The following is a 54205-nucleotide window of genomic DNA, read 5'->3' on the forward strand; positions in this document are numbered from 1 at the left end:
AATCGCTGGCGGCGCCAGCGGCTCGGTGCCGATCTGCGCGACGAAGTAACGCCCAAGAACATCCTGATGATCGGCCCCACCGGTTGCGGCAAGACCGAGATCAGCCGCCGCCTGGCGAAGCTCGCCGATGCGCCCTTCGTGAAGGTCGAGGCGACCAAGTTCACCGAAGTCGGCTATGTCGGCCGCGACGTCGAACAGATTGCGCGCGACCTGGTCGAGGAAGCCGTCCGGCTGGAAAAGGAACGTCGCCGCGCCGCCGTGAAGGACAAGGCCGAGGAAGCGGCAATGGCGCGGTTGCTCGACGCGCTGACCGGCAAGGGCGCGTCCGAAGCGACTCGCGAAGCCTTCCGCCAGCGCTTCGCTGACGGTCATCTCGACAAGACCGAGATCGAAATCGAGATCGAACAGGCGCCGCAGATGCCGTTCGATCTGCCCGGCGGTGCGCAGATGGGCATGATCAATCTGGGCGACATGATGGGCAAGGCGTTCGGCCAGCCGCCGCTCAAGCGCCGCAAGCTGAGCGTTCCCGCCGCCTGGGAAAAGCTGATCGAGGAGGAAGCCGACAAACGCCTCGACCAGGACGAGGTTTCGCGCACCGCGCTTGCCGATGCCGAAGCGAACGGCATCGTCTTCCTCGACGAGATCGACAAGATCGCGGTCAGCGATGTCCGCGGCGGATCGGTCAGTCGCGAAGGCGTTCAGCGCGACCTGCTGCCGCTGATCGAAGGGACCACGGTTGCGACCAAATACGGCCCGATGAAGACCGACCATATCCTGTTCATCGCCTCGGGCGCATTCCACGTAGCGAAGCCGAGCGATCTGCTGCCTGAACTGCAAGGCCGCCTGCCGATCCGCGTCGAACTCAAGGCGCTGACCGAGGCCGATTTCGTCGCCATCCTTTCCGACACCAAGGCATCGCTGACGACCCAGTACAAAGCGCTGCTCGGCACCGAAGGGGTGACGGTGGAGATGACCGACGACGGCATCCGCGCGGTCGCGAAGATTGCCGCCGAAGTGAATGCCGAGATCGAGAATATCGGTGCGCGGCGGTTGCAGACAGTGATGGAAAAGCTGTTCGAAAGCCTGAGCTTCGATGCCGAAGACCGGCGCGGCGATGCGGTAGTGGTCGATGCCGCCTATGTCGAGCGCGAGCTGGCGAGCATCGCGCGCAACACCGATCTAAGCCGGTTCGTGCTCTAGGGCTTCGGCGCGGGCTTGACCTTGTCGTACGGCGTGAAACGGCCGAGAATGCAATAGGGCGAGGGAATGCCCGAATTGCGGTTGATCACCTGAAACCGGTCATAGCGGCAAATCTGGTCGCCAAAGGTTTCGATCACGACAATGTCGTTGTCGCGCAGCGTCGGACAATGGTCGGTCAGCTCGTTGCGCCAGATCCGCGCGCCGGACTGGTGATAGAGGATGTTGCGGTTGTCGATGATTTCGGGTCCGCCGACCTGGCTGCGGCTGATGCAGTTGGCAGGCTTGCCGGGCACGCGCCCTTCGAGCGCCTTGGCGAGATCGGGCGACAGTGGCGCGCTGTCCTGCGCCAGCGCCGTCGCGCCGCACGCGAGCGCAGCACCCGCCAGCGCCATCCGCCAGCGCACGGTCACTGGTTCTTCCGATAGGGAATGAAGTCGCCGAACGAGCAGCTGCCGGTCGGGTTGCGGCTGATCGCGTCGAAGGTGCTGGCGATCTGGCCCCGGCACAGCCGGCTCTGGTTGGTCCGGGTGAGCAGGACATCGCCGCGCTCAACCCCCGAACAGCCGGTGGTGTCGTTGCGATAGATCACCCGGCCGCCGTTCGAATAGAGCAGCGTGTCACCGACACCCGTCGTCCTGTACTGGCCGCTCTGCTGCGGCAGGCACGTCACCGGTTCGCCCGGCGTATAGCCCTGCAGCAGGCGCGCAAGCTTGGTTTGATCGGCGGCCTTCTGGTCGGCGACAGCCGATTGTTGCCGCGGGGTTTCGGCACAACTCACGACGAGCAGCAGCGGGATCAGCATGAGAGGACGCATCATAAACTCCTGACGCCAGCAGCCCCCTGACACCGCAGCATAACGCAATCAGCCGCGAAATTCATCCTTTCCTTGCCGCAGCCGCGCAAATTCATCGACATCGCGTGCGCGCAGGAACGGATTGGTCGCGCGCTCGGCGCCGATCGTGGTCGGGACGGTCGCCTCACCGGCGGCACGAGCGGCCCGGACATCGGCCATACGCGCGACCAGAGCGGCATTGTCGGCATCGACGCTGAGCGCAAAGCGGCCATTCGATTCGGTATATTCATGCGCGCAATAGATTACCGTCGCATCGGGCAGCGCAGCGTAACGCTGCATGTTCGCAAACATCTGCGCCGCCGTCCCTTCGAACAGCCGGCCGCAGCCCATTGCGAAGATCGTGTCGCCGACGAAGATCGCCGCGTCATCGGCGAAGTGATAGCTGATGTGCCCGGCGGTATGGGCGGGGGTTTCCATCACGACGGCCTGGTGCGCGCCGAGGGTGATGATATCGCCCTCGCTGACCAACTGGTCGGCGGTCGGGATGCGTGCGGCTTCGGCAGCGGGCGCAATCACCTCGACCCCGTGCGCGGCCTTCAGCGCGGCATTGCCGCCGGTGTGGTCGGGGTGCCAGTGGGTGTTCCAGATGCCGCTCAGCCGCCACCCGCGTGCGGCAAGAACCGCCTCGACCGGCTCAGCTTCGGCCGGGTCGACAACGATCGTGTCGCCCGATGCATCGTCATGGACCAGCCAGATGTAGTTGTCGCTGAGCGCGGGAATGCGAAGGATTTCCAGTGCCATTACCAGTGCCCCGTGTTCGGCATCGAAGCCCAAGGCTCCTGCGGCGGCAGATGGCCGTCCTGCAGCAGCTCGATCGAAATATTGTCGGGTGTGCGCACGAACGCCATATGGCCGTCGCGCGGCGGGCGATTGATCGTGACGCCGGCATCCATCAGCCGCTGGCACGTCTCATAGATGTTATCGACGCGGTAGGCGAGGTGGCCGAAATTGCGGCCTTCGCCATAGACTTCGGCCTCGCCGTCGACGGGCGGCCAATTATAGGTCAGCTCGACCTGCGCCTGTTCATCACCCGGCGCGGCGAGAAAAATCAGCGTGAAGCGGCCCTGCTCGCTGTCGAACCGGCGCTGTTCCTTCAGGCCCAGCAGTCCGAAGAATTTGACCGTCGCATCGGGGTCGCTGACCCGAATCATCGTGTGCAGATATTTCATGCGCGCGCCTCCACCAAGGTTGCGGGCGAGATAGGATGCAGCGACGCCCGGCGCCAGTCGCTATTGCTTGGGCGCATCCTCGAATTGCTTCATTGCTGCGCGCGCCTGCGCGGCGGCCTCGCTGTCGGGCGCCAGCCGGATCGCCTCGCTCCAGCCGCCACGCGCGCCGTCGGCGTCGCCGCTGGCGGCCGCGATATTGCCGATTTCGAGCATTACCGAGGCATCGTCGCGCGCAAGATCATAGGCGCGGGCGATGTCGGCGCGCGCACGCGGCAAGTCGCGGGTCCGCCGCGCCAGCGTCGCCGACGCCAGCCACACCAGCGGATCGGCTGCCGCCAGTTGCTGCGCGCGGTCGAGATCGGCCCGCGCCCCCTCCAGATCGCCGAGCAGTACCAGCGCCCGCGCCCGGTCGAAGCTTGCCTCACCGCGTTGCAGGCCGGTCAGCGTCGGTGTCGCGAGCGCCGCGTCGAGCGCGCTGCGCGCCTGCGCCGGATCGCCCTGCGCCAGCCGTGCATTGCCCGACTGCGCCCAATAATGCGCTGCGCGCGAATCATGTGCGACTTCGGCATCGCGCGCGGCGCCGGCAAATTCGTCTGCCGCCGCCTGCCAGCGGCGCTGGTTGGCAAAGGCGATGCCGAGGCACTGGCGCGCGAAATAGCCGCCACCCGCAATGCGCCACTGCGTCGCGTCGGCTTCACCGGCCTGCGGGTCCGACGTTGCCAGATCGACGCAGCGGTCATAGCGCGCCTCTGTCGTCTTCGCCGTGGCCTGCGCGTCGGGCCGCGACGGTGCCGGTGGGCCAACAGGCTGTGCCTGCGCAATCAGCAGCGCGAACAGGACAGTCATGGGGCAAGCTCCTCGATCGTGCGCAGAATCAGCGCAATGTCGCGGTCGCGCGACAGCCGGTGGTCGCCATCCTTGACCAGAATCGTCTGCACATCCGCTGAACGCAGCAACTCGGCCAGTCGCACGCTGCGCAGATACGGCACATCGGGGTCGAGCATGCCGTGGATCAGCCGCACCGGCACGTCGATCGCGATCGTCCCCGCCATCACCCGGTGCTCTTCGCCCGACGCCCAGAATGCGCGCGAATAGACGGTCGGCGCCGGGCCATAAGCATTGGGCCGCTCCAGCCGCCCTTCCGACAGGATCGTCATCTTCTCGTCGGTGGTGAACCCCCAGTCGGTGAAGTCGGGCGCGGCGGCAATGCCGACCAGCGCCGCCACCCGTGCGGGCCGGGCAAGCGCCGCCAGCAGCATCAGCCAGCCGCCCATCGACGATCCCACCAGCACCACCGGCCCCGCGACCATGTCGATCATCGCCAGCACATCGTCGCGCCAGTTGACGAAACGCTGATCCTCGAACGCGCCTTCGCTGGCGCCGCAGCCGCTGTAATCGAAGCGCAGGCACGCCCGCCCGCGGGCCCGCGCCCAGTCTTCGATCGCGATTGCCTTGGCGCCCGTCATGTCGCTGGCATAGCCGGGCAGGAAAATCACCGTCGGCCACAGCCCGGGGCTGTGGTGATAGGCAAGGGCCGGGCGGGGCAGATCGCTCATGCCCCGCTCTTTAGGCCTGCGCCTCCGTCGATAGAAGCGCCGTCCTCAGTGTCCGCCGAGGAAATCGCGCAGCGCGTCGGCAAAAGCCTTCGGCTGGTCGAGCATGATGAAATGCCAGCTGTCGGCAACCGGCACCAGCTTGGCCGGCGATCCGGCATAGCCGCCTTCCCAGATCGTCTTTGCCTGCGGTCCGGCGCCGGTCGCATAGAGCACGGTGAAGGGCTTGGCCGTGATCTTGGCAAGTTCGGGGCGCAAATCGGTGGTCATCACTTCATACAGTGCCTGTCCGGTTGCGGCGGGCGCGGCCTTGGCGCCCCAGTTCGCAACCTTGATCCGCCCCTCGGGCGTGATCGACCAGATGCCGCCGGGATCGCTGGTGACGGGCGCGGTCGGCTGTGGCGTCGCGATCGTCTGGGCGCGCGCCTGTTCGGCGAAGGGCCGCGCGCGCTCGACCGTCATGCCGGGGTCGAACAACCGGCTGAAGAACGGGAGTGAATCGATCACCATCACGCTGCCGGTCGCGGCCGGATAGCGCGCGCCCATCATCATCGCGAGCAGCCCGCCCATCGAATGGCCAATGATCGCAGGCTTCTCGATCTTGTGCTTGGCGATGTAGCCGGCGAGGTCGGCGGCGATCCCGTCGAGCATTCCCGGCTTGCCATTGTCACCCACCGCGTCACCGCCAAAGCCGTTGACCTGCACCAGATAGACGCGGTGCGTCTTGGCGAGTTCGGGCGCGACGCCGTCCCAGACGCCACGCGGGCTGGCGAGGCCGGGGATCAGGATCACTGCCGGGCCGCTGGTGCCAAGCGTCGTCACCGAAATATGCGCCAGCCGCTCCTCGGCGGGTGCGGCCTGACAGGGCGCGGCGGTCGGCTGGAGCAGGGCGATCGGCGCCAGCACGGCAACGGCTAAGCGCAAGACGAAGTGGTGCATGTCAGAACTCCTTGGAAGGGCTGATGAAAATCTCTTCGATTGTCAGCTCGAACAGTTCGGCGATGCGAAAGGCGAGCGGGAGCGAGGGGTCGTAGCGGCCGGTCTCGATCGCATTGACGCTCTGGCGCGACACCTCGAGCCGGTCGGCAAGGTCGCCCTGGCTCCAGCCGCGCGCCGCCCGCAGCGAGCGCAAATGGTTCTTCACGCCGCGTCCCGCTGGCCAGCGTCGCGCTCGACGATCAGGTTGACGAGGCTGCCGACACCCAGCCCGCCGAACCAGATCACCGGAATGTAGAAGGTCGGCAGATGCACGGCATCGGCATAGATTTCGAGGAAGCCCCAGATGCTGGCGATCGACAGCGTGAAGGCGGTGGCGACCAGCGCCTTGCGCACTTCGAGCACGCGGACATATTCGTCGCGCAACTCAACGATGTAGCGCGCGATCAACCAGAACACGCCGATGATCGGCAGCGCGGGCAACATTGCCAGCAGCCACAGCAGCGGCCCCTGCGCCTCAAGCGCCCAGATCGCATAGGGCGCGGCAAACACCAGCACGGCATAACCCAGCATCATCGGCACAAAGCGCCGCAAATAGGCCCGCGCGGCGGCGTTGCGATGACCCGGTGACATGCAAAGACTCCCTTCGACTCGTGTGAAGGAAGCTTTACAGTAAAGGAACCTTGTCAGTCAAGCGAGCTGGACATTATATACTTGACAAAGCAGCGGTGACACGCCCATAAGAGGGCATGACGAACCTTACCGCTCCCCGCTTCATCGACGCCGACGCAGCCCGCGAACATCTTGAAGGGCTGCACTGGCCAAATGGTCCCGTTTGCCCGCATTGCGGCTCAGCCAAAGCCAAGCGCTTGCCCGATCAGCGCGGACGCCCGTCGAAGGCGCATCCCGAAGGTGCGGTGCGCAAGGGCCTGGTCCAGTGCAATGATTGCCGTCAGCAGTTCACCGTTACGGTCGGCACGGTGTTTGCCGATAGCAAGGTGCCGCTGAACAAGTGGCTGCTGGCGACGCATCTTATCGTGTCGAGCAAGAAAGGCATTTCAGCGCACCAGCTCCACCGCATGCTCGGCGTCACTTACAAGACGGCGTGGTTCATGGCGCATCGCATCCGCGAAGCTATGATCCCCGACGACACAACGCCGATGGGCGGCGGTGGCGGCATGGTCGAAGCCGACGAGACTTTCATCGGTCGCGTCCCCGGCAACAGCCGCATGGCAATTCACAACATGAACAAGGTTGTGTCGCTGGTTGATCGCACGACGGGCCGCGCTACCTCGATCGTGTTCACTGGCAGCTTTTCGCATCGCACGATTGGCCCGATCCTAGACCAGCACATGGCCCGCGATGCCAAGCTGATGACCGACGAAGCGCACCACTATAAGACGGTCGGGCCGCGCTATGCCGCGCACTACACCGTAAACCATGCGCGCGGTGAGTATGTCCGCAAAGGTGATGCCTCAATCCATACCAACACGATTGAAGGCTTCTTTGGCATCTTCAAGCGCGGCATGCGCGGCGTGTATCAGCACTGCGGGTCGCAGCACTTGCAGCGCTACCTTCGCGAGTTCGACTTCCGCTACACGCACCGTTCGGGCTTGGGCGTGAACGATGACCAGCGCCGTGATCTGGCGCTGCTGGGCATTGCAGGCAAGCGTCTCACCTATCGGCGGACTGCTGGCGTCGCAGCCTAAGCACCCCGCGTTGGGCAGGAAACGCAAGTTCAAGGGCGGGGCTTATGGCACTCGCTGGACCAAGAAACCCTAGCGCGCCTCTTTGCCGTGCGCGCTGATTGGCCTTCCCCGCCGCCGACGTTCGCTTGACTCTTGCGGCGGGACGTGCGGCTTTGGCGGTGTGCTCAGCATCTTGCGGAGCACGTCGTCTTCAGTTGTCTGGATATCATTCATCATGAACCCCGAGGCTGTAAAGCAAGCAAAGGCAAGCCTAAAAAGATGTGCCGATGCATGTCAAAAGCTAAATCAGGCAACCACCTTTGAGGAGACAGAGGCGGCTTGGACCGATTTTTTGGTATGGTCAGCGCGAATTTACAATAAACTAGGCAAAGGATCGAGAGGCAACAACGCAAGCGAAAATTGGTACGGATTGATAAAAAAAGAACGTAAGGATGATCCAGTTTTAAGATATATTCACCATGCTAGAAATACTGATGAGCATGGGATTGAAAGAATACTATCGAATGATGAATTACGAGAAGTATACATTTACAGAGAAAATGGCGAAATTATTCAGGAATTTTCTACGATTGGCGGCGCAAAAATTGACGATTTGAAAATGATAATTGACGGAGTTCCTGTGCCCGTCCCACTTGAACGTGTCGAGAAAGTTGCAAAGCTAGTTACTGTGACTGATGACGTTTTCGGTGACAGTTTTGACCCCCCGCACGAGCATTTCGGTAGGACAATTTTTCCCGAGCCCAAATATGTCGCATTGGCAGCGCTAGATTATATGAAATACATGGTAATATCCGCTGATTATCTATCTAATCCATAATTTCGAACAACATCGCTGTGTAAACCTTGCGGACCAGTTCATCGAGTGGCTCACCAAGCATATGCTCTCGCGCTTCCAGAACGCCAGCTCGCACCATCGCATCTGTAATTTCTAGCACCGGCCTGTCACGCAGGACGCTGGTATCAGTTTCAGGTCGCTTTGTCATGTATATAATGTCCAGCGAGCTTTCCACCCGCTTATTCAGATGATGTATTCCACCGTCTTCATCTGCGTGGTCGCCGCCCGCTTCGCTGCACGCTTGGCGACGAGTTTCGCGTGCAGCCCCTCGATCGTCCGGCTGCCCGTGGTCTGGAAAGCGAACGGCAGGAAGCCGTGGATGACGGCGCCGATCCCGCCCGCAATCATCGCGAGGCCAAAGCTGGTCGCGACGCCGAAATGCTCGGTGAAGCTCTCGCCGACCGAGGCGGGGTGATCGAGGAACAGGCGGCGGATCATGGCGGCTCTCGTGGTTAGGGGGTGGGGGCAATCTTATCAGACGCGGCGCGCGCGGCCAGCCCCGCGACCATCTCCACGGCGAGCAGGCTGAGCGTGTCGTCGCGCGCGCCCATCACGAGGATGCGGTCGCCGGGGCGGGCGGCGGCGACAAGCGCGGCTGCCGCGTCGGCGCGGTCAGCGATGTGGCGGGCAGGGCTGCCGCGCGCCGCCAGGTCGGCGACGATGTCGGCGCTCGTCACTTCGCGCGCAACGGTCCCGCCCTGATAGACCGGATCGGGGAGCACCAGAAGATCGCCGTCGCGCAGCCGCTTGGCGAGGCTGTCGACCAGCGCCGCCCGCATCACCTTGAGCGGGCCATAGCCGTGCGGCTGGAACAGGATCAGCAACCGCCCGGGAAAGGCATGGAGCGTGTCGAGCGTCGCGGCGATCTTGTCGGGGTTGTGGCCGAAATCGTCGATCACGGCGACGCCGCCTGCCTCGCCGACCAGATCGAAGCGGCGCTTGAGGCCCTTAAACCCGGCGATCGCCTCGACCGCATCGGCGAGCGGCACACTGGCTGCCCGCACCGCGCCGATGGCGGCGAGCGCATTGGCGACATTGTGCCGCCCGGGCACTGGCAGCGTGACGCGGACGGGGGCGGCGCCGCGTTCGCTGAGCTCGAAGCTGACCGAGAAAGGCGCTTCGACGATGTTGCTCGCGCGGAAGTCGGCGGGCGCCTCGATCGCCACGGTCAGGCGACGCTCGACCGGGACGACATCGGCCAGCGCGGCGGCCTCGGCATCGGCGACATTGATCACTGCCGTCTGCGCACGGCCGACGAAATCGCCGAACAGCAGCCGCAATTCCTCGAGCGATTTATGGTCGAGGGTGACATTGTTGAGCACCGCGATCGTCGGGCGATAGAGCGCGATCGACCCGTCGCTTTCGTCGACTTCGCTGACGAACAGCTCGCCTTCGCCGACCAGCGCGCTCGCGAACGGTGCTTCGGGGCGGGCGAAGTTCTTCATCACCGCGCCGTTCATCACGGTCGGTTCGCGGTCGAGGCTGTGGAGGATCCAGCCGATCATGCCGGTGACGGTCGATTTGCCGCTGGTGCCGGCCACTCCGATCGAAACCGCGGCGCGATTGAACAGGTCGCTCAGCAACTCGGCGCGGCTCAGCCGTTTTGCGCCGACGCGCTCGGCGGCGACCATGTCGGGCACCGTCGGCTCGATCGCGGCGGACGCGACCACGATCTGCTCGGGCGAAGTGATGCCGCTGCCATCCTGCGGGTGGAGCGCGATGCCCAGCGCTTCGAGCGCGGCGAATTTCGCGGGCACGCGGCCCTGGTCAAGGCTGCGGTCCGATCCCGCCACCTGCGCGCCTTGTCCGGCGAGGATCATCGCCAGCGGCATCATGCCCGATCCGCCGATGCCGACGAAGAAGTAGGATTTGCTCGCACCCATCTTCCGGCGCTATCGCGATAATCGACAACAGGAGCAAGTATGCGGATTGGGATCGTTGCGCCGGCACGACCGATCGACCAGGACATCGCCGCGCGCGTGGCGGCGGTCGCGGCGACCTATCCCGGCGTCGAGCTGGTCGTGTCGCCGCAATGCTTCCTGAGCGAAGGCCATTTTGCCGGCCCCGATTTCGCCCGCGCCGAGGCATTTGTCGCGATGGCCAATGATCCGTCGATCGACGCCATCTGGTGCGCGCGCGGCGGCTATGGGTCGAACCGCATCCTGCATCTGATCCGCGACCGGCTGGGGCCGGCGGCGGCGCACAAGACCTATCTCGGCTATTCGGACATCGGCTTCCTGCTCGGCGCCCTCTACGCACGGCGGCTGGGGCGGCAGGCGCATGCGCCGATGCCCGGCGACATCACGCGCGACGGCGGCGAGGCGGCGGTGCGGCGCGTGCTCGGCTGGCTGACGGGCGATCGCAGCGGGGTGGAGCCGGGGCTCGGCGCGCGGCCGGCAGTGGCGTTCAACCTGTCGATCGTCTCGGCGCTGGTCGGCACGCCGTGGCTGCCCGATCTCGCCGATCACGTCCTCTTGATCGAGGATGTGTCCGAACCGCTCTACCGCGTCGACCGGATGCTGTTCCAGCTTGCCCATGCGACGCAGCTGAAGGGGCTGGCCGGGGTCCGGCTCGGGCGCGTGAGCGACATCCAGCCCAACGATCCGCCCTGGGGCGAAAGCCTGTCGGTGATGCTGCCGCGCTGGTGCGCCGAACTCGGCGTGCCCTATCTGGGCGAAGCCGACATCGGCCATGACACGGCCAACAAGATCGTGCCGTTCGGCCTCGGCTGAACCGCGCGTCGCCCGCGTGCCCGAAAAATGGTGCTGCCGGTGAGGATTGAACTCACGACCTCAGCCTTACCAAGGATGCGCTCTACCACTGAGCTACGGCAGCATTTTTCGCCGCCTGTCGGGCGGGAGCGCGCCTATGGGCAGAGCGACGCGATCTTGTCAAGGCATTGCCCGGCGGCGTAGGCACCCGCGATGGCCGACACGCAATCCAAAGCCGCGCAGGAACGGGCCGACCGGCTGGCCGCGGCGCTGCGCGATAATCTGCGCAAGCGCAAGGCCCGTGCCCGCGGCACAACGCCCGAGCGCGATACCGACGCCGCGCCCGACAACGCTTAACCGCCCATCACAAAGGCATTGAGCTTGTTGCCGTCGGGATCGCGGAAATAGCCGGCGTAAAAGCCGCTGTCGCCGCGCGGGCCAACCGGCCCTTCGCAGGTGCCGCCATGGGCCAGCGCGATCGCATAGAGCCGGTCGACCTGCGCGCGGTCTTTCGCTTCGAGCGCGACCATCACGCCATTGCCGACGGTCGCCGGATTGCCGTCGAACGGCTTGGTCAGGCCAATGCCGGGCGCGCCGCCCGGGGCACCCCAGGCAATGAAATTGTCGAATTCCATCATCCGCCCGACGCCGAGTTCGGCGGCCAGCGCGTCATAGAAAGCAGCACCCCGTGCCAGATCATTGGTGCCAAGCGTGACATAGCCGATCATTGCATCTCTCCCCGAATCGATGCGGAACATATATAGAACATATGGACGCTAGTCAATCGGTCAGCGCGGCCGGTGCTGCGTCCCCAAGCCTGCCGTGATGAACAGCACAGTCGCCTCGCCTGCGACATCCGCCGTGTGCCAGACGCCGGGTGGGTTGATGCAATAGTCCCCCGGCGTCAGCGTAATCGTGGCAAGGCTGCCGTCGGGCAATTCTTGGTGCAGCGTGATCGTGCCGCCGGTGCACACCACGACTTCGTCGCCCACCGGATGCATTTCCCACGACTCCCAGCTTTGGTCGAAGCGGTAGAACGACACCAGCCGCCCCTCGGCGCCATCAGCGGCAACGCGCGCGCCATAATCGGCATACCAGTCCATGCCGGTGAAGTCTGGCTGGACCTCGGCCTTGGCACCAAGGCCGAGGTGGATCGGCGTCGTGAACAACGATGGCATGGCGTGTCTCCTCAGCTCAGATCGGCGCGCATTTTCCTTCGAGCCACGCCAGCTCATCACCCGCCATCTGCGGGCCAAGCACGGCCAGTACCTTAGCGTGATAGGCATTGAGCCAGTCGCGCTCGGCGGCGGTGAGCAGCGCCGGGTCGATCAGGCCGCGCTCGATCGGACAAAAGGTCAGCGTATCAAACCCCAGCATCGTGCCGCCTTCGCACACGCGCTCTTCGACCAAGATCAGATTCTCGATGCGGATGCCGTACTCACCCGCCTTGTAATAGCCGGGCTCGTTCGAAATGATCATGCCGGGCCGAAGCGGCTCGGACGGCCCGCCGCCCGGATAATTGGGCGTGGCGATCCGCTGCGGGCCTTCGTGCACTGCCAGATAGGCACCGACGCCGTGACCGGTGCCATGTGCGTAATCGAGCCCGACTTCCCAGAGCGGGCGCCGGGCGAACGCGTCGAGCTGCCCGCCATTGGTCCCCGCCGGGAATACGGCGGTCGCCAGCGCGATATGCCCCTTCAGCACGCGGGTGAAGCGGTCGCGCATTTCGGGCGTGGGGTCGCCGATCGGCAGGACGCGCGTCACATCGGTGGTGCCGTCGGCATATTGCCCGCCCGAATCGACCAGATAGAGTTGGCCGAGTTCGAGCCGCGCATTGGATTCTTCATCCACGCGGTAATGCGGGCTCGCGCCATGCGCGCCGGTCGCCGAGATGGTATCAAAGCTGGTGTCGAGCAGCACGCCGGTCTCCTCGCGGAAGGCTTGCAGTTTCGCCACGCAATCGAGCTCGGTCAGCCCGCCCTTGGGCGCCTCCGCCTCGACCCATCGCAGGAAGCGGGCAAGCGCGGCGCCGTCGCGTACCGAAGCGGCGCGGTGGCCGGCGATCTCGACCGGGTTCTTGCAGGCTTTTGCAAGCACGACCGGGTCGCGCACCGACAACACCGATGCGCCGCCGCGTTCGAGCGCGTCGAAGATCGCTGCCACCGCGCGTTCGGGGTCGGCGGCGATCCGCTTGCCCGCAAAGCCGCCGAGCGCTCCGGCAAAAGCGGCACGATCATGCAGCCGGATGGCGTTGCCGAGATGGCGGCGAACCTCGTCGGTCAGCTTGTCGGGCGCAACGAAGAGATCGGCAGAGCCGTCGGCCCCGACAATCGCATAGGCAAGCGCAACCGGCGTGTGCGCAACATCGCGCCCGCGGATGTTGAGCAGCCACGCAATCGAATCGAGCGCGGTCAGCACCACCGCATCGGCCTTGCGTTCGGCCAGCCAAGCGCCGACCTGCGCGCGCTTCTCGGCCGATGTCTGCCCCGCCAGCGCATCGTCCTGCACCGACAAGGTCGCGGGCGACGGGGCGGGCCGGTCGGGCCAAACTGCGTCGACCGGGTTGGTATCGACCGCTACCAGCGTCGCGCCGCGTTCGGCGAGCGCCGCGCGCGCTTCGTTCACCCAGCTGCGCGTGTGCAGCCACGGGTCATAGCCGATCCGCCCGCCCTGCGGTGCGTTGGCCCCCAGCCACGCCGACACGCTGGTCGCCGGCACGCCAACGAACTGCCAGTCATCCGCCGACACCTGCTGGCGGACCTGAAGCGTGTAGCGCCCGTCGGTAAAGATCGCAGCCTCGGCAGGCAGCACCACCGCAGTGCCTGCCGATCCCTGAAAGCCCGTCAACCACGCCAGCCGCTGCGCATAGTCGCCGACATATTCGCTCATATGCTCATCGGTCAGCGGCACGACGAAACCGTCGAGCGCGGTGGCGGCAAGCTGATCGCGCAGCGCGGCAAGGCGGGCGTGATGTGTCGACAAGGGGCATACTCCATCAAGGCAAAGGCCGATGCACCGACTTAAGCCGACCATTCTCGCTGCGCAAATCGAGCAAAGCCGGGCAGGGGCGGCAAATTATGGCACCGCGCACCAACCTCGAAACATTCGGCCCGAAAGCTCGCGAATTTGTCAGCACGACCGATCTGGAAACCGGACCTTAACCCTGTTGGGCTAGTCCATTCGTATGATGAAGCAGCAATGCCATGTCTGTTCGCGCGATATCAGCAAGCCCTCCCTGGTGCGCTGCCAGGCGACGGCTTGCCCGATCAACAAGGCCAAGCCGCCGGCGTCGCGCCAGACGCTGATGGGCATCTTCGGCCTTGGTCTCGGCATCGTCGGCGCAATTGCCGCAGTATCGTGGCTGTTCAATGCGCCGTCGAGCGGCCAATCAACAGTGGCGTCGAATTTCAGCCGCGGCAACGTCAACAATTGGCTCGATGGGCTGTGGCGGCCGAGCACACCTGATTTCACGCCGGTTGCCCAACAGGTGAGCGGGTCGGACTGGGGCGCCGCGACCCGGGTCGAAACTTTTTCGTGCGAGGGTCGGCTGTCGGCGGCACGGTCGGTGATCTGCACCAACTGGGATCTGGCGACGGTCGATTACAATCTCGCACTGGTCTATCGTCATGCGCTGGGCAGCGCACCCAATCCGGCTGCCTTGCGGGCCGAGCAGGAACGCTGGCTGGCGCGGCTGGACGCGCTCGATGCGACGCCCGAGACAGTGATGGAACATTACCGCGCGCGGCTCGATGCGCTTCAGGCCGCTGACCCCAAGCTCGCATCGCAATAATCGCCCGCTTGAGTTGCCGGGCATAGTTCTGGCAAGGACCGGTCGCGCCCTTTTTGTTGCGGCGCGGCAGGGGGCGTCGGTTGCCGAATCAGAAAACCCAGATCGTGGTGGTGGGCGGCGGCGCGGGCGGGCTTGAACTCGTGCGCCGGCTCGGCAGCCGTTATGGCCGCAAGCGCCACGACATCATCCTCATCGACCGCAACCTGACGCACATCTGGAAGCCGCTGCTGCACGAAGTCGCGGCGGGATCGCTCGACGCCAATCTCGACGAAGTCGGTTACGGCGGCCACGCGGTGCGCTGGGGGTACCGGTTCTTCAACGGCAGCATCGAAAGCATCGATCGCGCCGCGCGGACGATCACCACCGCGCCGATGATCGACGATAATGGCGCGGAAATCATCGGTCGCCACACCATCCGTTACGATTATCTGGTGCTCGCGATCGGCGGGATTTCCAACGATTTCGGCGTGCCCGGCGTGCGCGAGCATGCGATGTTTCTGGAGGACCGCCCGCAGGCCGATCGCTTCCGCCAGAAACTGCTCAACGCCTGCCTGCGCACCAACCACGCGCACCAGACCGGCAATCCCGACGCCCGCGTGCGGGTGAGCATCGTCGGCGGGGGCGCGACCGGCGTCGAACTGGCGGCCGAGCTTTACAATGCCGCCAAGGCGCTGCGCCACTACGGCCTCGAAGTGTTCGACGAGACCAAGCTCGAAGTCTCGTTGCTCGAAGCCGGGCCGCGCATCCTGCCCGCGCTCGACGAGCCGCTGGCCGAGACCGCCAAGCGCGAGCTCGAAAATCTCGGCGTGCGCGTGCTCGACAAGACTCAGGTCACGCGCGTCGGCCCCGGCGAAGTCCATACCGGCGACGGCCAGGTCATCGCCGCCGACCTGATCGTCTGGGCAGCGGGGGTGAAGGGCGCCGAGGAGCTCAAGACGATGAGCGACCTCGAGCTCAATCGCGGCAACCAGATCGTCGTCCGCCCGACGCTGCAATCGGTGACCGACGACCGCATCTACGCTCTCGGTGACTGCGCCTCATGCCTGCTGCCGGGCCGCGACCGGCCGATCCCGCCGCGCGCGCAATCGGCGCACCAGATGGCGAGCTTGGTGTTTGCGAACCTTGTCCGCGCGCAGGCCGGGCAGCCGCTCAAGGATTTCGTCTATCAGGATCACGGCTCGCTGGTGTCGCTCAGCCGCTTCTCGACGGTCGGCAGCCTGATGGGCAATCTGGTCGGCGGGCGGATGTTCGTCGAAGGATGGATCGCGCGGATGGTCTATATGTCGCTCTACCGCATGCACCTGATCGCGATCCACGGCTGGTGGCGCGGGACGGCGCTGATCGTGATCGGGCATGTGAACCAGATCGTTCGGCCGAAGCTGAAATTGCACTAGGTTCTGAACTCATAAAACTGGACGACGACGTCCTCCTGGTTGCGGTCGTTCAATCGACCGATATATTGCAGGGATGGGCGAACTTTACATTGCGGAGATACCATTCGAAGGTGGCGGCATTCGCTACCGCTATGCTCGCAAGATGTCGTCGGATGGTTCGCGCTGGATACGCGAAGGACTATTTCAGGCATACCATCCTGATGGGACGCTCGCCTCAGAAGGGACCTATGTAGAAGGCCTCGAAGACGGTGCGTGGCGTGATTTTCATGAGAACGGACAACTTGCCGCTGAAGGTTTTTATAGTCGTGGCACGGAGGTTGGGCTTTGGCGGTTCTGGAAGCCTGACGGGACTCCCGATACCGAGCGATAGCGGCCCGTCGGCTTCTGATCCAATCGGTGCCGTTCTCTTAATGAGTCTCTCGCCCATTTTCAGCCGACGCCACATGCCCTCGTCATCGCAAGCGCGGCGGGCAGAACGTGGGAGCCCAGTCGAGTTCGTCGCGAAGGGTTCGATTTCCCGCTCCACCGCGTTAAGACGCGGTGATGACCAACACCCCTCCCATTGCTCCCCGCCGCCCGCACTCGTTCACCGCTCACGGCCAGACGATCGAGGATCCCTATGCCTGGCTGAAAGACCCCGGCTACCCTGAAGTCACCGACAAGGATGTGCTCGGCTATCTCGAAGCCGAAAATGCCTATTTCGAAGGGATGATGGCGCCGCTCAAGCCGCTCACCGACCGGCTCTATGAAGAGATGAAGGCGCGGATCAAGGAAGATGATGCTTCCGTCCCGCAGAAGGACGGCGACTGGCTCTACTGGACCGCGTTCGAGACCGGCGGGCAATATCGCAAATGGTGGCGCAAGCCCGTCGCGGGCGGCGAGGATCAGCTCATCCTCGACGAACCGGCGCTCGCCGAGGGCAAGGAATATTTCCGCCTCGGCGCGCTCTCGGTCAGCAACAAGGGCAATTTGCTCGCCTATGCGATCGATGACAATGGCTCGGAGCGCTTCACAGTGCGGGTGAAGGACCTGACCACCGGCGAGCACCTCCCCGACGTTATTCCCGGCATGCTCTCCGAAATCGTCTGGGTCGCCGACGACAGCGGCTTTCTCTATGGCCTGGCGAACGAGCAGTGGCGCACCGACAATGCGCGGTTCCACCGGCTCGGCACCGATCCCGAGCGCGATATCGAACTGTTCAAGGAAGCCGACGAAGGCTTTCGCGTCGGTGTGTCGGAAACCAGCGACCGCCAGTGGATCGTGATCGCCACCGGCGATCATGTGACGAGCGAAGTCTATCTGCTCCCCGCCAGCAATCCGCTCGCGCCGCTGAAGCTGGTGAGCGCACGCGTGCCGGGCCGCGAATATGATGTCGATGCCGGCGAAGGCACCCTCTTCATCCACACCAACGACACGCACCCGAATTTCCGGCTCTGCACCGCGAGCATCGACGTCCCCGACGTGTGGGAAGAACGGATCGCCGCCTCGCCGCATTTCTACATGACCGGGGTCAGCTGCTTCAAAGACTTTCTGATCGTCGACGGGCGCGAGGACGGGCTCGATCAGATCGAAATTCACAGCTACGACCCCGGCATCGCCCCGCAACGCATCGTGTTTCCGGAGGCGAGCTATGACGCGGGCCTCGGCGACAATCCCGAATATGACATGCGCGTGCTGCGGCTCGGTTATGAATCGATGGTCACGCCGGGCACCGTCTATGACTATGACGTCGCGACCGGCAGCATGACCGTGCTCAAGGTGCAGGAAATCCCGAGCGGCTATGACGCCGCCAAATACGCAACCGAGCGGCTCAAGATCACCGCGCGCGATGGCACGCAAGTGCCGGTGTCGATCGTGTACCCGAAGGATTTTCCCAAGGACGGCAGCCGCCCGCTGTTCCTCTATGCCTATGGCGCATACGGCTATGCGATCCCGCCGGGCTTTTCGACCGGGCGGCTTTCGCTGCTCGACCGCGGTTTCGCCTATGCGATCGCGCATATCCGCGGCGGCGACGATCTCGGCCAGCAATGGTATCTCGACGGCAAGCTCGAGAAGCGCACCAACACCTTCAACGATTTCGTCGATGTCGCCAAGGCGCTGGTGGCGCAGGGCTGGACCAGCCCCGGCAGGATCGCGATTGCGGGCCGCTCGGCCGGCGGCGAGCTGATGGGCGCGGTCGTCAATTCCGACCCCGAACTCTGGGGCGCGGTGATCGCCGATGTGCCATTCGTCGACGTGCTCAACACGATGATGGATGCCGAGCTGCCGCTGACGCCGGGCGAATGGCCCGAATGGGGCAATCCGATCGAGGACGCGAAGGCCTTCGAGCTGATCCGCAGCTACAGCCCTTACGATAACGTCACCGCCCAGCCCTATCCGCCGATGTTCATTTCGGGCGGCCTCAACGATCCGCGCGTGACCTATTGGGAGCCCGCCAAATGGGCGGCCAAGCTCCGCGCCACCAAGACCGACGACAATGTGTTGCTGCTGAAAACCAACATGGGCGCGGGCCACGGCGGCAAGTCGGGCCGCTTCGAAAGCCTGCGCGAAGCAGCCGAAGAGCATGCCTTCGTGCTGTGGCAATTGGGTGTGGAGGGATAGGCTTGACCCGCTTCTCCCGCCAGATCACCGCGAGCGAGGCCGACATCGATGAACTCGGCCATGTCAACAACGCCGTCTGGGTCCGCTGGATTCAGGACATCGCCGTCGCGCATTGGGAAGCGGTCGCGCCGCCCGAGCATATCGCCGCGCACGTCTGGGTCGTGACCCGGCACGAAATCGACTATCGCGGCAATGTCCGCGCCGGCGAGACAGTGACGGGCGAGACCTGGGTCCCGAGCCCGCCCAAGGGCGCGCGGTTTGACCGGCATGTGCGCTTCATCGGCGACGACGGCAAAGTGAAGGTCGAGGCAATCACCACCTGGGCGTTGCTCGACCGCGCGAGCGGGCGGCTGCTCCGCGTGACGCCCGAAATCGCGGCGCCGTTTCTCAGCTGATCGTCGGCTGGCCCGGCCATTTGCGATCGAGCCAGCGCCCCAGATTGACGAAGCTCGTGATCAGCACCGGGACGAGGATGATCGACAGCACGACCTTGGTCAGCATCTGCCCGCCCATCAGCGCCAGGATCGGCCGGTCGCCGTAAAAGGCGATGGTGATGAACAGCACCGTGTCGACGATCTGCGAAATGATGCTCGCGATCATGCCGCGCAGCCACAAGGTCCGCGACGCGCCGGTGCCGCGCTTCAGCCGATCGAACACCAGCACGTTGAGCGTTTGCGACGTGCCATAGGAAATGAACCCGGCGATCATCAGCCGCGCGCTGGTGCCCACCACAATCGGGAAAGCATCGACGGCGGGGGGGTACATGCCCGGATCATTGGGGAGCGCGATCACCAGCTGAATCAGCGCGGCAGCAATCAGCAAAGGGATGAACCCCAGCCGGACGAGCAAGGTCGCGGTCGCCTGCCCATGCAGCTCGGCAATCGCGCTCGACATCACCACCAGCAGCAGAAAGGCGAAAACGCCCGCTTCAACGGCGAGCGGCCCGAGCGCGACCTGCTTCACCCCCAGCACGCCCGCAAGGCAAACCATGCCGCCGTAAAAGATCGAATAAACGAAGAGCGAGCGCGGAAACGCGGCGGGGGGCTGGTCCATAGCCGTTGCTAGCGCGAATTTGCGCGGTGGCAAATGCTCTAGCCGATCGCCCGCGCGCGTGTATGCTGCTGCGCAACAGGGGACCGACTACCATATGAACCGTTTCGCGATCGGCATTGCCGGGATCATCGTCATTCTCGGGCTTGCCGTCCTCTTGTCGAGCAATCGCCGCGCGATCCGGCTGCGGGTCGTCGGCGCCGCCTTCGCGCTGCAAGCGGCGGTGGCGGTGCTGGTACTCTACGTCCCCGCCGGGCGCGCCGCGATCCAGGGGCTCGCGATGGGCGTGTCGGCGTTGCTTGGCTATGCGGGCGAAGGGACCAAGCTCATCTTCGGCGACATGGCAAATAATGGTCTTTGCCAATTACAAACGGTAAACGTTGCAACGGAACCGTTGCAAAAGCTCCCAAAGTTTCCATTGGATGTTAGTGCCGTTCACTGTGCCGGAACGTCGTTTGCGATTTCGGCGCTGCCGGTGATCATCTTTTTCGCCAGTCTGGTGTCGGTGCTCTATTACATCGGCTTGATGCAGCTGATCATCCGCTACATCGGCGGCGCGATCGAAAAGATTGTCGGCGTGTCGAAGGTCGAGGCACTGTGCGCCGCCGCCAATATCTTCGTGGGGCAGAGCGAGGCGCCGCTCGTGATCCGGCCCTATCTGAAAGACCTTGCTCCCTCGCAAATGTTTGCGGTGATGACGGTTGGCATGGCGGGCGTCGCGGGGACGATCCTCGCCGCCTATGCTGCGTTGCTGGGGCCGACCGCGCTCCCCTATCTGCTCGCTGCCTCGTTCATGTCGGCGCCGGGCGGACTTTTGATGGCCAAGATCGTGATGCCCGACGATCCCGCGCTGGTCGCCGTCATCAACGACGGTGAGCCGATCCGCGCGGTCGATCCCGATCCCGAGGAGGAACGCCCGGCCAATATCATCATGGCCGCCGCGATGGGCGCGCAGACCGGCGTGCGGATCGCGGTCGCGGTCGCGGCGATGGTGCTGGCGTTCGTGGCGCTGGTCGCGCTGGCCAATGGCATCCTTGGCAGTATCGGTGCGGCGCTCGGCTATCCGGGCTTAAGCTTTCAGTCGATCCTCGGCACGCTGCTGGCGCCGATGATGTTCCTGCTCAACATTCCTGCGAACGAGACCGCGGCAGCGGGCGGCCTGCTCGGCACCAAGGTGGTGCTCAACGAATTCGTCGCTTTCATCGATCTGGGACAGCTCAAGAACCTGACGCCGCGTACCACCGCGATCGTCACTTTCGCGCTTTGCGGCTTTGCCAATTTCAGCTCGATTGCGATTCAGATGGCGTCGGCGGGCAGCCTTGCCCCCAACCAGCGCCCGACGATCGCGCGGCTCGGCATTCGCGCGCTGATCGCGGGTAGCCTTGCGAACCTGATGTCGGCCGCACTCGCCGGGCTGCTCATCCAATAGGGGATTGTCGATGTCCGATCACCCGCATGACCCCGACCGCCCGCTCGCCACGCGCCACGGCCCCGAACATGCGCTCGAGCGGCTGATCTTCTTTTCCGACGCCGTCTTTGCGATCGCGATCACGCTGCTGGTCATCGAAATTCATGTGCCCGAACTGCCGCATGGCGCGAGCGATGTTGCGTTCATCAACGCGCTGCTGGAGCTGATTCCCAATTTCATCGGTTTCATCATCAGCTTCTTCGTGATCGGCGCTTTCTGGGGCGGTCACCACCGCGCCTTCGGTTGTGCGGCGCATTGGCACGACCGGCTGATGGCGCCCAACATCCAGATGCTGCTGGCGATTGCGGCGATGCCATTCTTCACCGCGTTCATGAGCGAATATAGCAACCAGCGCGTGCCCGTGGTCGCCTATTGCCTGTGGCTGCTGGTCACCGCGCTGCTCAACGTCCGCCTGCAACGCGCCGCGACCAGCGCACCGGTAGTCGATGAGACCGTCTCGGCAGAGACGATCGCGCGGATCAGGCTGCGCGGCTGGGCGACGGTCGGCGGTGCGGCAACGGCCGTCATCGTGGCTGCGGTCGCGCCAATCCCGGCACTCGCGCAAGTGACGCTCATGTCGATCCCGCTTTGGCGCTTGGCGCTGATGCGCTGGGCCTTGAAGAGGACGACAGGTTAACGCAAGTCCGCCAGCGCGGCGACCGCGATCTCGTCATCCTCGGCCGATGTCGCGCCCGACACGCCGATCGCGCCGATGATCTTGCCGCCGACGATGATCGGCCGCCCGCCTGCAATCGGCAGCGCGCCCGGCAGCGCCAGCGTCGTCACGCGCCCGTCGAGAACGGCCTTCGCCATATTGGCCGTCGGCGTGCGGAAGCGCGCGGCGCTCTCCGCCTTCGCCTCGGCCACCTCGATCGAGCCATATTGCGTGTCGTCCATCCGACCGAAAGCGACCAGGCTGGCGTTGGGTTCGACCACCGCGATCGCGAGGCGGAAGCCGCGTGCCCGGCCCGCCGCAATCGCGCGATCGACGAGCTTCTGCGCCTCGGCGAGGCTGATCGGCGTTCCATAAGGCGGCGCCGGCGCGGGGGCGGGCGCAGGAGCCGGTGGGGGCGTCTGCTGGGCCGCGAGAGGTGCCGCGACCAGCGCCAGCACCAGCACCAGCGATAAGGTGATGCGCATCCTGTATCTCCTCAGCGCGTCGGCACCGGCTCGGCGCCTGAATAATCATAGAAGCCGCGCTTGACCTTGCGACCGTACCAGCCGGCTTCGACATATTTGACGAGCAGCGGGGCGGGGCGGAATTTCGGGTCGCCGGTGCCTTCGAACAGCACCCGCGTGATCTCGAGGCAAGTGTCGAGCCCGATGAAATCGGCAAGCGTCAGCGGCCCCATCGGGTGATTGAGCCCGAGCATGCAGGCGGTGTCGATGTCGCGCATCGTCGCCACGCCTTCGCCGAGCGCGAAACAGGCTTCGTTGATCATCGGCATCAGCACGCGGTTGACGATGAAGCCGGGCGCGTCATTGGCGTGGACGATCTTCTTGCCGAGCGACTGGCCGAACGTCTCGACCGCGGCCACGGTCGCGTCGCTGGTCGCGAGGCCGCGGATCAACTCGATCAGCCCCATGACGGGCACGGGGTTGAAGAAATGCACACCCATGAACCGCGCCGGATCGGGCGCGGCCTGCGCCAGCCGGGTGATCGGGATCGACGAGGTGTTGGATGCGAGGATCGCCTCAGGCCCCAGCACCTTGCCGACATTGCCGAAGATCGCGCGCTTGATTTCCTCGCGCTCGGTCGCGGCTTCGATGACGAGACCGCAGTCGCCCATCGCCTCGACGCTCGCGACCGGTTCGATCAGCGCCAGCGCCGCGTCGCGGGCCTCGGCCGTGATCTTCTCCTTGGAGACCAGCCGGTCGAGTCCCTTGGCGATGCCTGCCTTGCCGCCCTCGGCGCGCGCGAGATCGACGTCGGACAGCAGCACTTTGTACCCCGCTTGTGCCGAAACCTGCGCAATCCCCGCGCCCATTTGCCCTGCGCCAATAACGCCGACCGTGTTCATGCTTGCCTCCGCACTGGAATGTGGCAGCTTCCTACCCGGTCGCACGGCACAGGGCTAGGAGTCTGGGCAATGCTGATTCTGACGGCAATGATGTTGATGACGGCGCAAGCCGCGACGGCTGCACCCAAGCCCGGCGCGATCAAGAGCTTCGGGGCTTGGGCGGTCGCGTGCGACAATGTCCATCGCTGCGAGATGACCTCGCTCTGGCCCGAAGACAGCCAGCCCGAGGAAGGGTCGCCCTATGCTACATTGTCGGTATCGGTCGTGCGCGAGGCGGGGCCGACGGGCGGCTGGACAGTCGAAATCGAGCTGCCGCCCAAAAGCGGGAACGGTCTGCTGCGCGTGACAACCGAACAGGGGCTCGACGTTCGCGGGGTGGTGCGCGACGACCTGCTGCGCTTCACCGGTGCCGATGCGGCCAAGATCGTCGCCGGCATGGCATCGGGCACCGACCTGCGTGTCGGCGACGCAAGGTCAGTGCTCGGCATGGTGTCGCTGAAGGGATCATCGGCCTCGCTTCGCTACATCGACGCCGATCAGGGGCGCGCGGGAACGATAACGGCCGCAGTCGCGAAGGGCGCCAAGCCCGCGACGACCGTGCCCGCACCACCGCCGCTGCCGCAAATTGCTTTTGTGCGCCCCAGCGGCGTCGCGGCGCCGTTTCCGGCGGCGCTGCGCAAGGCACTCGACAAGGCCAGCGAGTGTGGCAGCGTGTATGAAGGCGGCGAGGGCGACTTGCCGAAGGCCGACGTCCATCCGCTTGGCGGCGGCAAAACGCTGGTGCTGCTGCCTTGCGGCAGCGGCGCGTATAATTTCTCGAGCCGCCCCTATATTCTCGCCAGCGGTGCCAAGCCGGTGGTCGCTGCCTTCGACAGTCCGCCGGGCATGGCGCCGGAAGGTCCGCCCGACCTCGTCAACGCAGGCTTCGATGCCAAGACCGGGCGGTTGGATAGTTTCGCCAAAGGCCGCGGGATCGGCGATTGCGGCTCATCCGAAAGCTATGTCTGGGACGGCGCAATGTTCCGGTTGGTCGAACAGCGGGTAATGTCCGAATGCCGCGGATCGGTGAACTGGCTGGCCGTCTGGCGCGCGACGGCGGTCGCCAAATAGGATCAGGGCGCGGTCCGGGGCGGCTGGGCTTCGGCCAAGATAACGGCAAAATCTTCAGCCGGGTCGGTCCATTCCGCAATCGGCGTCCAGCCGCCGGCGCGCAACAGGATGCGCGCGTCGCGCGGGCCGTATTTGTGGCTGTTTTCGGTGTGGATCGTCTCGCCCGCCGCCATCTCGAACGCGCGCCCCTCGATCGAGAAGTTCACGTCGCGGGTCGCCTCCAGATGCATTTCGATCCGCGCGCGCATGTCGTTCCATAGCGCGCGGTGGCGGAAAGCAGCCACCGGGATCGTCCCGCCCAGCTCGCGATTGATCCGTTCGAGCAGATTGAGGTTGAACTTGGCCGTCACCCCCTGCGCGTCGTCATAGGCGGGCACCAGCGTCTCGACCGGCTTGATGCGGTCCATCCCGATCAGCAGCATCGCGCCGGTGCCGAGCCACATGCGCATCGCGCGGAGCAGATCGACCGACGACGCCGGGATCATGTTGCCGATCGTCGAGCCGGGAAAGAAACCGAGCTTGGGCAGGTTGGCCACCGCGTCGGGCAGCGCGATCGGGTGCATGAAATCGGCTTCGAGTGGCAACACCGGCAGGCCGGGAAAGGCCGCGGCCAGCTGCGCCGACGAATGACGCAGGAAGTCCCCCGAAATATCGATCGGCACATAAGCGGCAGGTGTAATCGCGCGCAGCAGCAGCGGCGTCTTGGCCGATGATCCCGATCCGAATTCGACGACCGCACGGCCTGTGCCGACGGCATCGGCGATTGCCGCCCCTGCGCTTCCCAATATGCCGGCTTCGGTGCGGGTCGGGTAATATTCGGGCAGGTCGGTGATCGCCTCGAACAATTCGGAGCCGCGCCGGTCATAGAACCAGCGCGCGGGAATCGCGCGCGGGCGCGAGGCGAACCCGGCAAGCACATCGGCGCGGAAGGCCGGATCGGCCAGCGTTGCTTCGCCATCCCCGATTTCGGGCTTGAGCATGTTACAGGTCCTTGGCGAGCCGCACGCCGGTGAACTGCCAGCGCTGATGGGGATAGAAGAAATTGCGATAGGAGGCGCGGACATGGCCGCGCGGGGTGGCGCAGGAACCACCGCGCAACACGAACTGACCGCTCATAAACTTGCCATTATATTCGCCGACCGCCCCTTCGACCGCGCGAAACCCCGGATAGGGGCGGAAGGCGCTGCCGGTCCATTCCCAGACATCGCCGAACCAGCCGCCCCCGGCGGTCGCGGGGCGCGGCTCGACCGGTCCTGCCGCATCGAGCTGATTGCCGCTTTCGCATTCTTGCGCTGTTGCGGCGGCTTCCCATTCAAATTCGGTCGGCAGCCGCGCGCCTGCCCAGCTCGCATAGGCATCGGCTTCGTAAAAGCTGATGTGGGTAACGGGTGCGGCGGGGTCGATCGCGCGCCGCCCGTCGAGCCCGAAGCGTGTCCAGCCGCCGTCGCGCTGCTCCCAATAGAGCGGCGCTGTAATGCCCTGCGCCTTCACCCACGCCCAGCCGTCCGACAGCCACAGCCGCGCGTCGCGATAGCCGCCGTCGGCGATGAACGCGGCCCATTCGCCATTGGTGATCGTGCGGTCGGCAATCGCATGCGGACTGAGCAGGGTTGCGTGACGCGGTCCTTCGGCGTCGAACGCAAAGCCGGTGCCGTCATGGCCCACGTCCACAACGCCGCCCGAATGCGCGATCCAGCCGATCGGCCCCGGCATTTCGACCGGCACCTTGGCAGGCGCCGGCCAGATCGCCGGTTCGATCGGATTCTGCGCAAACAGGTGGAGGATATCGGTGATCAGCAGCTCTTGATGCTGCTCCTCATGATGGCAGCCAAGCTCGACCAGCGCCTGCGCCATATCGGGCAGCCGCGGCAGGGCATCGGCCATCGCTGTCGTCACCGCGCGGCGATAATCGAGGATTTCGCTCAGGCTCGGTCGCGTTACCATGCCGCGGCGCGGGCGCGCGTGGCGCTGTCCTTCGGCTTCGTAATAACTGTTGAACAGGAAAGGGAAGCGATCGTCGAACAGCCGGTAACCCGGCACATGGTCGCGCAAGACAAAGGTTTCGAAGAACCATGTGGTGTGCGCCAGATGCCATTTGGCGGGCGAGGCATCTTCCATCGACTGCACCGTCGCATCGGCGTCCGAAAGCGGCGCGACCAGCGCCTCGGTCAGCGCCCTGACCTTGGCAAGGCGGTGGGCAAGCGCATTGCTGTCCATTTTGAGCGCAGGCGTGGCGGGCATCGTCGTTCCATCCGTGCGGGGCAGCCGATCAAGCCGCCGACGTTACATCAAAGCTGCGCCCAATGCGGCTCGCGCCTCAGCGCGACGCGCCGGGCACCCACAGAACATCGCCACCTGCCTTTTGGTTCACATGGCGGGCTGCGACGAACAGATAATCCGACAGGCGATTTAGATAGGCAAGCGCGCAAGGGTTGATCGCGACATCGTGCATCGCGGTCACGGTCGCGCGTTCGGCCCGGCGCACGATCGCGCGCGCAAGGTGCAGCGCGGCCGCGCCCGGTGTCCCGCCCGGCAGGATGAAGCTGGTGAGCGGCGGCATCGCGTCGTTCATCGCGTCGATCTCGGCTTCGATCCGGGCGACCTGCGCGGGCACGATGCGCAGCACCATCTCCGACGGCGCAAAATCCTCGCCCGGTGTCGCCAGATCGGCGCCAAGATCGAACAGGTCGTTCTGGATGCGCGTCAGATCGGCGGCGAGCGGATCATTGCCCAGCGCGACAATCGCAACGCCGATCGCCGAATTGGCCTCGTCGACTTCACCGATGGCGGTCAGGCGCGGCGAATTCTTGCCAATCCGCGATCCATCGACAAGGCCGGTCATGCCCTCGTCGCCGGTGCGCGTATAAATGCGGTTGAGCTTGACCACCGGGTCAGCCGCCGATCAGCCGGTGCGACCGGTCGCCAGCAGGATCACGACAACGACCAGGATCGCCAGCGCTTGAAAAAAGATGCGCGCCTGCATCATCCGGTTCGATTTCATCCCCGAGACGCTCGGTCCCGTGCCCTTCAGATCGGCTTCGGTCGCCATCAGAAAGGTGATGATGCCGCGCACCAGCGCGACGAGCGTCGCGATCATCGCGGCAATGAGCAGGATCCAGAGGAATACGGTCATGTCAGCCTATCTACGCGTTGCCGCAGCCGATGCCAATGGTGGGCCGAAGGCCATACCGGTGCGCAATCGTGCCGCCAGCGTGCGGCCATCCTCCCCCGCCAGTCGTCGCGCCGCCAGCGTGGGCGCGCCATCGCGCTTGGCAAGCCGCTTGCCGTCGGCATCGGTCAGCAGCGCGTGGTGGCGATAGACGGGCGTCGGCAAGCCGAGCAGGGCCTGCAATAATCGGTGGACATGGGTCGCCGCGAACAGGTCGGCGCCCCTGATCACATGGCTGACGCCTTGCGCAGCATCGTCGACGGTCACGGCGAGGTGATAGCTCGCCGGGGCATCCTTGCGCGCGAGCACGACATCACCAGCGCTGGCCGGATCAGCCGTGACGGTCCCGGCAATTTCATCGACCCAGTCGATCGATCCCGCGCGCGCGATTGCGGCCGCCATATCGATCCGCCACGCATGTGGCTCGTGCATGCGCTCGGCGCGCGTCGCAGCGTCGAGCCGACGGCAGGTGCCGGGGTAGAGCAGCCCGTCGGTCCCGTGCGGCGCGCTCAGGCTGGCAGCGACTTCGCGCGCAATGTCGGCGCGGGTGCAGAAACAGGGATAGAGCAGGCCGATCTCGTGCAGCCGGTCGAGCGCTGTGCGAAAATGTTCCAGCCGTGCCGACTGAAAACTGAGGTCGTCCCATTCGAGCCCCAGCCAGGCGAGATCGGCGAGGATCCCCGCAACATGCTCGGGCCGGCTGCGGCCGCCGTCGATATCCTCGATCCGCAGCAGGAAACGGCCACCGGCGTCGCGCGCGCGGTCGTGCGCCATGATCGCCGACCAGGCATGGCCGATGTGCAGGGCACCGGTCGGGCTGGGGGCAAAACGCGTGATCATCGCCGGTTAGTCGCACGTCCGATTCGACTTGTCGCGCAGCAAGCTGGCCATTGACCACGAGTCGCGCGATCTGTCATCATGCCGTCATCCTAGTCGGCGAAAGGCGACTGCGAGAAGTGTGGGAGGGAAAATGTATCATCCCGATCTGATCCGGCATCCGGACATGGTCCGCCATCCCGATGGGTGTCCCGCGCTCGTCCTGAACGCCGATTATACCCCGCTCAGCTATTATCCGTTGAGCGTCTGGCCGTGGCAGACGGCCGTGAAGGCCGTGTTCCTCGACCGGGTCGATATCGTCGCCTATTACGAGCGCGAGGTGCGAAGTCCCAGCGCGAGGCTGAAGCTCCCTTCGGTCATCGCGCTCAAGCAATTCGTCAAGCCTTCGCAATTCCCCGCCTTCACCCGCTTCAATCTCTTCCTTCGCGACCGTTTCGAGTGCCAATATTGCGGCTCCGGACGCGACCTCACCTTCGATCACGTCGTCCCCCGCGCCCAGAAGGGCCGCACGACCTGGGAAAATGTCGTCACTGCCTGCGCGCCGTGCAACCTGAAAAAGGGCGGGCGTACGCCCAAGCAGGCGAGCATGCCGCTCCACATCCAGCCGATCCGCCCGACCAGCTGGCAACTGCAGGAACACGGCCGCCGCTTCCCGCCGAATTACCTGCACGAAACCTGGCGCGACTGGCTCTACTGGGACGTCGAGCTGGAAGCGTAGTGCCTGTCTCGGCGTGTTTACTCGTGAGCTAGCGGCGCTATAGACTGTGTACTAGTCCGAACGAGTGGCGAACGGGGAAGCCAATCATGCCCAAGTGGACCGATCAGTTCGTCCCGAAGTTGACCGATCAGGCGCGTAAAGCGATCATAGTGATATCGATATTTTGCGTCGCCTGTGTTGTCGCCCTTGTCATTTGGACATTCTATGTCGCCGCCAGTGGGCCGATCGTCGGCGAGCGTTACCCGGGGAAGCTGTTACTAACGCTTGTCGGAGGGTCGCAAGATATTTTTGGCCGCTCGCTTGCCGGATTGCTCCTCATTGTAAGCTACGGCGCAACATTTGTTGCCGGGTCGAAGCTGAAGGACTCACTTTACTACCTCATCGTCGGGTTGAGCATTGCGGGTGTGGTGTGCCTGATTGCACTAATGATCGTTATGAATGACACCGACAACCTCGCCCATGTCGCGCGTGCCAGCGAGACGTTCAAAGATGTCCCCGAGTACCGGTCGGCGCAAAACGTGTTTCTTGGCGCCTTGATGATATGGTTGCTTGGGACCCTGTCCACGCAGCTCGGGATCGAGGGCGCAGCAAAGCAAAAGGGGCCGCCATCATGAACCCAATTTGGTCGACTGTCATTGTTGCCCCACTCGCCGCCTTCGGCTTCAGCGGGATCGCTGTGGCGCAGACAGAAATTCCGGTCGAAGTCCATTTCGAAGGTAACGCCATCACCCGCGTTGTGATCGACGAAGGGGGGCGACCGACCACGCTGCCGCCGCCTGATGCCACTCGCGTATATCGCGGATCGGTCGGAGTCCTCGCACCAAGGCAAGTGGAAAAGAAAATCAAAGTCATCGTGTTTTACGGGAACGTCGGCATCCCGCTGGTTCTTAACTTGACGCCCGGGCGCCCAAAGCTTGTGGTGAACATAGTCAATTTCACCCCGCCTCCGTCATGCTTTGACCGCTTCTTGCGAAGCGCCGACCAGACCACCGACAACGAATTCGACGCGATGCGACGCATGTTGACGGTTGCCTATGCAATGCGAATGGACGGCAGCAACTGCAAAGCGGTTGGCTATGAGCGCCGTGCGGCCCTTATCCGTCATAAGCGCAATGAGAATCTCGCAACGACCAGCAATGGTCGCTACGCGCTCAATCAGGAGTGGAAGGAAGAGCTCGCTTCGCTGCCAAGGGACGCATTTTCAACGCCGCCTACGGTGCTTGCGGAACGCTCCCAGGCTGAAGCGGACAACGCTTTGTTCGCCTATATCTACAACACTGATATCAAGAAGGCGGCGACTCCAGCGGAATCGCTAGAAGTTGCCCGTAATCTAAAGGCATTACGCGATTCAAACCCTTCAGTGGCTGCGGCGCTGGCGACCGCACCTCTGGACGCGGATATTGCCTATTATGAGCGCAGGGCCAACGCCGCTCCAAAATAGGCGTGGAGCGGCTTGACCCTGACCGTACCGCAGCGCAGCATTGGCGCCATGGCCGAGCTCCCCGCGATCACCAACAATCCCGACATTCGCTTTCTCGGCAAGCTGCTCGGGGATGTGATCCGTGCCTATGGCGGTGATGCGTTGTTCGATCGGATCGAAGCGATCCGCTCGGCCTCGGTCGAGCGGCATCGGGGGATTGGCAGTGCCGCTGCCACGGACATGGCGCTCGACCGGCTCAGCCTGGACGAAACGCTCGATTTCACGCGCGGCTTCATGCTGTTCTCTATGCTCGCCAATCTCGCGGAAGATCGGCAGGGAGTCGCGCGTGAGGCCGGGGCCGATCTGGAAGCCGCAGTCGCGCGGCTGAGTAGCGCGGGTATCGACCATTCGGCGATCGACGCGTTGCTCGAAAATGCCCTGATCGCGCCGGTGTTGACCGCGCATCCGACCGAGGTCCGGCGCAAGTCGATGATCGACCACAAGAACCGCATCGCCGAGCTGATGAAGCTGCGCGATGCCGGACTGCCGACGACTCCCGACGGTGACAATGTCGAACAGGCGATCGCGCGCCAGATCGCGCTCCTGTGGCAAACGCGCGTGCTGCGACGCGAGCGGCTGTATGTGACTGACGAAGTCGAAACCGCGCTCAGCTATCTTCGCGACATTTTCCTGCCGACCTTGCCCGCTCTCTATCAGCGCTGGGACCGCGCGCTCGGTCGGCGCGTGCCGAGCTTCCTGCGGCCCGGCAGCTGGATCGGCGGCGACCGCGACGGGAACCCCTTTGTGGTCGCGGACAGCCTGCGCACCGCGCTCGCGCGGGCGTGCGAGACCGTGCTCGACCATTATCTGGACGCCGTCCACACGCTCGGCGCCGAGCTGTCGATCTCGACCGCGCATGCCGATGTGTCTGCCGAGGTGCAGGCGCTCGCCGATGCGAGCGGTGACCTTGCCGAGGCGCGCGCCGACGAACCCTATCGCCGGGCGCTGTCGGGCATTTATGCGCGGCTGGCAGCGACGCATCTCGTGCTGACCGGCAAGCCGGCGGCGCGTCCGTCGGCGCTGGCCGGCGCAGCTTATCCGACTTGCGATGCGTTTCGCGGCGATCTGATCGCGATTGCCCACGGCCTTGCTGCCGAACGTGGTGGCGCGCTGGCGTCCGCCGGGGCGCTCGGGCGGCTGATCCGCGCGGTCGAGACTTTCGGCTTTCATCTCGCGACGCTCGACATGCGTCAGAACAGCGCCGTGCATGAGCGGGTCGTTGCCGATCTGTTGAGGGGGGCAGGGGTCGAGGCCGATTATGCCGCGCTCGACGAAGGCGCCCGCATCGCCCTGCTGCGCCGCGAGCTCGCCAGCCCGCGCCCGCTGGTCAGCCGCTTCGCGGTCTATGCCGACGAGACGCGCAGCGAACTGGCGATTCTGGGCGCAGCGGCCGAGGCGCACACGCGTTACGGCGCGGCCTGCATCCGCAATTATGTCGTGTCGATGGCGCAGTCGGTTTCCGACCTGCTGGAAGTCCATCTGCTGCTGAAGGAAGTCGGACTCTATACGCCGGGTGATCCGCCCCGAGCCGCCATCATGGCGGTGCCGCTGTTCGAGACGATCGGCGATCTCGAGTCGGCACCGCAGATCATGGCTGACTGGTTCGCGCTGCCCGAAGTCGCCGCGATTGCCGCGAGGCGCGGGCATCAGGAAGTGATGATCGGCTATTCGGACAGCAACAAGGACGGCGGCTATCTGACGAGCACCTGGAGCCTCAGCCGCGCCTCGACCGCGCTCGCGCCGGTGTTCGAGCGTGCAGGCGTGTCGATGCAGTTGTTCCATGGGCGCGGCGGCGCAGTCGGGCGCGGTGGCGGATCGGCCTTTGCCGCGATCCGCGCGCAACCGTCCGGTACCGTACAGGGGCGCATCCGCATCACCGAGCAGGGTGAGGTCATCGCCGGCAAATATGGCACGCGCGAAAGCGCTGCTGCCAACCTAGAGGCGATGGCATCGGCGACGTTGCTTGCCAGTCTTGAGCCGCAGCCGCTGTCTCCCGCCGATCACGCGCGCTTCGGGGCGGCGATGGAAACGCTGTCGGCGCGCGCTTTCGCTGCCTATCGCGACCTTGTTTACGGGACGGCAGGGTTCCGCCAGTTCTTCCGCCAGATGACGCCGATTGCCGAGATTTCGGGCCTCAAGATCGGTTCGCGCCCGGCCAGCCGCACCAAATCCGACGCGATCGAGGATTTGCGCGCGATTCCCTGGGTGTTCAGTTGGGCGCAGGCGCGGGTGATGCTGCCCGGCTGGTACGGAGTCGGCAGCGCATTGCGCGATTTCGGCGATACCGAGCTGCTCGCGGACATGGCCGTCGGCTGGCCGCTGTTCGCGGCGACGCTTGCCAATATGGAACAGGTGATGGCCAAGTCGGACATGGGTATCGCCGCGCGCTACACCGCGCTGGTCGAGGACCGCGCTGCCGCCGAGGCGATTTTCGGGCGCATCCGCGACGAATGGCAGGCAGCCCATAACGGTCTGCTCGCCGCGACCGGACAGGCGCATTTGCTGGCGAAAAGTCCCGCGCTCGATGCGTCGATCCGGCTGCGGCTGCCCTATATCGAGCCGCTCAACCTGCTCCAGATCGAACTGATCAAGCGCCGCCGGAGCGGTGAAAGCGACCCCCGGGTCGGCGAAGGCATCTTGCTGTCGATCAACGCGATTGCGACCGCCCTCAGAAACAGCGGCTGATCGGTAGCAATTGGCAGCGATCGCCCCTACATCATTGGGGTCGGTGAACGCCTGATTAGGTGTGCAGGGGCCGACTGGAGACGACGGGACGGCATGGCGGCAGTGATCGCACAGAGTAATCTTGACGCGAAGTTGCTGAGCCTCATCAACGACAGCCCGATTGCGTCGGTGCTGAGCGACCCGCGCCAGCCCGACAATCCGATTGTCGCATGTAACCGGGCGTTCTGTGACCTGACCGGCTATCCGCCGGAAGAGGTGGTCGGTCGCAACTGCCGGTTCCTGTCGGGGCCGGGCACCGAGCCATGGCTATCGGAGCGAATTCGCCAGGGCGTGCGCGAGCACCGTCCGGTGCTGGTCGAAATCCTCAACTACAAGCGCGATGGCACGCCGTTCCGCAACGCGGTGCTGGTCGCGCCAATTTACGACGAATGCGACGAACTGCTCTATTTCCTTGGTTCGCAGGTCGAAATCGACAGCGACATGCCGCTCCCGTCGAGCCAGCGGCGGTTGCGCGCAGCCGAACTGGTGAAGTCGCTGTCGCCGCGCCAGTGGCAAGTGCTGAAGCTCGCCGCGAGCGGGCTGCTCAACAAGCAGATCGCCGCCGAACTCGGCCTTTCGGAAAAGACGATCAAGATGCACCGCGCGATCCTGATGGACCGGCTGGGCACGCCGACCACCGCCGACATGATCCGCGTGGCGGTCGAGGCGGGGCTCTAAGCGAACCGCGACAGTGGCCGGGACTATCGTCCGTATCGAGGCATTTTCGCAGACGCGCTAGTCACTTCGCCGGACGCCGTGACCCTCCGCTTCCCGGCGACGCGTGACTCTGCCCGATCCCCCCGTTGCGCATCGCTCGTCACGGCGTCCAAACCGCCAGCCGCTGCTGACACAAGGCCCGCGTGCGTGATAGCGAGTGAGGTTGGGCAACAAGGGGACTGGCGTGGCCGGAAATAATCGTCACGCGCGGCGAGCGGGGCAGTCCCGTGATCGGCGTGCGGGCGCGCCCCGGCTGCGTCCGGTCGACCAGGCGCAGCGCTGCTCGCGGCGGGGCGGCTGGGCGAGGCGTTTGACGCATTCCGCATCGCTGCCGCCGCAACACCGCCTGACCGGGCCGCGCGTGCGGCGTTCGGCGCCTTTCTGATCGCCAATGTCCCGGCGCGGCCGCATCCCGATATCGATGCCGTCTTCGTCGCCGCGCTCGACGAGGCTTGGCTGCGGCCCGAGGCGCTGGCGCCGGCGGCGATCCGCTATCTCGAACATGCTGCGGGTGCGGTGATCGGTGCGGTGCCTGATCTCGCCGCGTCCGGGGTGCAGGCATTGCTGTCGCACCCGGTTTTGCTGGCGCTGCTGCGCGCGACGCCGGCGGCGACGCCGCGGCTCTAGATATTCCTCGCGCGCGCGACACGCTGCCTTGCGCGATGGTGCCGCTGCCGTGCCGCTGCCATTCCTGATTGCGCTTGCCGAGCGCGCCGCGGCGTCGGGCTTTGCGCTGACCTTGCCCGCGTGCGACGCCGAGTGGCAGGCTGAGGAGGCGCGCTGCCTTGTTGATCTGCGCGCGGCGGCGTCGGCCGGGGATCCGGCGGCAGTGGCGCTGCTCGGCTGTTATGAGCCGCTGCGCAATTTGCCCGAGCCGGTCTGGGCGGCCCCCGCATTCGCGGCGCTGCAGGCGGCGCATGTCGTCGCCCCGGCGCGCGCAGCGGCGATCGCCGCCGGTCTCGCCCCGATCACTGCGATCGACGCAAGCAGTGCGCCCGTCGCGGCGCAATATGAGACTGATCCCTATCCGATGTGGGTGCGCGAGCCGATCGGCCTTGCAGTCGCCGTGCCGCAGGCAGTGACCCGCCGCGCCGATCCAGCGCGGGTGCGGCGCGTGCTAGTGGCAGGCTGCGGCACCGGGCAGCATGCGCTGGTCGCCGCCGATCGCTGGCCGCGTGCATCATTGCTCGCGATCGATCTGTCGCGCGCGAGCCTTGCGCATGCGATCGCCAAGACCTCGTCGCTCGGCATCACCCGCATTCGCTTCGCGCTCGGCGATCTGCTGGAAGTCGCCACGATCGGCGAGCGTTTCCCGGTGATCGAGGCCGTCGGCGTGCTCCACCACCTCGCCGACCCCGCCGCCGGGCTGAAGGCGCTGGCAGGCGCGCTGGCCCCCGGCGGCGTGATGCTCGTCGCGCTTTACGCGCGCCGCGCCCGCGCAGGACTGGCGTCGGCGCGCTCCCTTGCCGATCATGTGCCAGCCACCGCAGCGGCGATCCGCGCATGGCGCGCCCGCGCTCTCGACGAACTTGCCGCGCCCGAGATTCTGCACTCGCCCGATTTCTACAGCATCGGCGGGTGCCGCGATCTGGTGTTTCACGTCCGCGAGCGGAGTTATGACCTGCTGGAAATCGGTGCGCTTGCCGAGGCAGCGGGGCTTACCGTTATCGCCGTCGAGCCGCCGCCGCGCGCGCTGCCCAACCCGCCGGGCGCGGTCGATCTGGCAGGATGGGACGCATGCGAGCAGGCCGAGCCGATGCTGTTCGGCGGCATGTATCATGTCTGGCTAGGGTCCACGCGGGGCTGACAGGCGGCGCCCCGCATGGCAGAGCGCCGCCATCCGGACGGAGGATGGATGGCCGAAATCGTTCCCGACAGCGAATATCGCGGGCTGATCGCGCTGTTGCCGCGGGCAGCGCGACCGTTCGTGTCGCTCGCGCGGTTCGACCGGCCGATCGGCTGGTGGCTGTTGTTCTGGCCGGGCGCCTGGGGCGTCGCGCTGGCGGGCGGCGCGGTCGCGCGCTGGGACCTGTTCCTGTGGCTATTGCTCGGCGCGATTGTGATGCGCGGCGCGGGCTGCGTCTACAACGATATCGTCGACCGCGATCTCGATGCGCAGGTCGAACGCACGCGCAACCGCCCGCTGGCGTCGGGGGCGGTGTCGGTCAAGGCGGCGTGGGTGTGGCTGGTGCTGCTGTGCCTGGTCGGCCTGCTGGTGCTGGTGCAGCTCGGCGTCTATGCGGCGATCGTCGCAGTGCTCAGTCTCGCGCCGGTCGCGGCCTACCCTTTCATGAAGCGGATCACCTGGTGGCCGCAGGCATGGCTCGGGCTCGTGTTTTCCTGGGCCGCGCTGGTCGGATGGAGCGAAATTGCCGGCGCGCTGACGCTGCCCGGGCTGCTGCTCTATGCCGGATCGGTGGCGTGGGTGGTGGGTTACGACACCATCTATTCGCTGCAGGACCGTGACGATGATGCGCTGATCGGCATCCGGTCGTCGGCGCGCGCGCTCGGCGACCATGTCCATGCCGGAGTCGCGGGCTTTTATGCGCTTGCAATCGCGCTCTGGGCGGCGGCGATCTGGCTGGTGCGGCCCGATCCGCTGGCGCTGGCGGCGCTTTTGCCGGTCACGCTCCATCTCGGCTGGCAAGTCGTGACGCTCAAGCCCGACGATGGCGGCAATGCGCTCGCCCGCTTTCGCGCCAATCGCGGCGCGGGGCTGCTGATGTTCCTTGCCTGCCTCGTCGTCGGCACGGCGAGCCAATTGTGAATTGCCGGTTCAAATCGCCCGCGATGCCGCCTAAGTCCGGCGGATGATGACGGTTGAACAGGCGCGCGACCGCGCGCTCCACATTGTCGAACAGGCACGCAAGGGCGGCGCGGATGCTACCGATGCGATCTTTTCCTCGGATGCAGCCACCGAGGTTTCGGTCCGGCTCGGCAAACTCGAGGATGTCGGTCGGTCGGAAGAAGCCGAACTTGGCCTGCGCGTATTCGTTGGTGACCGCAGCGCGAGCGTCGCGACCTCGGACTTCAGCGATGCGGGGCTGGCGGCGCTGGTCGACCGCGCCGTCGCAATGGCGCGCGAGGCGCCCGAGGATGAATGGGCAGGGCTTGCGCCTGCCGACCGGCTGCTGCGCGGTGAGCCGCCCGCGCTCGACCTTGACGACGGTGGCGAGGTGTCGCCCGAAGCGTTGAAGGCGCGCGCGCTCGAGGCCGAAGATGCGGCGCGTGCCGTGCCCGGCGTCTCCAACAGCGAAGGCGGCAGCGCGAGCGCAGGGCGCGGCGTCGTCGCGCTCGCGACCAGCCACGGCTTTGCGGGCGGTTATGCGGTGTCGAGCCACGGCACCTCGGCGAGCGTGCTTGCCGGGAGCGGCGGCGCGATGGAGCGCGACTATGCCTATCACAGCGCGCGGCACCTGAAGCACCTCGACGACCCCGCCACCATCGGCCGGCTCGCGGGCGAACGCGCGGTCGCGCGGCTCAATCCCGGCCGGGTCGAAAGTGGGCCGATGCCGGTTGTGTTCGATCCGCGCGTCGGCAATTCGCTGCTCGGCCATTTGCTCGGCGCGATTGCGGGGCCGGCGATCACCCGCAAGACGAGCTTTCTGCTCGATGCGCTCGGCACGGCCATCTTCGCTGCCGGGGTGACGATCGAGGACGATCCCTTGCGCCCCTTTGGCCTGCGCTCGCGCCCGTTCGATGGCGAAGGGCTGCCGGTGGCGCCGACCACGCTGGTAGCGGACGGCGTGCTCCAGACATGGCTGCTCGACAGCGCCTCGGCGCTGCAGTTGGGCCTCGCGCCGACCGGTCATGCCGCGCGCGGCGGCCCCGGCGCGCCGGGGGTCTCGGCGACCAATTTGCACATGGCCCCGGGGACGATCAGCCGTGATGCGCTGATCGCCGATATCCGGCGCGGCATCTACGTCACCGAGTTGATCGGCATGGGCGTCAACGGCGTCACCGGCGATTATTCGCGCGGCGCCTCGGGCTTTCTGATCGAGAATGGCGAAATCACCACGCCGGTCGCCGAATTCACGATCGCGGGCAATCTGATCGACATGTTCAAGGCGCTGACTCCCGCTGACGACCTCGCCCTTCGCTATGCGATCAACGTGCCGACCTTGCGCGTTGACGGGATGACGGTCGCGAGTGGCTGAGCTGATCGACGCCGTCGCCGCGATTACTGCCGAGGCTGGCGCGCTAGCGCTGCGCCGCTCGGGCGAAGTGTTCCGTCGCTGGGAAAAACGTGCGGGCGAGCCGGTCAGCGAGATCGACCTCGAAGTCGACGCGCTGCTTCGCACGCGCCTGTCGGCGCTGCTGCCCGAAGCCGGCTGGCTGTCGGAGGAAACCGCCGACAATGCTGATCGCCTCGCCTGCCACCGGCTTTGGGTGGTCGATCCGATCGACGGCACGCGCGATTATCTGCGCGGGCGGAGCGGCTGGGCCGTCTCGGTCGCGCTGGTCGAGGGGGGGCAGGTCGTGCTCGGCGTGCTCGATGCCCCCGCGCGCGGCGAGCATTGGCGTGCGGTCGCGGGCGGCGGCGCCACGCGCAACGGTATGGCCGTCCGCTGCGGCGGTCGCGAGACGCTGGCGGGCGCGCGCGTGCCGTTCGATCAGCTTCCGCGCGAGGACATGGACCTGACGATCGTCCCCAAACCCAATTCCATCGCTTTGCGCATCGCGATGGTCGCCGCTGACGAAGCCGATCTGGTCGCGACCTTGCGCTGGGGGCATGAGTGGGACATCGCCGCCGCCACGTTGATCGCAGCGGAGGCCGGGGCGACGGTGAGCGACGCGCTCGGCGGGCGGCTCGCCTTCAATACCCCGAGTGCGGAGGCATTCGGCGTGCTGGTGAGCACCCCCGGCATTCATGCCGCCGCGATCGAGCGGCTGGCCGACCGCGCAAAGGCGCTGGTGGGGCGATAGTCGCGCCTTGTTCCAGCCCCGCACTGATCATATCTCTGCCGGGCAGGGGTGAGCGATGACCGAGCCGACGATCAGCTGGAACGACATTCTGGAAGTGGGGCAGGGCGGCCCCGGTTGCGGCCAGCTCTATATCAATGGCAAGCAGCCCAAGGGTGCGTTCCGCTATCTGCCGCCCGCGCTGTACCATGACGGCAAGGTCTATGCGTCGACCTTCGTTCCCGGCGGGTTCATCGTCGCCGAGATCGATCCGGTCACGCTGGTGCGGCGCGAAGTGACCGCGCGGCTGCCTTATGCCCGGCTCGAGGCGATCGAAGACGGCGAGATCGTCTATGTCAACCACCACGCCAGCGACAGCGTGTCGCGGGTTGCCATCCATCGCCCGCAACCCCTTTTCGCGCGGCTGACAGGGCGGTTCGGGAAGCGCTAAGCCTCCGCCGCGATTTTCCGCAGCGCGCGTTCGAAGGCTTGCGGGGGCTGGCCGCCCATGATCGCATATCGGTCGTTGATCACGATCGCGGGCACGGCATTGATGCCTTGGGCGTGCCAGTGGCGTTCCTCGGCGCGGACCTCCTCGGCATAGCGGCCCTCGGCCAGTACCGCGCGGGCCTCTACTGCATCGAGACCGACGTCGGCCGCGGCGCGCACCAGCACTTCGGCATCGGACACATTGCCGCCTTCGCTGAAATAGACCGCGAACAGCCGGTTCTTGAGCGCTGCCTGCAGCCCGAAGCTTTGCGCCCAGTGCAGCAGCCGGTGCGCGTCGAAGGTGTTGTAGATGCGGCTGTCCGCGGTCCCGGTCATCGCAAAGCCCAGTTCGGAGGCGCGCGCCTGAATCCCGGCGCGGTTCTTCGCCGATTGCTCCGGAGTCGCGCCATATTTCTCGGCGACATGTTCGACGATGTTCTGCCCCTCGGGCGGCATGGCGGGATTGAGCTCGAACGGGTGAAAAGTGATCGTCGGCGCGACCACGTCCGACGCGGCCTCGATCGCCTGTTCGAGCGCGCGCAGGCCGATGATGCACCACGGGCAGACCACGTCCGAAACGAAGTCGATCTTCATCGGCTTCGGCGTCATGCCGCGTCGGCGTCGCCGCGGTATTTGATCTCCAGAAACCGCCCGCGCGTTGCGAGGCTGTCGAGGTCGCCCTGCGCCAGATCGGCCGTCATCTCGCCGATCTCCGTCTCGATCAGCCGCAAGCCATCGAGCAATTGCGCGTCGGGCGTCTTCCCGTTACGCGGCACGGTGCGCAGTGGCTGCGGGACCCGCTTGTAATCGTCCACGAACTGCGGGAGCTGCTCGCTCACCAGCTTGCGGATCTCGGCCGCTGCCGGGGCATCGTCGGCGAGCCCGGCGAGCTGCGGCTTGAGCGTGTCGAGCCGCACCGCAATCGCATCAAGCAGCGGCACGGCGGGTGCGGGCAGCGCGCGGCGCTGCGCATCGAGCCAGCGCTCGGTCTGCGAGGGCAAGGCGGTCAGCGGCGCGTGGCGCAGCTTCTCCGGGCTGGGCGGCGGCGCGGTCGGCGCCATCGCCAGCACCAGCGTCGCGAGGATCATCAGCGCCATCACCCCGACCGCGCCGAGCAGCCCCAGCGGCCCGACCGCCAGCCCGATCACCACCGCCGCCACAAGGATGACGGCGTTCGCCGCCGCAATCCGCGTCAGCCGCCGCCCGACTTCGTTCACCTTCTGCCGCCGCCGCACCGGATCATAAAGCCCCGCCGCGCGATTGGCCGCGACCCTTGCGAGCAGATCGTCGACGCGCTGGTGGATGTCCTCGCTCTCGCTCATATCGCTTCCAGCTTGAACACGTCGCCGCCACCCTGGGCCGCACCCTCGGCGCGGGCGATATAGCCCTTCGACTTCTCGACTTCGGTCGACAGCGCGCCCACCGTCGTCTTCATGCTGTCGAGCGCCTTGAGCTTGAAGGTGTCGATCGCGTCCATCGTGTCATAGATGTTCTGGAACGCGCGCTGGAGCGTTTCGAGCGGGATCGTCGATGCCGCCGCCTGCTCGTGGATCGTCGCGGTCTGCGATTTGAGCAATTGCCCGGTCGATTCGATGATGTTCGCAGTCGTCGTGTTCAGCGCGGTGATCTGTTCGAGCACCAGCTTCTGATTGGTCATCGCTTGCGCGACCGTCACCGCCGTGCGCAGGGCGGAAACCGTGGTGGTCGACGCGCGATCGACCCCCTTCACCAGCTCGACATTGTTCTTCTTGACCAGATCGAGCGCCAGATAGCCCTGCACGGTCACCGCCATCTGCGTCAGCAGATCCTGCACGCGCTGGCGAACGTAGAACAGCGCGGTCTCACGGATCGCCTTGGCCTTGGCGGGGTCGGTGTGGTCGAGCTCGTTCGCCTTGTCCTCGAGCTTGGCGTCCATCGTCTTGGCGAGCAGGATCATCTGCTCGAGCCGCCCCATCGCTGTCCACAGATTGGCGCGTTCGGTGTCGATCGCGGCATTGTCCATCAGCAGCTCGTCCTTGCCGCTGGCGAGCGACTTCAGGATCGCTGCAATATGCGTCTGCGACGATTTGTAGCTGTCGAAATAATTGCGCATCGAATTGCCGAACGGAATGATCCCGAACAGCTTCTTGGGCGCCATCATCTTCTTGCCGGGATCGAGATCCTCGATCGTGCGACGAAGCTGCGCGAGATCGGCGCCGACCCCCGATTCCTGGTCCATCGCCCGCACGGGCCGGTCGAGAAAGCGGTTCGATTGCCCGGCCGCCTCGCGGATTTCGCGCTGCCCCATCGCGCTGATCGCATCGACGCGCTTGCCGAATTCGGGCGAGTTTACATCCTGCGCGACCAGATCGGCAATGAAGCTGTCGACCCGCTCGTCGAGCTTGGTGCGCGTGGCATCATCGACAGGGACAAGGCCCGCGGCCTTCTCGGGCGCGACGACGGGCACAGGATCGGGCGGGGTGAGCTTCAGCGTCTCGGTCACGGTTTCGGTCGCGGTCGCCATTCGATTCCCTCCACACCAGCCTGACGTCACCAATGGCGCCGATGCCGGTTCGGTTCAAGTGTGTCAGCTATGTAACACGGTCTGCGCTGCGTTCAAGCCGCGTCGCCACCCACGCCGACAGCATCAGCTGCATCTGGTGGTAGAGCAGCAGCGGCAGGATCGCCGCGCCCGCCACTCCTGGCGGAAACAGGATGCGGGCCATCGGCGCGCCGGTGGCGAGGCTCTTGTGCGCCCCCGCGAACAGCAATGTCGCGCGGTCGGCGGGCTTGAGGCCGAGCGCGGCGCCCACGCCCCAGGCGGCGGCGAACGCGCCGAGCAGTACCGCCGCTATCACCCCCGCCAGCTCGACCAGCGTCCCCGCGCTGATCCGCGCCCACAGCCCCTCGGTCGCGGCCTGCGCAAAGGCGACATAGACGGCGAGGACAATCGTCAGCTTGTCCATCATCCCCGCGAGCTTCGCGTGCCGCTCGACGGTCGGCAGCACCCGGCGTCGCAACACTTGCCCGAGCGCAAACGGCAGCAGCAGCAACATCGCGACCTTGCCGACCGCCTCCAGCGACACGCCGCCCATCGCCCCGCCGAGCAGCAGCGCGAACAGCAGCGGGGTCAGCACCACGCCGAGCAGGTTCGATGCCGCCGACGCGATCACCGATGCGGCGACATTGCCGCGCGCGATCGACGCATAGGCAATCGACGACTGCACCGTCGTCGGCAGCACGCCGAGAAAGACGAGGCCGAGCAAAATCTCGGGCGCGAGCCGCCCGCTCAGCGCCGCCCGCGCCACCATCATCGCTAGCGGGAACAGCGCATAGCCGAAGCCCAAAATCGCGAGCTGCAACCGCCAGTGCTTCGCCCCCGCCACAACCGCCGCCGGGCTCAGCCGCGCGCCGTGGAGGAAGAACAAAATGAAGATCGCCGCGTTCGATGCCCCGCCGATCGCCTCCAGCAGCGCGCCGGTCGCGGGCAACAGCGTCGCCACGACCAACGTCGCGACCAGAATCATGATGAAGCGGTCGGGCAGGAAGCGGCGCAGCAGGTCCATGACGGGCCAGCGCCTACGCCACTTCGGTCGTTCGCGCCAATGCGCCCGATACACCCTACCCATTTCGGGCTGTCGCCGTCGCTGCGCTTCACCTGATATTTACCGCAATCAGTCATGCGCGGGGTAAATCTGGGGCGGGGTAGGCGCGTGAAAGGCATTATTTTCAATTTGCTCGAAGAACAGGTGGTGACGCAGTTCGGCGACGGCACTTGGGACGATCTGCTCGACGACGCCGAACTGGATGGCGCCTATACCTCGCTTGGCAGCTATGACGACCGCGAGATCATGGCGCTGGTGGGTGCTGCGGCCGCCAAGCTCGACAAATCGCCCGCCGAAATTCTGCGCTGGTTCGGCAAGTCGGCGATCCCGGCGCTGGCGCTGCGCTTTCCGGCCTTTTTCGAAACGCCGAGCAACACGCGCAATTTCCTGCTGAGCGTCAACACCATCATCCACCCCGAAGTGCGCAAGCTCTATTCGGGGGCGGGCTGCCCGCATTTCCGCTTTCACCATGCAGGCGATGACGAGCTGGTGATCGGCTATTCGTCGCCGCGCAAGCTGTGCGCACTGGCCGAAGGGTTCATCGAAGGGACGGCGGCACATTATGGCGAGCAGGTGACGGTTGCGCACCGCGACTGCATGCACACCGGCGCCAGCGCCTGCCAGCTCGCGGTCCAATGGGTGTCCTGAAGCCAGAAGATTTCAGCGATGTCGCCGATCTCGCGCGCACGCTCGAGCGGCTGGAGCGGCGGCTGGCGCGCGAGCGTGCGGCCCGCGCCGAGGCCGAGGCGATCGCCGAAAACGGGCTGCGCGCGCTCTATCTGTCGCAGCAGCGGATCGACCTGCTCCAGCGTATCGCCGCCAAGGCCAATGAGGCCGCCGACGTCCGTGAGGCGCTGATCTATGCCATCACCGAGATTTGCGCGAGCAACGGCTGGGCATTCGGCAACGTCTTCCTGATCGACCCGGCCGACGGCGACAATCTGATCGCGTCGGACATCTGGTACGCGGCTGACCCCGCCGGGTTGATGCCCTTCATCGATGATTCGCTTGCGCGCCAGTTCCGCCGTGGTGAAGGGTTGCCGGGGCGCGTGCTCGACAGCCTGGCGCCGCTGTGGCTGAGCGACATCACCAAGGCCGCCAATTTCCCGCGCCGCGACGTCGCGCGCCAGTGCGGGCTCAATTCGGCCTTCGCCTTTCCGGTCCGCGTGCAGGATCAGGTGGCCGCGGTGATGGAATTCTTCGCCCGCGACAACCCGGCGGAAGACGCGAGTTTCCTTGCGCTGATGGGCCAGATTGGCACCCAATTGGGCCGCGTGATCGAACGCGAGCGCTTTGCCGCCAAGCTATTCTACGACGCACTCCACGATCCGCTGACCAACCTGCCCAACCGGGCATTGTTCCGCGATCGCGTCACACGCGCACTCGAACGGCGCGCGCGCCAGAGCGATTACCGCGTGGCGGTCCTGTTCCTCGATCTCGACGCGTTCAAGTTCATCAACGACAGCCTGGGCCATCAGGCGGGCGATGCGGTGCTCGTCGGCACCGCCGAACGGCTGAAGCGCGTGCTGGAACGCGGTGCCGCCGACCCGCAAGACCGCTGGCCCGAATGGACGCTCGCGCGGCTGGGCGGCGACGAATTCACGGTGCTGCTCGAAGGCTTCACCGATGAATGGCAGCCCAAGCGGATCGCGATGCGCCTGCTCGACGCGCTGACCGAAGCGCACCAGCTTTCCGGGTCGGAAATCCATAGCGCGGGCAGCATCGGGCTGGCCCATGCCGTGACACCGGGGGTGACCGCGCAGGATCTGATGCGCAAGGCCGATACCGCGATGTACGAGGCCAAGGCGCGCGGGCGCGGCCAGGTCGCGGTGTTCGACGCGGCATTGCGCCAGCGCGCGACGACGCGGCTCAACACCGAAAATGATCTGCGCGGGGCGCTTCGCCGCGGGGAGTTCCAGCTCTATTACCAGCCGATCGTCGATCTCGGCTCGGATCGGCTGGCGGGCTTCGAGGCCCTGCTGCGCTGGCAGCGGCGCCCTGGCGAAATCGTCTCGCCGGGCCAGTTCATCGACGTTGCCGAGGAAACCGGGCTGATCGTGATGATCGGCAACTGGGTACTGCGCGAAGCATGCGAAGCCACGGTCAAATGGCACCGCCGTTTCCCCGACCGTGCGCCGGTGACGATCAGCATCAACGTCTCGCCCCGCCAGTTCCTGCAGCCGGGCTTTGCCGACATTGTCCGCGATACGATTACCGAAATCGGCATTGCCCCCGATACGATCTCGCTCGAAATTACCGAGAGCATCGCGATCAGCAATCCCGACCGCGCCGTGCGCATCATGCGCCAGCTGCGCGATCTCGGCGTGCGGATCAGCCTCGACGATTTCGGCACCGGCTATTCATCGCTCGGGCATTTGCACCGCTATCCGTTCGACACGCTCAAGCTCGACCGCAGCTTCGTTGCCGAAATGGGCGGCGAGCGCGGCAAGATCGGCCGCGGCATCGTCCGTGCGGTGCTTGATCTGGCCGCGACGATGGAGCTGAAAGTAATCGCCGAGGGGCTGGAGACGCCGCATCAGCGCAGCGATCTGCGCGCGATGGGCTGTGCCTATGGCCAGGGATATTTCTATTCGCGCCCGGTCGATCGGGTCGCTGCGGGGATGCTGATCGCGCGCGATCGCTGAGCCAGCGCCGCGCGGCCCTTCCCGCCCCGCAACATTTACGCTATGCGCGCGGCCGATCCTTCATCCCGCAGACATATCAGGACCCTGTATGAGCCTCCGCAACGTGGCGATCATCGCCCACGTCGACCACGGCAAGACCACGCTTGTCGATCAGCTTTTCCGCCAGTCGGGCACCTTCCGCGACAATCAGCGCGTCGAGGAACGCGCGATGGATTCGAACGATCTCGAGAAGGAGCGCGGGATCACCATTCTCGCCAAGTGCACCTCGATCGAGTGGGACGATCACGCCGGGCATAAGACCCGCATCAACATCGTCGACACCCCCGGCCACGCCGATTTCGGCGGTGAGGTGGAGCGCATCCTGTCGATGGTCGACGGCGTGATCCTGCTGGTCGACGCCGCCGAAGGCGCGATGCCGCAGACCAAGTTCGTGACCGGCAAGGCGCTCGCATTGGGCCTTCGCCCGATCGTCGTCGTCAACAAGATCGACCGCAGCGACGCGCGCGCGCAGGAAGTGCTCGACGAAGTGTTCGACCTGTTCGTGTCGCTTGAGGCGAACGACGACCAGCTCGATTTTCCCGTACTCTTCGCCTCGGGCCGCAACGGCTATGCCGGTGACAATCCCGATGTCCGCGAAGGCACGCTGGCGCCGCTGTTCAACAAGATCGTCGAGCATGTGCCCGCGCCATCGGCCGATCCCGATGGCCCGTTCAAGTTTCTCGTCACGTTGCTCGACCGCGACAATTTCCTCGGCCGCATCCTGACCGGCCTCGTCTTCTCGGGCAGCGTCAAGACCAACATGCCGATCCACGCGCTCGACCCCGACGGCAAGGTCGTCGAGACCGGGCGCGCGTCGAAGATCATGGCGTTCCGCGGGCTCGAACGCGTGCCGGTGGACGAGGCGAATGCCGGCGACATCATCAGCCTTGCCGGGCTGACGGTTGCGACGGTGGCCAACACCATCGCCGACCCGAGCGTCACCGAGCCGCTGAAGGCGCAGGCGATCGACCCGCCGACATTGTCGATGCGCTTTGCGGTGAACGACAGCCCGATGGCGGGCCGCGAAGGCACCAAGGTGACGAGCCGCATGATCCGCGACCGGCTGTTCCGCGAGGCCGAATCGAACGTCGCGATCAAGGTCACCGAAAGCGACGACCGCGACAGCTACGAAGTCGCTGGCCGCGGCGAACTCCAGCTCGGCGTGCTGATCGAGACGATGCGCCGCGAAGGCTTCGAACTCAGCATCAGCCGCCCGCGCGTGCTGTTCAAGGAAGACGAAAACGGCCAGAAGACCGAGCCTTATGAAACCGTCATCATCGACGTCGACGAGGAATATTCGGGCACGGTCGTCGAGAAGATGAACCTGCGCAAGGCCGAGATGACCGACATGCGCCCCTCGGGCGGCGGCAAGACGCGCATCACCTTCAGCGCGCCGTCGCGTGGCATGATCGGCTATCACGGCGAATTCCTGTCGGACACGCGCGGCACCGGCATCATGAACCGGCTGTTCGAGAAATACGGCCCGCACAAGGGCAAGATCGAAGGCCGCAAGAACGGCGTGCTGATCTCGAACGGCGCGGGCGAGGCCAATGCCTATGCACTCGGCCCGCTCGAGGAACGCGGCATCATGATGGTCGCGCCGGGTGAGGCACTCTACGAAGGCATGATCATCGGCGAAAATGCGAAGACCGAAGATCTCGAAGTCAACCCGATGAAGGCCAAGCAGCTCACCAACTTCCGCGCGAGCGGCGGCAAGGACGACGCGATCCGCCTGACCCCGCCGTGGCGGCTGACGCTGGAACAGGCGATCGCCTATATCGACGACGACGAGCTGGTCGAAGTGACGCCCAAGTCGATCCGCCTGCGCAAGCGCTATCTCGACCCGAACGAGCGTAAGCGGATGAGCCGCGCAAAGGCGGCGTAAGTCAGCGGGCGGCGCCGATGCGCGCCGCCCATTCTTCCTCGCGCTGCGTGTAGGCTGACCGGCCCCGCGGCGCGTCCTCGGCCACCGCCGTGGTATAGAACGCCACTCCCTTGCCTGTCGCGGGATCGACCCATAGCCCGGACCTGAGCCCGTAAGCTTCGCCGGCATGGCCGATCCGGGTCTTGCCGTCGCCGAACGGGTCGTCGCGGCAGGCGGCGGGGCGGCCGGGCGCGCCAAGAATCATCACGCCCAGCCCGAATGCGCAGTAGAAGCCGCCCTCGATATCGCCGTTCTGGCCCTCGTAGCGCCATACCGTCTGCGTCATCGCGGCAAGGCTGGCGGCAGAGAGATAGCCGGGGCGGATGAGGGCATCGCCGATCCGGGCGAGGCCCGTGGGGGCGATCCGCATGCCCCCTTGCGGCGAAAAGAAGCCGCTGCTGTGCGTCAGGCGATATCGGGCGAGATCACAACTGCCGTCCTGTGCCGGGTTGCCGGGGCAGGCGGGCGGGCGGCCGTGCAGGTCGTCATAGGCGACCTCGCCCCCGGCGCGGTAGAGCACGACGGCGTGTCGCGCCGCCTCGGGGCCGCAGGTCGACCAGTTGAAACAGCCCGCGATCTTGAGGGGCTCGAACAGCTGATCGGCCATGATCCGGTCGAAGCGCGTGGCCGTAGCGCCTTCCATCACTGCGGCGACCAGCGGGTAGTTGAGATTGGCGTAGGCGAAATAGCCTGCACCGTGCGCGGCATCCCACGCGCCGGGCTCGGCCATGCGCGCGGCTAGGTCACCGTCGAGCGGAGTCACATAACCGGCCGCGTCGCGCACGCCGCTGGTATGCGACAGCAGTTGGCGCAGCGTGATCGGCGCATCGGGGAAAGCCGGGTTGCGCAGGCGCCAGCCGAGATAGGTCGAAACGTCGCGGTCGAGATCGAGCGTGCCGCGTTCGACCAGCCGCATCACCGCGAGCGCGACCGCGAGCTTGGAAATCGACGCGACCCGCACCGGATCATCGGCAGTGACGGGGCGGTGCGTCGCGCGGTCGGCTTCGCCCTCGGCGAGGCGCGCGACGATGCGGTCGCGCTCGAAACGCACCCCGGCTGAAGCGGGCAGCGGCGTGGCGGAGGCGAGCAGAAGCGCGAACATGGCCGCGCAGACTGGGCGAAGCGCGGGGTGCAATCAAGCGGCTTGAGCGGTGCCGCGCGGCGCCCTAAGCCTGCGGCCATGGCGGGGTATGAACTGCGCGAACGGGTGGACCTGCCCGACACGACGCTCGATCGCGCGGGGCTGGCGCTCGGCGCGGGCGGCCTGCTGGGCGGTGCGGTGTGGCTGCTGCTCGCGCTGGGGAGCGGGACGGCAACCGCGCTGGCGGTGACGACGGCCTTCATCCTCGGGACGGTGTTCACGACGCTCGGCATCGCGGCGGTCGGGGTGCCGGTGTGGCTGGTGCTGCACCTGAGTGGTCGCCGGCGGCTGCGGTACGCAGCGATGGCGGGGGCGGCGATCGGCTTTGGCCTGTTCCTGTTCGCGCAAACCTATGGCTTCGGGTTGCTCGACGCGCCGCCGAGCGATGGCAGCACGCTGCTCTATCGCTGGGCAAGCGCGGTCGCGACCAGCCTGTTGCTGGCGGGCGTGGCGACGGCGATCGCGACGGTGATGTGGGTGATCGCCTACCGCCCGCGGGGGTGAGCGATCAGGCTGGCCCGACCCGATAGGCGCACAGCTTGTTGCCCTCGGGATCGCGGAAATACGCACCGTAAAAGGCTTGCGGCCCTTCGTCGCCACGCAGCCCGGGCGGGCCATCGCAGCTGCCGCCGAGTTCGAGTGCCTTTGCGTGAAATGCATCGACCTTGGCACGCTCGTCGAAGGGGATTGCGAGCATGTTGCCATTGCCCGGCATGGCCGCCGCGCGGTTATATGGCCGGGTCACTGCGATCCCGGGCTTGTCCCAACCCATGCCCCATAGCGTGAAGCTGCCCGCCTCTTCGCCGAATTCCATGATGCGCGTGGCACCGATCGAGCCGAGCAGCCCATCGTAAAAGGCTCGCGCCTTGTCGACATCATTAGTGCCGAGCGTTGCATAGCCAATCATCGCATTCCTCTCCTTTGTCGTGTCAGGTCGGTTCGGGTGTCAGCAGCCGCCCAGCCGTCGCCCGGTGGTGAGTGACTTCATTGTCATCGACATCCGGCCGGACATGACCCCGGTCCCAGACACCGCATAGCTGGTCGGCGTGTAGGTCCCCTGCGAGACAACCCGCATCGTGCCGCCCGGGCGCGCGCAGACGAGTTCGCTCGCGATTTTGCCACCCGCAGCCGAATAGCGGACGAAGCGGCACGATTTATCGGCGTTCATCGCAGCTTGGGGGCCAGAGGCGGCCTGCTGCGGCGTGACGCAGCTGGTAACGACCACAGGGCGGCCCTTCATCGCGGCGGCGATGCCGGGAGGCGCGCCCTTTAGCTGGACGTCGAGAATCTCGACGCGGTTCTCCCACTTGCCGGGTTGGATGATTGGTCCCGGCGGCGCGGCGGCAACCGCCAGTAGAGCGACCGAAACCCCGATCATGAAGCGTGCCATCGACCCATCTCCCCCAGCCCAGAGCGACTCGGTACGCGCGTTGCTTATGGCGCGATAATCCCCATATGTTCCGCTGATGGCAATCCAGATTCGCACCAGCCTCGACGAGCCCGAAACCGGCCAGTCGTTCGTCCCGCATCGGCCCGAACGCCCGCCCAAGGCCGAAGGCGGCAAGCCGTTCCGGATCGTGTCGGATTATTCGCCCGCGGGCGACCAGCCGGTGGCGATTGCCGAGCTGGTCGAGCAGGCGCAGGCGGGCGAGCGCGACCAGGTGCTGCTCGGCGTGACGGGCTCGGGCAAGACCTTCACCATGGCCAAGGTGATCGAGACGCTGCAACGGCCCGCGCTGATCTTGGCGCCCAACAAGATTCTTGCCGCGCAGCTTTATGGCGAAATGAAGTCGTTCTTCCCCGAAAACGCGGTCGAATATTTCGTCAGCTATTACGATTACTACCAGCCCGAAGCCTATGTGCCGCGCTCCGACACCTATATCGAAAAGGAATCGTCGGTAAACGAAGCGATCGACCGGATGCGGCATTCGGCGACGCGGGCGCTGCTCGAACGCGACGATGTGATCATCGTAGCGTCGGTGTCGTGCCTTTACGGGATCGGCTCGGTCGAAACCTATTCGGCGATGATCTTCGACCTGAAAAAGGGGCAGACCGTCGATCAGCGCGAGATCGTGCGCAAGCTGGTGGCGCTCCAGTACAAGCGCAACGACGCGGCGTTTGCGCGCGGCAATTTCCGGGTGCGCGGCGACAATCTCGAGATTTTCCCGTCGCATTATGAGGACACCGCGTGGCGCGTGTCGTTCTTCGGCGACGACATCGAGGACATCGTCGAGTTCGATCCGCTGACCGGCAAGAAAGTCGCGAGCCTCAACTACGTCCGCGTCTATGCCAATTCGCACTATGTGACGCCGGGGCCGACGCTGAAGCAGGCGATGGAAGCGATCAAGTTCGAGCTCGCCGAGCGGCTGAAGGAGCTGGTCGCGGAAGGCAAATTGCTCGAAGCGCAACGGCTCGAACAGCGCACCAATTTCGATCTTGAGATGATCGCCGCGACCGGCAGTTGCGCAGGCATCGAGAATTACTCGCGCTTCCTGACCGGACGGATGCCGGGCGAGCCGCCACCGACCTTGTTCGAATATCTCCCCGACGATGCGCTGCTGTTCGTCGACGAAAGCCACGTCACCATCGGCCAGATCAACGGCATGTCGCGCGGCGACCACCGTCGCAAACTGACACTAGCCGAATATGGCTTTCGCTTGCCGTCGGCGATCGACAACCGCCCGCTGCGCTTCAACGAATGGGAAGCGATGCGGCCACAGACGACGTACGTCTCGGCGACGCCGGGTAGCTGGGAAATGGAGCAGACCGGCGGCGTGTTCGTCGAACAGGTGATCCGCCCGACCGGGCTGATCGACCCGCCGATCGAGATCAAGCCGGTCGAGGAGCAGGTCGACGACCTGATCAACGAAGCCCGCAAGACGGCGGCGCTCGGATACCGCACGCTGGTGACGACGCTGACCAAGCGGATGGCCGAGGACCTGACCGAATTCATGCACGAAGCGGGATTGAAGGTCCGCTACATGCATTCGGACGTCGAGACGCTGGAACGCATCGAGCTGATCCGCGACTTGCGGCTGGGCGTGTATGACGTGCTGGTCGGCATCAACCTGCTGCGCGAGGGGCTCGACATTCCCGAATGCGGGCTGGTCGCGATCCTCGACGCCGACAAGGAAGGCTTCCTGCGTAGCGAAACCTCGCTGATCCAGACCATCGGCCGTGCCGCCCGCAATGTCGACGGGCGGGTGATCCTCTATGCCGACCGGATCACCGGATCGATGGAGCGCGCGATGAACGAAACCGCGCGCCGCCGTGAGAAGCAGCTCGCGTACAATGCCGCGCACGGCATCACCCCGCAGACGATCCGCCGCAACATCGGCGACATCATCAAGGACGTGGCGAGCCGCGACCAGGTGACCGTCGAGATCGATGAGGACCGCCCGCACATGGTCGGCCACAATCTGCGCGCGTATATCGAGGAACTCGAGAAGAAGATGCGCGCGGCCGCGGCCGATCTGGAGTTCGAAGAAGCCGGGCGCCTGCGCGACGAAATCCGCGCGCTGGAGGCAGAGGAACTCGGCCTGCCCGAAGCCGAGCGCAAGGCGCCGGTGATGGGGCGGTCGAACGAGGGGAAACCGGGGACGAGGAAGACCCGCTACGGCAAGAGTCAGAAGATGCGCGCGGGTATGGCGGGGAGTTCGCGGCGAGGGCGTTAGGAGCAAACTTGAGGTTGACCGAATATAGTATTTTTCGGTCAGAAGAATTGGCCTGTCTTCATGGTTGGCTATCTGTACCATTTGGGTCATTAAAATGCTGGAGGGAGCATTCTATGATCCGCAGCTTTGCCCACCCACGAAGCTATGCCGTCTTTAACCGCCGCTCATGCGGAACTGGCGCGCGCCAATGACCAAGATCGGCAAACTTCACGCTTGGATCCTCGCGAACCCGCGTTCCTCAATCCCGTTTCCTGATTTCGAGCGGTTGGTCGTTGCGTTCGGTTTCGAGCTGCGCCGAACGACCGGGAGCCATCGCCAATATGCGCGGCCCGACATCCCTTACGTCGTCAACATTCAGCCGCGCGGCAAAGAGGCGAAGAGCTATCAAATTCAGCAATTCCTCGCTATATGCGATCAATATGCGTTGACACTGGACGACTGAATTGCCGCGCTATCACATCGAATTATTCTGGTATGAAGACGATGCATGCTGGGTTGCCAACGTGCCCGACCTGAAAACCTGTTCGGCGCACGGCGACACGCCGGAGGAAGCGCTGGCGGAAGTGCAGGTAGCGATGCAGGGGTGGCTCGAAGTCGCGAGAGATATGGGATTTCCGATCCCCGAACCGCGCTATCGACCTGCCGATCTAGCAAGCAAGTTCGCCGCCTAACCCAGCGTCAGATCCTCGCGCCCGACGCCATAATATTGCGCGACCCGGTCGGCATAGGCCTGGTCGAACTCCGGCGGACTGTTCGCCCAGCTCGGGCCGCCTTCGAGCACGCGGCGGTCGATGGTCACGACATAGCGGTCGCCGACCGGATCGTAGGACAGCAGCTCGAACGGCAGCGGATAGAACGCCTTGCCCAGTCCCAGAAAGCCGCCGATCGTCAGCACGACGTAAAGCGCCTCCCCGGTCCGCTTCTGGATCATATAGGCGTGGACATGGCCGATCTTGTCGCCGTCGCGGCTGTGCACCAGCATCGTGTCGGCGCGGTTCGACTGGATCAGCAATTGGGTGGCGTGGTCGGCGGCGGTCATCATGCTCTCCTGATGCCTGCTCAACCGGTGGCGTAACGAAGGGTTCCCCAGGGCGACCGCCGCCAAGCTATCGATCGAGCGAGCGCGCTGCGATGACGGCTTCGATGAAGTCGGCGCGCTCGGCGACCGAAGTCTTGGGCAAATCGACGATCGCATAGCCCAGCGCGGGGTAGCCATGCACAAGGCGATCATATTCGGCGGTCGCCGCTGCCAAGTCATGCCGACGATCGCTGTCGGTCGTGTAGATTTGCGGCCACGGCGGCGCCATGAAAACGGTCGGCGCGTAGCAGTGTTCGAGGACCAACGCACGGCGGGAACTATCGCCAGTCAGCGCCTCGAGCCCGAGAACGGCATCGATCAGGCCGCGATCAAAAAACGTCGGCGCGGGCCGCGTCAGGGCCTCGGCGCGATCGACCAGCGCCAGTTCAATCGCGCGCTCGAGGAAGCCGGCCAAATCCTCCCATGGCATCGGCCCGCCCTGCGCGATGATCCGGCGGCCGGGCTCGGCGGCGACATGATGGCCGCGACGGGCCAACTCGGCGATGATCGACGACTTGCCGCCGCCCGAGCAGCCCGAAATGACGAACAATCGATCACGCGCGGCCATCAATCCTCGGCGATCAGGCTGGTCCGTTTCGTGTCGGGCATCAGCGCGAAGCCCAGCGTTGCGAGCGCGATGATGGCGGTGACGTACCAGTAGAATACCGACTCCAGATGCGCGTT

General features: G+C 65.5%; 63 protein-coding genes and 1 tRNA gene (1 of these 64 cut by a window edge). 30 read left to right on the forward strand and 34 right to left on the reverse strand.

Features of this window, described 5'->3' with window-relative positions; genetic code table 11:
* Positions 1-1200: ATP-dependent protease ATPase subunit HslU (gene hslU / locus AX672_RS00005; RefSeq protein WP_066646441.1), on the forward strand; the 1200-nt coding region annotated here is incomplete at its 5' end.
* Here hslU and AX672_RS00010 read toward each other — a convergent pair.
* From AX672_RS00010 to AX672_RS00050, 9 genes are read right to left on the reverse strand one after another with little or no spacing between them, the layout of a single operon-like run.
* A complete protein-coding gene (locus tag AX672_RS00010; protein ID WP_066646444.1) occupies positions 1197-1610 on the reverse strand; it encodes a hypothetical protein in 414 nt (137 codons plus the stop codon). The two genes, hslU and AX672_RS00010, sit on opposite strands and share 4 nt — an antisense overlap.
* Positions 1607-2014: a hypothetical protein gene (locus tag AX672_RS00015; protein ID WP_168727262.1), complete on the reverse strand. Its 408-nt coding sequence runs from the start codon at positions 2012-2014 to the stop codon at positions 1607-1609. The genes AX672_RS00010 and AX672_RS00015 overlap by 4 nt, the downstream gene beginning before the upstream one ends.
* Before the next feature lie 48 nt (positions 2015-2062).
* Positions 2063-2794, reverse strand: a complete 732-nt coding sequence (gene gloB, locus AX672_RS00020; protein ID WP_066646450.1) for a hydroxyacylglutathione hydrolase — start codon at positions 2792-2794, stop codon at positions 2063-2065.
* Positions 2794-3222, reverse strand: a complete 429-nt coding sequence (locus AX672_RS00025; RefSeq protein WP_066646453.1) for a VOC family protein — start codon at positions 3220-3222, stop codon at positions 2794-2796. Before AX672_RS00025 ends, gloB begins: the two co-directional genes overlap by 1 nt.
* A 60-nt stretch (positions 3223-3282) precedes the next feature.
* Positions 3283-4068 (reverse strand): tetratricopeptide repeat protein, encoded by a 786-nt coding sequence (locus AX672_RS00030; RefSeq protein WP_066646455.1) that lies wholly within the window; start codon positions 4066-4068, stop codon positions 3283-3285.
* Complete coding sequence (locus AX672_RS00035) at positions 4065-4778, reverse strand: alpha/beta hydrolase family protein (protein ID WP_066646459.1); 714 nt, start codon at positions 4776-4778, stop codon at positions 4065-4067. The genes AX672_RS00030 and AX672_RS00035 overlap by 4 nt, the downstream gene beginning before the upstream one ends.
* Before the next feature lie 45 nt (positions 4779-4823).
* The gene (locus AX672_RS00040) at positions 4824-5714 is read right to left on the reverse strand and encodes an alpha/beta fold hydrolase (RefSeq protein WP_066646462.1); all 891 of its coding nucleotides are present in this window, start codon (positions 5712-5714) and stop codon (positions 4824-4826) included.
* A 1-nt stretch (position 5715) separates the two neighbouring features.
* Complete coding sequence (locus tag AX672_RS00045; protein ID WP_066646464.1) at positions 5716-5919, reverse strand: helix-turn-helix transcriptional regulator; 204 nt, start codon at positions 5917-5919, stop codon at positions 5716-5718.
* Positions 5916-6344 carry a hypothetical protein gene (locus AX672_RS00050; protein ID WP_066646469.1) on the reverse strand — a complete coding sequence of 143 codons (429 nt, stop codon included), beginning with the start codon at positions 6342-6344 and terminating at the stop codon, positions 5916-5918. Before AX672_RS00050 ends, AX672_RS00045 begins: the two co-directional genes overlap by 4 nt.
* 116 nt (positions 6345-6460) lie before the next feature.
* Between AX672_RS00050 and AX672_RS00055 the strand changes: the two genes are divergently transcribed.
* Both AX672_RS00055 and AX672_RS18410 read left to right on the forward strand, forming a co-directional pair.
* Positions 6461-7420: an IS1595 family transposase gene (locus AX672_RS00055; RefSeq protein WP_066646471.1), complete on the forward strand. Its 960-nt coding sequence runs from the start codon at positions 6461-6463 to the stop codon at positions 7418-7420.
* A 214-nt stretch (positions 7421-7634) separates the two neighbouring features.
* Entirely contained in the window at positions 7635-8237 is a 603-nt protein-coding gene (locus AX672_RS18410; protein ID WP_168727263.1) for a hypothetical protein, read from the forward strand.
* On the opposite strand, the gene AX672_RS00060 is transcribed toward AX672_RS18410, so the two are convergent.
* The 3 genes from AX672_RS00060 to AX672_RS00070 are packed head-to-tail and all read right to left on the reverse strand — an operon-like array spanning position 8227 to position 10138.
* Positions 8227-8430 (reverse strand): hypothetical protein, encoded by a 204-nt coding sequence (locus AX672_RS00060; RefSeq protein ID WP_066646474.1) that lies wholly within the window; start codon positions 8428-8430, stop codon positions 8227-8229. The genes AX672_RS18410 and AX672_RS00060 overlap by 11 nt on opposite strands.
* Before the next feature lie 8 nt (positions 8431-8438).
* Positions 8439-8693 carry a DUF6356 family protein gene (locus AX672_RS00065; protein ID WP_066646477.1) on the reverse strand — a complete coding sequence of 85 codons (255 nt, stop codon included), beginning with the start codon at positions 8691-8693 and terminating at the stop codon, positions 8439-8441.
* A gap of 14 nt (positions 8694-8707) precedes the next feature.
* The gene (locus tag AX672_RS00070; RefSeq protein ID WP_066646480.1) at positions 8708-10138 is read right to left on the reverse strand and encodes a UDP-N-acetylmuramate--L-alanine ligase; all 1431 of its coding nucleotides are present in this window, start codon (positions 10136-10138) and stop codon (positions 8708-8710) included.
* A gap of 39 nt (positions 10139-10177) precedes the next feature.
* Between AX672_RS00070 and AX672_RS00075 the strand changes: the two genes are divergently transcribed.
* Entirely contained in the window at positions 10178-10987 is an 810-nt protein-coding gene (locus tag AX672_RS00075; protein ID WP_066646487.1) for an LD-carboxypeptidase, read from the forward strand.
* A gap of 28 nt (positions 10988-11015) precedes the next feature.
* On the opposite strand, the gene AX672_RS00080 is transcribed toward AX672_RS00075, so the two are convergent.
* Positions 11016-11090: transfer RNA gene (locus AX672_RS00080), tRNA-Thr, on the reverse strand.
* Positions 11091-11179: 89 nt separating this feature from the next.
* Here AX672_RS00080 and AX672_RS18785 point away from each other — a divergent pair.
* Positions 11180-11323, forward strand: a complete 144-nt coding sequence (locus AX672_RS18785) for a hypothetical protein (protein ID WP_202189190.1) — start codon at positions 11180-11182, stop codon at positions 11321-11323.
* Here AX672_RS18785 and AX672_RS00085 read toward each other — a convergent pair.
* From AX672_RS00085 to AX672_RS00095, 3 genes are read right to left on the reverse strand one after another with little or no spacing between them, the layout of a single operon-like run.
* Complete coding sequence (locus AX672_RS00085; protein ID WP_066646830.1) at positions 11320-11694, reverse strand: VOC family protein; 375 nt, start codon at positions 11692-11694, stop codon at positions 11320-11322. The genes AX672_RS18785 and AX672_RS00085 overlap by 4 nt on opposite strands.
* A gap of 60 nt (positions 11695-11754) precedes the next feature.
* Positions 11755-12144: a cupin domain-containing protein gene (locus tag AX672_RS00090; RefSeq protein ID WP_066646490.1), complete on the reverse strand. Its 390-nt coding sequence runs from the start codon at positions 12142-12144 to the stop codon at positions 11755-11757.
* A 16-nt stretch (positions 12145-12160) separates the two neighbouring features.
* Positions 12161-13948: an aminopeptidase P family protein gene (locus AX672_RS00095; RefSeq protein ID WP_066646493.1), complete on the reverse strand. Its 1788-nt coding sequence runs from the start codon at positions 13946-13948 to the stop codon at positions 12161-12163.
* A 202-nt stretch (positions 13949-14150) separates the two neighbouring features.
* Between AX672_RS00095 and AX672_RS00100 the strand changes: the two genes are divergently transcribed.
* From AX672_RS00100 to AX672_RS00115, 5 genes are all read left to right on the forward strand, one after another.
* Complete coding sequence (locus tag AX672_RS00100) at positions 14151-14756, forward strand: hypothetical protein (protein ID WP_066646496.1); 606 nt, start codon at positions 14151-14153, stop codon at positions 14754-14756.
* An 80-nt stretch (positions 14757-14836) separates the two neighbouring features.
* Positions 14837-16150 (forward strand): NAD(P)/FAD-dependent oxidoreductase, encoded by a 1314-nt coding sequence (locus tag AX672_RS00105; RefSeq protein ID WP_066646499.1) that lies wholly within the window; start codon positions 14837-14839, stop codon positions 16148-16150.
* Positions 16151-16223: 73 nt separating this feature from the next.
* Complete coding sequence (locus tag AX672_RS18075) at positions 16224-16520, forward strand: toxin-antitoxin system YwqK family antitoxin (protein WP_082730295.1); 297 nt, start codon at positions 16224-16226, stop codon at positions 16518-16520.
* Positions 16521-16693: 173 nt separating this feature from the next.
* On the forward strand, positions 16694-18751 hold the full coding sequence (locus AX672_RS00110) for a S9 family peptidase (RefSeq protein WP_066646501.1): 2058 nt from the start codon (positions 16694-16696) through the stop codon (positions 18749-18751).
* A 2-nt stretch (positions 18752-18753) separates the two neighbouring features.
* Positions 18754-19146, forward strand: a complete 393-nt coding sequence (locus AX672_RS00115; RefSeq protein ID WP_066646503.1) for an acyl-CoA thioesterase — start codon at positions 18754-18756, stop codon at positions 19144-19146.
* Here AX672_RS00115 and AX672_RS00120 read toward each other — a convergent pair.
* Positions 19139-19804 (reverse strand): queuosine precursor transporter, encoded by a 666-nt coding sequence (locus AX672_RS00120; protein ID WP_066646504.1) that lies wholly within the window; start codon positions 19802-19804, stop codon positions 19139-19141. The two genes, AX672_RS00115 and AX672_RS00120, sit on opposite strands and share 8 nt — an antisense overlap.
* A gap of 94 nt (positions 19805-19898) precedes the next feature.
* Here AX672_RS00120 and AX672_RS00125 point away from each other — a divergent pair, with 94 nt between their 5' ends.
* Positions 19899-21230, forward strand: coding sequence for a NupC/NupG family nucleoside CNT transporter (locus AX672_RS00125; protein WP_066646833.1), 1332 nt, complete (start codon positions 19899-19901; stop codon positions 21228-21230).
* 10 nt (positions 21231-21240) lie between these two features.
* Complete coding sequence (locus AX672_RS00130; protein ID WP_066646506.1) at positions 21241-21906, forward strand: TMEM175 family protein; 666 nt, start codon at positions 21241-21243, stop codon at positions 21904-21906.
* Here the strand turns inward: AX672_RS00130 and AX672_RS00135 are convergent.
* A complete protein-coding gene (locus AX672_RS00135) occupies positions 21903-22409 on the reverse strand; it encodes a GlcG/HbpS family heme-binding protein (RefSeq protein ID WP_066646508.1) in 507 nt (168 codons plus the stop codon). The two genes, AX672_RS00130 and AX672_RS00135, sit on opposite strands and share 4 nt — an antisense overlap.
* 11 nt (positions 22410-22420) lie before the next feature.
* Positions 22421-23290: a 3-hydroxyacyl-CoA dehydrogenase NAD-binding domain-containing protein gene (locus AX672_RS00140; RefSeq protein WP_066646510.1), complete on the reverse strand. Its 870-nt coding sequence runs from the start codon at positions 23288-23290 to the stop codon at positions 22421-22423.
* 69 nt (positions 23291-23359) lie between these two features.
* On the opposite strand from AX672_RS00140, the gene AX672_RS00145 reads away from it, so the two are divergent.
* Entirely contained in the window at positions 23360-24400 is a 1041-nt protein-coding gene (locus AX672_RS00145; RefSeq protein ID WP_066646512.1) for a DUF1176 domain-containing protein, read from the forward strand.
* 2 nt (positions 24401-24402) lie between these two features.
* Here the strand turns inward: AX672_RS00145 and egtD are convergent, their stop codons facing one another.
* The 5 genes from egtD to gluQRS all read right to left on the reverse strand — a co-directional run bounded on the left by egtD (position 24403) and on the right by gluQRS (position 28409).
* Positions 24403-25380: an L-histidine N(alpha)-methyltransferase gene (gene egtD, locus AX672_RS00150; RefSeq protein ID WP_066646515.1), complete on the reverse strand. Its 978-nt coding sequence runs from the start codon at positions 25378-25380 to the stop codon at positions 24403-24405.
* Position 25381: 1 nt separating this feature from the next.
* Positions 25382-26641, reverse strand: a complete 1260-nt coding sequence (gene egtB, locus AX672_RS00155; protein WP_066646517.1) for an ergothioneine biosynthesis protein EgtB — start codon at positions 26639-26641, stop codon at positions 25382-25384.
* Positions 26642-26717: 76 nt separating this feature from the next.
* Positions 26718-27287: a cob(I)yrinic acid a,c-diamide adenosyltransferase gene (locus AX672_RS00160; protein ID WP_066646518.1), complete on the reverse strand. Its 570-nt coding sequence runs from the start codon at positions 27285-27287 to the stop codon at positions 26718-26720.
* Positions 27288-27302: 15 nt separating this feature from the next.
* Positions 27303-27533, reverse strand: coding sequence for a twin transmembrane helix small protein (locus AX672_RS00165; protein WP_066646519.1), 231 nt, complete (start codon positions 27531-27533; stop codon positions 27303-27305).
* Between the two features lie 6 nt (positions 27534-27539).
* Complete coding sequence (gene gluQRS / locus AX672_RS00170; protein WP_066646520.1) at positions 27540-28409, reverse strand: tRNA glutamyl-Q(34) synthetase GluQRS; 870 nt, start codon at positions 28407-28409, stop codon at positions 27540-27542.
* A 148-nt stretch (positions 28410-28557) separates the two neighbouring features.
* On the opposite strand from gluQRS, the gene AX672_RS00175 reads away from it, so the two are divergent.
* From AX672_RS00175 to AX672_RS00225, 10 genes are all read left to right on the forward strand, one after another.
* Positions 28558-29124: an HNH endonuclease gene (locus AX672_RS00175; RefSeq protein ID WP_066646835.1), complete on the forward strand. Its 567-nt coding sequence runs from the start codon at positions 28558-28560 to the stop codon at positions 29122-29124.
* 86 nt (positions 29125-29210) lie between these two features.
* Entirely contained in the window at positions 29211-29738 is a 528-nt protein-coding gene (locus tag AX672_RS00180; protein WP_066646522.1) for a hypothetical protein, read from the forward strand.
* Positions 29735-30565: a hypothetical protein gene (locus tag AX672_RS00185; RefSeq protein ID WP_066646524.1), complete on the forward strand. Its 831-nt coding sequence runs from the start codon at positions 29735-29737 to the stop codon at positions 30563-30565. Before AX672_RS00180 ends, AX672_RS00185 begins: the two co-directional genes overlap by 4 nt.
* A 48-nt stretch (positions 30566-30613) precedes the next feature.
* Entirely contained in the window at positions 30614-33289 is a 2676-nt protein-coding gene (ppc, locus tag AX672_RS00190; protein WP_066646525.1) for a phosphoenolpyruvate carboxylase, read from the forward strand.
* A 93-nt stretch (positions 33290-33382) separates the two neighbouring features.
* Positions 33383-34006, forward strand: coding sequence for a LuxR C-terminal-related transcriptional regulator (locus tag AX672_RS00195; RefSeq protein ID WP_066646527.1), 624 nt, complete (start codon positions 33383-33385; stop codon positions 34004-34006).
* A 715-nt stretch (positions 34007-34721) separates the two neighbouring features.
* Positions 34722-35852, forward strand: a complete 1131-nt coding sequence (locus AX672_RS00205; RefSeq protein WP_168727266.1) for a class I SAM-dependent methyltransferase — start codon at positions 34722-34724, stop codon at positions 35850-35852.
* 48 nt (positions 35853-35900) lie between these two features.
* The gene (gene ubiA, locus AX672_RS00210; protein WP_066646535.1) at positions 35901-36812 is read left to right on the forward strand and encodes a 4-hydroxybenzoate octaprenyltransferase; all 912 of its coding nucleotides are present in this window, start codon (positions 35901-35903) and stop codon (positions 36810-36812) included.
* Between the two features lie 43 nt (positions 36813-36855).
* Positions 36856-38202: a TldD/PmbA family protein gene (locus tag AX672_RS00215; RefSeq protein WP_066646538.1), complete on the forward strand. Its 1347-nt coding sequence runs from the start codon at positions 36856-36858 to the stop codon at positions 38200-38202.
* Complete coding sequence (locus AX672_RS00220; protein ID WP_066646541.1) at positions 38195-38971, forward strand: 3'(2'),5'-bisphosphate nucleotidase CysQ; 777 nt, start codon at positions 38195-38197, stop codon at positions 38969-38971. Before AX672_RS00215 ends, AX672_RS00220 begins: the two co-directional genes overlap by 8 nt.
* Before the next feature lie 55 nt (positions 38972-39026).
* Positions 39027-39398 (forward strand): hypothetical protein, encoded by a 372-nt coding sequence (locus AX672_RS00225; RefSeq protein WP_066646543.1) that lies wholly within the window; start codon positions 39027-39029, stop codon positions 39396-39398.
* Here the strand turns inward: AX672_RS00225 and AX672_RS00230 are convergent.
* The 4 genes from AX672_RS00230 to AX672_RS00245 form a co-directional block, all read right to left on the reverse strand.
* Positions 39395-40045, reverse strand: coding sequence for a DsbA family oxidoreductase (locus AX672_RS00230; protein WP_066646544.1), 651 nt, complete (start codon positions 40043-40045; stop codon positions 39395-39397). The genes AX672_RS00225 and AX672_RS00230 overlap by 4 nt on opposite strands.
* Complete coding sequence (locus AX672_RS00235; protein ID WP_066646545.1) at positions 40042-40758, reverse strand: hypothetical protein; 717 nt, start codon at positions 40756-40758, stop codon at positions 40042-40044. The genes AX672_RS00230 and AX672_RS00235 overlap by 4 nt, the downstream gene beginning before the upstream one ends.
* A complete protein-coding gene (locus tag AX672_RS00240; RefSeq protein ID WP_066646546.1) occupies positions 40755-41939 on the reverse strand; it encodes a toxic anion resistance protein in 1185 nt (394 codons plus the stop codon). The genes AX672_RS00235 and AX672_RS00240 overlap by 4 nt, the downstream gene beginning before the upstream one ends.
* 67 nt (positions 41940-42006) lie before the next feature.
* On the reverse strand, positions 42007-42981 hold the full coding sequence (locus tag AX672_RS00245; protein WP_066646547.1) for a bile acid:sodium symporter: 975 nt from the start codon (positions 42979-42981) through the stop codon (positions 42007-42009).
* Positions 42982-43128: 147 nt separating this feature from the next.
* Between AX672_RS00245 and AX672_RS00250 the strand changes: the two genes are divergently transcribed.
* The 3 genes from AX672_RS00250 to typA all read left to right on the forward strand — a co-directional run bounded on the left by AX672_RS00250 (position 43129) and on the right by typA (position 47589).
* Positions 43129-43668 carry a heme NO-binding domain-containing protein gene (locus tag AX672_RS00250; RefSeq protein WP_066646558.1) on the forward strand — a complete coding sequence of 180 codons (540 nt, stop codon included), beginning with the start codon at positions 43129-43131 and terminating at the stop codon, positions 43666-43668.
* Positions 43656-45665, forward strand: a complete 2010-nt coding sequence (locus AX672_RS00255; protein WP_066646560.1) for a putative bifunctional diguanylate cyclase/phosphodiesterase — start codon at positions 43656-43658, stop codon at positions 45663-45665. Before AX672_RS00250 ends, AX672_RS00255 begins: the two co-directional genes overlap by 13 nt.
* A gap of 88 nt (positions 45666-45753) precedes the next feature.
* On the forward strand, positions 45754-47589 hold the full coding sequence (typA, locus tag AX672_RS00260; RefSeq protein ID WP_066646561.1) for a translational GTPase TypA: 1836 nt from the start codon (positions 45754-45756) through the stop codon (positions 47587-47589).
* A gap of 1 nt (position 47590) precedes the next feature.
* Here typA and AX672_RS00265 read toward each other — a convergent pair whose 3' ends face one another.
* Positions 47591-48730, reverse strand: a complete 1140-nt coding sequence (locus AX672_RS00265) for a serine hydrolase domain-containing protein (protein WP_066646562.1) — start codon at positions 48728-48730, stop codon at positions 47591-47593.
* Between the two features lie 78 nt (positions 48731-48808).
* Here AX672_RS00265 and AX672_RS00270 point away from each other — a divergent pair, with 78 nt between their 5' ends.
* Positions 48809-49273 carry a hypothetical protein gene (locus AX672_RS00270; protein WP_066646565.1) on the forward strand — a complete coding sequence of 155 codons (465 nt, stop codon included), beginning with the start codon at positions 48809-48811 and terminating at the stop codon, positions 49271-49273.
* A 4-nt stretch (positions 49274-49277) separates the two neighbouring features.
* Here AX672_RS00270 and AX672_RS00275 read toward each other — a convergent pair whose 3' ends face one another.
* Positions 49278-49676: a VOC family protein gene (locus tag AX672_RS00275; RefSeq protein WP_066646568.1), complete on the reverse strand. Its 399-nt coding sequence runs from the start codon at positions 49674-49676 to the stop codon at positions 49278-49280.
* 39 nt (positions 49677-49715) lie between these two features.
* Positions 49716-50159 carry a DUF3617 domain-containing protein gene (locus tag AX672_RS00280; protein WP_066646569.1) on the reverse strand — a complete coding sequence of 148 codons (444 nt, stop codon included), beginning with the start codon at positions 50157-50159 and terminating at the stop codon, positions 49716-49718.
* Between the two features lie 76 nt (positions 50160-50235).
* Here AX672_RS00280 and uvrB point away from each other — a divergent pair, with 76 nt between their 5' ends.
* The 3 genes from uvrB (at position 50236) to AX672_RS00295 (ending at position 53114) form a co-directional block, all read left to right on the forward strand.
* Positions 50236-52443, forward strand: a complete 2208-nt coding sequence (gene uvrB / locus AX672_RS00285; RefSeq protein WP_066646571.1) for an excinuclease ABC subunit UvrB — start codon at positions 50236-50238, stop codon at positions 52441-52443.
* A 187-nt stretch (positions 52444-52630) separates the two neighbouring features.
* Positions 52631-52885, forward strand: coding sequence for a type II toxin-antitoxin system HicA family toxin (locus tag AX672_RS00290; RefSeq protein ID WP_066646572.1), 255 nt, complete (start codon positions 52631-52633; stop codon positions 52883-52885).
* Position 52886: 1 nt separating this feature from the next.
* The gene (locus AX672_RS00295; RefSeq protein ID WP_066646573.1) at positions 52887-53114 is read left to right on the forward strand and encodes a type II toxin-antitoxin system HicB family antitoxin; all 228 of its coding nucleotides are present in this window, start codon (positions 52887-52889) and stop codon (positions 53112-53114) included.
* On the opposite strand, the gene AX672_RS00300 is transcribed toward AX672_RS00295, so the two are convergent.
* From AX672_RS00300 to AX672_RS00310, 3 genes are all read right to left on the reverse strand, one after another.
* Positions 53111-53482 carry a PRC-barrel domain-containing protein gene (locus AX672_RS00300; protein ID WP_168727267.1) on the reverse strand — a complete coding sequence of 124 codons (372 nt, stop codon included), beginning with the start codon at positions 53480-53482 and terminating at the stop codon, positions 53111-53113. The genes AX672_RS00295 and AX672_RS00300 overlap by 4 nt on opposite strands.
* A gap of 67 nt (positions 53483-53549) precedes the next feature.
* Positions 53550-54089 carry an AAA family ATPase gene (locus tag AX672_RS00305; RefSeq protein WP_066646578.1) on the reverse strand — a complete coding sequence of 180 codons (540 nt, stop codon included), beginning with the start codon at positions 54087-54089 and terminating at the stop codon, positions 53550-53552.
* Positions 54089-54205 carry the 3' portion of an MFS transporter gene (locus AX672_RS00310; protein WP_066646588.1) on the reverse strand. 1164 nt of this gene lie beyond the right edge of the window, so only the last 117 of its 1281 coding nucleotides appear in the window; its start codon lies beyond the right edge, outside the window; the stop codon is at positions 54089-54091. The genes AX672_RS00305 and AX672_RS00310 overlap by 1 nt, the downstream gene beginning before the upstream one ends.

Source organism: Sphingomonas sp. CCH10-B3, assembly GCF_001556185.1.
Taxonomy (GTDB): Bacteria; Pseudomonadota; Alphaproteobacteria; order Sphingomonadales; family Sphingomonadaceae; genus Sphingomonas; species Sphingomonas aquatica.

Bases quoted from the DNA above. Each gene is read 5' to 3' on its own strand.
- AX672_RS00265 (WP_066646562.1), bottom strand. From the start codon at position 48,730: ATGTTCGCGCTTCTGCTCGCCTCCGCCACGCCGCTGCCCGCTTCAGCC.
- AX672_RS18075 (WP_082730295.1), top strand. From the start codon at position 16,224: ATGGGCGAACTTTACATTGCGGAGATACCATTCGAAGGTGGCGGCATT.
- AX672_RS00125 (WP_066646833.1), top strand. From the start codon at position 19,899: ATGAACCGTTTCGCGATCGGCATTGCCGGGATCATCGTCATTCTCGGG.
- AX672_RS00215 (WP_066646538.1), top strand. From the start codon at position 36,856: ATGATGACGGTTGAACAGGCGCGCGACCGCGCGCTCCACATTGTCGAA.
- ubiA (WP_066646535.1), top strand. From the start codon at position 35,901: ATGGCCGAAATCGTTCCCGACAGCGAATATCGCGGGCTGATCGCGCTG.
- AX672_RS00075 (WP_066646487.1), top strand. From the start codon at position 10,178: ATGCGGATTGGGATCGTTGCGCCGGCACGACCGATCGACCAGGACATC.
- AX672_RS00300 (WP_168727267.1), bottom strand. From the start codon at position 53,482: ATGACCGCCGCCGACCACGCCACCCAATTGCTGATCCAGTCGAACCGC.
- AX672_RS00145 (WP_066646512.1), top strand. From the start codon at position 23,360: ATGCTGATTCTGACGGCAATGATGTTGATGACGGCGCAAGCCGCGACG.
- AX672_RS00135 (WP_066646508.1), bottom strand. From the start codon at position 22,409: ATGCGCATCACCTTATCGCTGGTGCTGGTGCTGGCGCTGGTCGCGGCA.
- AX672_RS00275 (WP_066646568.1), bottom strand. From the start codon at position 49,676: ATGATTGGCTATGCAACGCTCGGCACTAATGATGTCGACAAGGCGCGA.
- AX672_RS00270 (WP_066646565.1), top strand. From the start codon at position 48,809: ATGGCGGGGTATGAACTGCGCGAACGGGTGGACCTGCCCGACACGACG.
- uvrB (WP_066646571.1), top strand. From the start codon at position 50,236: ATGGCAATCCAGATTCGCACCAGCCTCGACGAGCCCGAAACCGGCCAG.
- AX672_RS00050 (WP_066646469.1), bottom strand. From the start codon at position 6,344: ATGTCACCGGGTCATCGCAACGCCGCCGCGCGGGCCTATTTGCGGCGC.
- AX672_RS00055 (WP_066646471.1), top strand. From the start codon at position 6,461: ATGACGAACCTTACCGCTCCCCGCTTCATCGACGCCGACGCAGCCCGC.
- gluQRS (WP_066646520.1), bottom strand. From the start codon at position 28,409: ATGATCACGCGTTTTGCCCCCAGCCCGACCGGTGCCCTGCACATCGGC.
- AX672_RS00130 (WP_066646506.1), top strand. From the start codon at position 21,241: ATGTCCGATCACCCGCATGACCCCGACCGCCCGCTCGCCACGCGCCAC.
- AX672_RS00110 (WP_066646501.1), top strand. From the start codon at position 16,694: ATGACCAACACCCCTCCCATTGCTCCCCGCCGCCCGCACTCGTTCACC.
- AX672_RS00180 (WP_066646522.1), top strand. From the start codon at position 29,211: ATGCCCAAGTGGACCGATCAGTTCGTCCCGAAGTTGACCGATCAGGCG.
- egtD (WP_066646515.1), bottom strand. From the start codon at position 25,380: ATGCTCAAGCCCGAAATCGGGGATGGCGAAGCAACGCTGGCCGATCCG.
- AX672_RS00070 (WP_066646480.1), bottom strand. From the start codon at position 10,138: ATGGGTGCGAGCAAATCCTACTTCTTCGTCGGCATCGGCGGATCGGGC.
- AX672_RS00140 (WP_066646510.1), bottom strand. From the start codon at position 23,290: ATGAACACGGTCGGCGTTATTGGCGCAGGGCAAATGGGCGCGGGGATT.
- AX672_RS00085 (WP_066646830.1), bottom strand. From the start codon at position 11,694: ATGATCGGCTATGTCACGCTTGGCACCAATGATCTGGCACGGGGTGCT.
- AX672_RS00225 (WP_066646543.1), top strand. From the start codon at position 39,027: ATGACCGAGCCGACGATCAGCTGGAACGACATTCTGGAAGTGGGGCAG.
- AX672_RS00065 (WP_066646477.1), bottom strand. From the start codon at position 8,693: ATGATCCGCCGCCTGTTCCTCGATCACCCCGCCTCGGTCGGCGAGAGC.
- AX672_RS18785 (WP_202189190.1), top strand. From the start codon at position 11,180: ATGGCCGACACGCAATCCAAAGCCGCGCAGGAACGGGCCGACCGGCTG.
- AX672_RS00165 (WP_066646519.1), bottom strand. From the start codon at position 27,533: ATGACCGTATTCCTCTGGATCCTGCTCATTGCCGCGATGATCGCGACG.
- AX672_RS00290 (WP_066646572.1), top strand. From the start codon at position 52,631: ATGACCAAGATCGGCAAACTTCACGCTTGGATCCTCGCGAACCCGCGT.
- AX672_RS00015 (WP_168727262.1), bottom strand. From the start codon at position 2,014: ATGCGTCCTCTCATGCTGATCCCGCTGCTGCTCGTCGTGAGTTGTGCC.
- AX672_RS00280 (WP_066646569.1), bottom strand. From the start codon at position 50,159: ATGGCACGCTTCATGATCGGGGTTTCGGTCGCTCTACTGGCGGTTGCC.
- AX672_RS18410 (WP_168727263.1), top strand. From the start codon at position 7,635: ATGAACCCCGAGGCTGTAAAGCAAGCAAAGGCAAGCCTAAAAAGATGT.
- AX672_RS00100 (WP_066646496.1), top strand. From the start codon at position 14,151: ATGATGAAGCAGCAATGCCATGTCTGTTCGCGCGATATCAGCAAGCCC.
- AX672_RS00030 (WP_066646455.1), bottom strand. From the start codon at position 4,068: ATGACTGTCCTGTTCGCGCTGCTGATTGCGCAGGCACAGCCTGTTGGC.
- gloB (WP_066646450.1), bottom strand. From the start codon at position 2,794: ATGGCACTGGAAATCCTTCGCATTCCCGCGCTCAGCGACAACTACATC.
- AX672_RS00255 (WP_066646560.1), top strand. From the start codon at position 43,656: ATGGGTGTCCTGAAGCCAGAAGATTTCAGCGATGTCGCCGATCTCGCG.
- AX672_RS00305 (WP_066646578.1), bottom strand. From the start codon at position 54,089: ATGGCCGCGCGTGATCGATTGTTCGTCATTTCGGGCTGCTCGGGCGGC.
- AX672_RS00245 (WP_066646547.1), bottom strand. From the start codon at position 42,981: ATGGACCTGCTGCGCCGCTTCCTGCCCGACCGCTTCATCATGATTCTG.
- AX672_RS00235 (WP_066646545.1), bottom strand. From the start codon at position 40,758: ATGAGCGAGAGCGAGGACATCCACCAGCGCGTCGACGATCTGCTCGCA.
- typA (WP_066646561.1), top strand. From the start codon at position 45,754: ATGAGCCTCCGCAACGTGGCGATCATCGCCCACGTCGACCACGGCAAG.
- ppc (WP_066646525.1), top strand. From the start codon at position 30,614: ATGGCCGAGCTCCCCGCGATCACCAACAATCCCGACATTCGCTTTCTC.
- AX672_RS00025 (WP_066646453.1), bottom strand. From the start codon at position 3,222: ATGAAATATCTGCACACGATGATTCGGGTCAGCGACCCCGATGCGACG.
- egtB (WP_066646517.1), bottom strand. From the start codon at position 26,641: ATGCCCGCCACGCCTGCGCTCAAAATGGACAGCAATGCGCTTGCCCAC.
- AX672_RS00240 (WP_066646546.1), bottom strand. From the start codon at position 41,939: ATGGCGACCGCGACCGAAACCGTGACCGAGACGCTGAAGCTCACCCCG.
- AX672_RS00040 (WP_066646462.1), bottom strand. From the start codon at position 5,714: ATGCACCACTTCGTCTTGCGCTTAGCCGTTGCCGTGCTGGCGCCGATC.
- AX672_RS00090 (WP_066646490.1), bottom strand. From the start codon at position 12,144: ATGCCATCGTTGTTCACGACGCCGATCCACCTCGGCCTTGGTGCCAAG.
- AX672_RS00185 (WP_066646524.1), top strand. From the start codon at position 29,735: ATGAACCCAATTTGGTCGACTGTCATTGTTGCCCCACTCGCCGCCTTC.
- AX672_RS00230 (WP_066646544.1), bottom strand. From the start codon at position 40,045: ATGACGCCGAAGCCGATGAAGATCGACTTCGTTTCGGACGTGGTCTGC.
- AX672_RS00120 (WP_066646504.1), bottom strand. From the start codon at position 19,804: ATGGACCAGCCCCCCGCCGCGTTTCCGCGCTCGCTCTTCGTTTATTCG.
- AX672_RS00195 (WP_066646527.1), top strand. From the start codon at position 33,383: ATGGCGGCAGTGATCGCACAGAGTAATCTTGACGCGAAGTTGCTGAGC.
- AX672_RS00035 (WP_066646459.1), bottom strand. From the start codon at position 4,778: ATGAGCGATCTGCCCCGCCCGGCCCTTGCCTATCACCACAGCCCCGGG.